The organism is Arthrobacter sp. 49Tsu3.1M3 (genome assembly GCF_900168135.1).
GTDB lineage: Bacteria > Actinomycetota > Actinomycetes > Actinomycetales > Micrococcaceae > Arthrobacter.
In genome coordinates this window covers 115,344-171,644 of sequence record NZ_FUZD01000003.1, presented here as the reverse complement: position 1 = coordinate 171,644, position 56,301 = coordinate 115,344, and the positions used below count along the sequence as shown (strand labels likewise).

The window sequence follows — 56,301 nt, the reverse complement described above, 5'->3', positions numbered from 1 at the left end:
GAAATATGTGCCCTTCCTGATCCTGGGCGGGCTCCTGGGCGTGGCCGTGGCGGCCATCATCGCCTACGCCCTGCCCGGTGACCCGAGCTTCGACCGCTCCTCGGTCTTCGGCTTCTTCATGGTCCTCTGCGCGGCCGGCGGCGTCATCCTGGGTGCCGCGATCGCCCTGGTCCTGGACCGGCGGAGCGTCCGCCGCGCCGAGCACGCCGTCGTCGAATCCGCACCGGACGCCGACGACGACGAGGGCCGCGACGGCAACCTCCGCTGAGGGGCGTCAGGTCATAAACCGGCCGCCGGAAAAGTCTTAGCGCACATCGTGAGATAATCGACCAGTGGCACGCGGCGATGGAAAACTTTCTCATGATCTTCTCCCAGGCGAAAAAGGCCCTCAGGACGCATGCGGCGTCTTTGGGGTCTGGGCACCCGGTGAAGAAGTAGCAAAACTCACCTACTACGGGCTGTATGCACTGCAGCACCGCGGTCAGGAGTCGGCTGGCATAGCAACCAGCGACGGCAAGCGGATCAACGTCTACAAGGACATGGGCCTCGTTTCCCAGGTCTTCGACGAGACCACGCTGAACACCCTGACCGGGCACCTGGCCGTCGGCCACTGCCGCTATTCCACTACCGGTGCGAGCCACTGGGCCAACGCCCAGCCCACCCTGGGCGCGACGTCCACGGGCACCGTGGCCCTGGCCCATAACGGCAACCTGACCAACACGGCCGAGCTCAAGGCAATGATCGAGGACCGCAACGGCGGAAACCTCAGCGGCGAGATGAAGCAGGGCAACACCTCGGACACCGCCCTGGTGACCGCGCTCCTGGAGGGCGAAGAGGGCAAGTCGCTGGAGCAGACGGCCATGGAGCTGCTGCCCAAGATCAAGGGCGGCTTCTGCTTCGTCTTCATGGATGAGGGCACCCTCTACGCGGCCCGCGACACCTACGGGATCCGCCCGCTGTGCCTGGGCCGGCTCGAACGCGGCTGGGTGGTTGCCTCGGAGCAGTCCGCCCTCGCCACCGTCGGCGCCAGCTTTATCCGCGAAATCGAACCCGGCGAGTTCATCGCGATCGACGAGGACGGCGTACGCTCGCAGCGCTTCGCCGAGGCGACGCCGGCCGGCTGCGTTTTCGAATACGTTTACCTCGCCCGCCCCGACGCCTCCATTGCGGGCCGTTCGGTGTACGAATCCCGCGTCGAGATGGGCCGCCAGCTGGCCCGCGAAAACACCCAGGAAGCGGACATCGTCATCCCGGTGCCCGAATCAGGCACCCCCGCGGCGGTGGGCTACGCCGAGGAATCCGGCATCCCCTTCGCGCACGGCTTCGTCAAGAACTCCTACGTGGGCCGGACGTTCATCCAGCCCTCGCAGACGCTGCGCCAGCTCGGCATCCGGCTCAAGCTCAACGCCCTCGAATCCGTGATCCGCGGCAAGCGTGTTGTGGTGGTGGACGACTCGATCGTCCGCGGCAACACCCAGCGTGCGATCGTGCGGATGCTCCGGGAGGCGGGCGCCGCAAGCGTCCACATCAAGATTTCCTCGCCGCCGGTCAAGTGGCCCTGCTTCTACGGCATCGATTTCGCCTCCCGGGCGGAACTGATCGCCAACGGCGCCACCATCGACGAGATCACCCAGGCCATCGGTGCCGACTCGCTCGCCTACATTTCCGAAGACGGCATGATCGACGCCACCCGGCAGCCGCGCGAGCGTCTCTGCACCGCCTGCTTCACCGGCAAGTACCCGATCGAGCTGCCCGGCGCGGACAAGCTCGGCAAGAACCTGCTTGAGCGCACCGACCTCGGCGGCCTCCCGCCCGCCGCCGGCGCGGCTGCTTCCGCCGCGGCGCCCGCGGCCCCGTCCGGCGCGTCTGATTCCGGTGCGGCCCCCTCCGGTGCGGCGTCCGACGCCGAACCCGGCACCTCCATCGCCGACGATCCGGCCGAGAAGGCCGGCGCCACCGGCTGCGATCCGGGGCCGGACTCCGAATTCGAAGAACTGCTCACCGATGCCGACCGCGTCACCACAGCCGACAAGAAAGAGCCAGTATGACTTCCGCCTCCCCGGCCGCTGACATGAACGCCGCCCAGAACGCCGGCATCACCTACGCCTCCGCCGGCGTCGACGTTGAAGCGGGAGACCGCGCCGTCGAACTCATGAAGGACGCCGTCAAGGCCACCCACAACGCCTCGGTGATCGGCGGCGTCGGCGGGTTCGCGGGCCTCTACGACGTCTCCCGGCTGCTGACCTACAAGCGCCCGCTGCTGGCCACCTCCACCGACGGCGTCGGAACCAAGGTGGCAATCGCCCAGGCCATGGACATCCACGACACCATCGGCTACGACCTCGTCGGCATGGTCGTGGACGACATCGTCGTCGTGGGTGCCGAGCCGCTATACATGACCGACTACATCGCCTGCGGCAAGGTGGTCCCGGAGCGCATCGCCGACATCGTCCGCGGCATCGCGGCCGCCTGCTCGGTCGCCGGCACCGCCCTGGTGGGCGGCGAAACCGCCGAACACCCCGGCCTGCTCGGGGAACACGAGTACGACGTCGCCGGTGCCGCCACCGGCGTTGTCGAGGCCGACCAGCTGCTCGGCCCGGACCGCGTCCGCGCCGGCGACGTGGTGATCGGCATGGCCTCCTCCGGCCTGCACTCCAACGGCTACTCCCTGGTCCGCCGCGTCATCAACCACGCCGGCTGGGCCCTGGACCGCCAGGTCTCCGAACTCGGCCGCACCCTGGGCGAGGAGCTCCTCGAGCCCACCCGCGTCTACGCCGCCGACTGCCTGGACCTTGCCCGCACCTTCCCGGTGAACGGCTCCGCGGGCGGCAAGGCCGTCCACGGCTTCAGCCACGTGACCGGCGGCGGCCTCGCCGCCAACCTCGCCCGCGTCCTCCCGCAGGGCCTGCTGGCCACCGTCGACCGCTCCACCTGGGAGCTCCCGGCCATCTTCAAGCTGGTTTCCGAACTCGGCAACGTCCCGCTGGCCGACCTCGAGCGCACCCTGAACCTGGGAGTGGGCATGGTCGCCATTGTTTCGCCGGAAGCAGCCGACGCCGCCGTGAACCGGCTCAACGACCGCGGCCTGCCGTCCTGGATCATGGGCACCGTCGAGCAGAACTCGGATGCGGTCCTCAAGACCGGCCCGGATTACGTCCAGGGCGCCAAGGGCGTCGACGGCGGCGCCGTCCGGCTGGTCAACGCCTACGCCTAAACGGGCCCAACCTGCGTCGAGTGCTCCCCCGGCCCCCGCGCGCCTCGCGGGCTCGGCCGGGGAACCCCGCCGTCGAGTGCTCCACAACTGCCGTTTTGAGGTCTCAATACGGCAGTTATGGAGCACTCGATGGGTTTAAGCCGCGGTCCTAAACCTCCAGCAGGCTGAAGACGCTGCCCTGCGGATCCTTGAGGGTGGCGATGGTGCCGGCTTCCTCGATCTCGTCCGGTTCGATCAGCACGACGCCGCCCGCGGCCACCGCAGCCTGCACCGCCGCCGCGACGTCGGAGACGCCGAAGTAGACCTGCCACCCCGGCTCGAGGGTGTCCTGGGCGTCGCCGGGAACCCGGGCGATGCCGGCCACCTCGGCGCCGCCCACCATGAGCGTGGTGTAGGTGCCGCCGTCGTCCTGGGGGTATTCGGTGACCTCGTGCCCGAAGAGCTGCTGGAAGAAGCCGACGGCGGCCTGCGGTTCCGGCGTGAGCAGCTCAGCCCAGGCCAGGCTGCCCGCCTCCTGGCTCCGGCCGGCTCCGATGTGGCTGCCGGCCTGCCAGGCCCCGGTGGTTCCGCCGCCGGGTGGGGCGAAGAAGACCATGACGCCGGTGTCACCGATCTCCTCGGGGCCAAATTCAAGGCGCCCGGGGGAATGGGCCAGTTCGGCGGCCAGGTCCCGGGCGTCGTCGACAGCGAAGTACACGTTCCACCGGCCCGGTTCGGCCGCGGCTTCCTGCCGCGGGTTCTGCGGCGCGATCACGGTAACCAGGTCGTCGTCCAGGAAGGCTTTCGCGTAGCTGCGACCGTCCGGGGTGGGCAGGTCCTCATACCGCCAGCCGAAGACCTCCGCGTAAAAGGCCTTCGCCGTCTCCACGTTGGGGGTCTGGAGGTCCGTCCAGCAGAGCTCGCCCTCGGCGAATCCTTTGCGCATGGTCATGGCAGTCCTTCCGGGGCATCGGTGTGGCGGCCGGGAAAATCCGGCACGAACAACCTAGCCCGGCGCCCCGCCGGTGACAACTGCGCCGGCTCATCACGGCGAAGCGCGGGCACGGCGGCCGGCCGCGGAAACGGAAAGCTGCGGGCACAAGAAAGGCCGCCGCCCACGCCTGTTACAGGTGTGGGCGGCGGCCCGAAAATCTTTGGCTGGCACCGCGGTGCCGGATGGATCCCCCGGAGAAAACTGCCGGAAGGAAGCGTCGACTAACCTATGCGACGGGAATCAACCTCGTCGTCGTCGTCTTCCACATCGTCCGCGTACTTATCCACATACGCCGAATAATCCGGTTCCACCGGGTCATCCGCGAAGTGGCTCGTGGCACGACTTCCCGGGCCCGTGAGCTCGCGCTGTAGGGCCGAATAGTCAGTGTTCGGGGAGTAGTACTTGATGTCCCGAGCCTGCTTGGTAGCTTTTGCCTTTTGACGGCCGCGCCCCATGGCGTGACCCCCTTTTGTACTTGGACCGGAGGTGGTCACCTTTTGGCGATCGGTGAGGCCCCGGAATGTTTGGTCAATTTGTCGTACACCTAGATTACATGCTTTCGGCGCCAACTGCTCGCCGGCCCGCCCCCTGTGGACAGTGTGGCGCCTCCCGCAACGGTGGCCGCAGCCACTGGCGCATGCGCGGTGCCGCGCATCTTCGATAGAGTTTCGTGATGTGCGCCCAGAAAAGGGCCGCTACGCCGGGCCTCCAGCCCCGGCAAAGACGCACGGAAGTGGTGAATTTCTCAGTGACCGAAGAGAATCCAAGGAACGACGCCGGGACCATCCCGCCGCCGCCCTCGAGGCCGCCGACGTCCGCCCTGCCCGTCATTACAGCCGACCGCGCGCGGCCCACGAATCCTGCGGCGGCACCCGCAGCGGCGAAACCCACGCGCCCGGCCCTTACCGGCACCGCGTTCGCCGGCACCAGGAAAACGCTCTCACGCACCAAGAAGGCTCTCTCACGGCGGGCACGACCCCTGGTCCGCCGGATCCGCCGGCAGGGGCCAAAGCGGCTCGGCGTGGCCGCGGCCGTCCTCGTGGTGCTTGCGCTCCTGGTCTGGTGGGCTGTGGCCGCAATTGCCGGCAGCGGCCAGGCCTCCGCAGGAAACGACAGCCCGGCCCCCGCCGCTTCGTCGGCGTCCGCCCCCGCAAGCCGCGGGGCGTTGCCGCTGGAAGGCGTCAGCCCCCTGGACTTCCAGCTGCGGGACTGCTTCAAGGACTTCGACCCGGATGCGCAACAGTCCACCGTCGTGGATTGCGCCACCGGCCACTCGGCGCAGCTGGTCGCCGTGGAAAAATACGGGCCAGATGACTCGTACCCCGGCCGGGACCAGCTCAAGCAGAAGGCACGCGATGCCTGCAAGGCGGCACCGCTCACGGCAAAGGCCGGCGACTACGACCTGAGCTACAAGCTGGCCTACCCGAGCCCGCGCAGCTGGGAGATGGGCGACCGGCGGGTCGACTGCTACGCCGCGACAAACGGCGGAAACGTCATCAAGGACTCCCTGCTGCCCTAGGCTTGGCCGCCGGCGCCTACTCCTTGCGCCGGACCGAGAGCCCGGTGCCCGCGCCGCCGCTGGTCAGCTCCCTGTCCCCCAGCCCGCCCATTGTGAGTTCCATCAGGTCCGGCGCGGTGTCCACCAGGACGGTGTCGCCGTCGGCGATGTCGCCGGCCAGGATGGCCTTTGCCAGCCGGTCGCCGATCTCGCGCTGCACCAGGCGGCGCAGCGGCCGCGCGCCGTACGCGGGATCGAAGCCGGATACGGCCAGCCAGGCGCGGGCACCCTCGGTAACTTCCAGGTTCAGCCGGCGGCCCTTGAGCCGCTCGCCCAGCTCCTTGACCTGCAGTTCCACGATCCGGGAGAGCTCCTCCACGCTCAGCGGATCGAACAGCACCACTTCATCGAGCCGGTTAAGGAACTCCGGCTTGAAGGAGGCGTTCACCGTGGCCATGACCGCGTTCTTCTTGGCCGCGGCGTCGAGGTTGGGGTCCACGAGGAACTGGCTGCCCAAGTTCGAGGTGAGCACCAGGATCACGTTGCGGAAGTCAACGGTACGGCCCTGCCCGTCGGTGAGCCGGCCGTCGTCGAGCACCTGCAGGAGGATGTCGAAGACCTCAGGGTGGGCCTTTTCCACTTCGTCGAGCAACAGCACGGAGTACGGGCGCCGTCGCACGGCCTCGGTAAGCTGGCCGCCCTCCTCGTAGCCGACATACCCGGGAGGCGCCCCGACGAGCCGGGCCACGGAGTGCTTCTCCGAATACTCGGACATGTCGATCCGCACCATCGCGCGCTCGTCGTCGAAGAGGAAGTCCGCGAGGGACTTGGCGAGTTCGGTCTTGCCGACGCCGGTGGGGCCGAGGAACAGGAACGAGCCGGTGGGCCGGTTGGGGTCGCTGATCCCGGCGCGGGCGCGGCGCACGGCGTCGGAGACCGCGGCGACGGCTTTCTTCTGGCCGATCAGCCGCTCGCCCAGCACGTGCTCCATGTTCAGCAGCTTCTGGCTCTCGCCCTGGAGCATGCGCCCCGCGGGGATGCCGGTCCAGGCCGAAATCACCTCGGCGATGTCGTCGGCCGTGACCTCGTCGGCCACCATCTGCCCGGACTTGTCCGGCACGGCAGCCTCGGCCTCGGCGGCGGCGTTCAGTTCCCGTTCCAGGGCGGGGATCTCGCCGTAGAGGATCCTGGATGCGGTCTCCAGGTCCCCCTCGCGCTGGGCCTTGTCCGCGGCGGAGCGGAGCTCGTCAAGCTTGGCCCGCAGATCGCCCACCCGGTTCAGGCCCGCCTTCTCTGCCTCCCACCGGGCGTTTAGGCCCGCGAGCTCTTCCTTCTTGTCCGCCATGTCCGCGCGCAGGGCCGCGAGCCGTTCCACCGAGGCGGGATCGGTCTCGCCGGCCAGCGCCAGTTCCTCCATGGTCAGGCGGTCCACCTGGCGGCGCAGCTGGTCGATCTCCTCCGGGGCGGAATCGATTTCCATGCGCAGCCGGGACGCGGCCTCGTCCACGAGGTCGATCGCTTTGTCCGGCAACTGCCGGCCGGAGATGTACCGGTTGGAGAGCGTCGCGGCTGCCACGAGGGCGGAGTCGGCGATGGAGACCTTGTGGTGGGCCTCGTAGCGTTCCTTGAGGCCGCGCAGAATGCCGATGGTGTCCTCCACGCTGGGCTCGCCCACGTAGACCTGCTGGAACCGGCGCTCCAGGGCGGGGTCCTTTTCGATGTTCTCGCGGTACTCGTCCAGCGTGGTCGCACCGATGAGGCGCAACTCGCCGCGGGCCAGCATGGGCTTGAGCATGTTGCCGGCGTCCATGGAACTGTCCCCCGTGGCCCCGGCACCCACCACCGTGTGGAGCTCGTCGATGAACGTGACGATCTGCCCCTCGGAGTTCTTGATTTCCTCCAGGACAGCCTTGAGCCGCTCCTCGAATTCGCCGCGGTACTTCGCTCCGGCCACCATCGAGGCGAGGTCCAGGGCGATCAGCGTCTTGCCGCGCAGGCTTTCGGGCACGTCGCCTTCCACGATCCGTTGGGCGAGACCCTCGACGACGGCGGTCTTGCCGACGCCGGGCTCGCCGATGATGACGGGGTTGTTTTTGGTGCGGCGGCTAAGGACCTGGATGATGCGCCGGATCTCGGCATCGCGGCCAATCACAGGGTCCAGCTTGCCCGAGCGGGCGACCGCTGTGAGGTCCGTACCGTATTTCTCCAGCGCCTGGAACGAGTTTTCCGGGTCCGCGTTGTCCACTTTGCGGTCGCCGCGGACGCCCGGGAGGGCGGCCAGCAGTGCCTCGTGGGAGGCGCCGGCCTCGCGCAGGAGCTTCCCGACGCCGTCGCTTCCGGCGGCAAGGCCCAGCAGCAGGTGTTCGGTGGAAACAAAGGCGTCGCCGAGCCGCTCGGCCTCGTTCTGGGCATTCTTGATCACCTGCAGCCCTGCCCGGGACAACTGCGCCTGCTGCACGCTGCTCCCGGAGGTCGACGGAAGGGCCTTGATGGCGGTGCTCGCCTGGACACTGACGGCGTCCGGGTCGGCGCCGGTGGCACGAAGCAGCGCGACGGCGACGCCCTCCCGCTGGTCCATGAGGGCCTTGAGCAAGTGAGCGGGCTCGAGCTGCGGGTTGCCCGCGGTCGAGGCGTTCATGGCGGCCGCAGCGAGGGCCTCCTGGCTCTTGGTGGTGAATTTGGCGTCCAACGAGGGCTCCTTCCGGAATGGTCCTGATATTAAAGTTGAGTCTACATCGCTCAACTTTGATAAGAGGGAGGCTGGCTCCATGTTTGCCGACAGCGAAACGCCTGTCTAGGGCCGACCGCCCGCGGCTCCTCGGGTGCGCACCCCGCCCCCTCGCCGCGCACCCCGCCCCTCGCCGCGGGACATGACCTCCCTTGACCCGTGCCAGTGGACATACTCCCCTTGTGCCCATCCCCCGACCTGAAGAGTGGACATGTCTCCCGGTGCCGGACGTGACGGAGCCCGGCGGCGCGAAGCCCGGACCGGCTCGGCAGGTACGGATGGGAACGGGTGGCCTGCCCCGGCTCAGAAGGAGTGGCCGGGCTAATGAGGCCCGGTGAATGTAGCCCCGCTCGTGAGGCCCGCTCGAAAGTAGCTGCCCGAAGGCCCGGGCTCAGAGTCCGGGCTCGGAAGAAGCGGTCCAGCGGCCGGGTCCCCCAAGGAGCCGGCCGCCAAACCAAACACTCCCACCCCCAAAGCTTGTCACAGGTTTGACAAAATTGTCACACGCCGCTCCGGACCGTGCCGAGGCCCGTCGGTATTGTGGAATCCATGAATGACACGACGGCACCGCAGGATCCCGGGCACCGGAGCATATTCCTTGACAAAGCGCACCCCGCTGCCTGGCGAGCACTCAACGGGCTGGGCCTGAAAGCCAAGGAAGCCGCCGCCGACGCCGGGCTGGACGACACACTGATCGAGTTGCTCAATGTCCGCATTTCGCAGATCAACGGCTGTGCCTTTTGCCTGGACATGCACGTAGGCGATGCCGTCAAGAACGGCGAGTCGGCCCAGCGTCTGGCCGTCCTCCCCGCATGGCGCGACACCACTCTGTTCTCCGAAAAGGAACGCGCGGCCCTGACTCTGGCCGAGGCCATCACCACCATCTCGGACGCCCACACCCGCGACCACGAAGGCGCGCAGGCCAGGCGGCACCTGACGGCCGAAGAATTTTCCGCCGTCAGCTGGCTGGCGATTACGATGAACGCGTTCAACCGGGTTTCCATCGTCAGCCAGCACCCGGTCCGCGACCCCGCGCTGCCTACAGCGACGAAAACTACAGCCGGCTGGCAGAAGTGAAGCGCGAGTTTGATCCCGGGAACGTGTTCCGCGGCAACCAGAACATCCGCCCGGCCGTCGCGGTATGACCCCGACGGCGGCGCCCGCACCGGTGCCCGAAGTCCGGGCCGCGCGTGTCCGCGGTCGGGACTAGACTGCCACCATGGCCGTCTACGTCGATCCGCCGCTCTGGCCTGCCCACGGAACCCATTTTTCCCACCTGGTCTCGGACACCTCTCTTGAGGAACTGCACGCCTTCGCCGCGGCCGCCGGCATCCCCGGGCGCGCGTTCGACGGCGACCACTACGACGTCGCCGAAGACCGGTACGCGGCCCTGGTGGCGGCCGGCGCCGTCCCTGTGGAGGGACGGGTCCTGGTCCGTAAACTGATCGGCAGCGGCCTGCGGATCCCGGCCCGCCGGCGTGGCAAGGCCCTCCGGGTCCCGCTCTTGAACCGCTGGAACGAGGCGTTGCCGGGCCACGACGCCCTCTTCCTGGACCTGCTGGACCGCTGGGGCGAGGAACACCGGAAGTACCACGGCCGCACCCATCTGCTGGCGGTGCTGGAGGCCCTGGACCTGCTGTGCGATCCGGCCGATCCGCCCCGCACCGTGCTGCTGGCCGCCTGGTTCCACGACGCCGTCTACCGCGGCGTGGCAGGCCAGGACGAGGAAGAATCGGCGCGGCTGGCCGACGACCGGCTCCGGGATGCCTGTCTCCCGGCGGCCGAGGTGGACGAAGTGGTGCGCCTGGTGCTGCTGACGGCCGACCACTGTCCGGAGCCCGGAGACGACGACGGCGCCCTGCTCAGCGACGCCGACCTCTCCGTCCTCGGCGGGGAACCGGAGGCCTACGCCCGCTACCTCGCCGCCGTCAGGGAAGATTTCGCCCACATCGGCGACGCCGACTTCGCCGCCGGCCGCGCCGCCGTCGTGCGCCAGCTGCTGCAGCTCGACCCGCTCTTCCACACCGACCGTGGCCGGACACTGTGGCTGGACGTGGCCCGCAGGAACCTGCGGGGCGAACTCGCGTGAGCCGTGTCCCGGCCTCCTACCGGCGCCCTCCCACCGGCGGGCGGCGGCTCAGGCAGCCACGCTGAGGTGATTGGCCAGCCGGTCGAAGGACTCACGCCACCCTTCGCCATGGCGGTCGCGGCTTTCCGCGGAGTCGAACGGGCCCTGGGTGAAGGTCATCTGCGTGCCGCCGTCGATCTCCTCCAACCGGATCGTCACCTCGGTCTCGAAGCCGCGGGTGCCGTCCGGCCTGTCCCAGGCATGGGTGAACACGAACAAGTGCGGCGGCTCGACATCGGTATGCACCCCGCTCCACCAGAATTGCTGCCCGGTACTGTCCTGGATCATGCAGGCGCGGTACAGGCCGCCGACTTCGAGGTCCGCGTCGACGCTCTCACGCGGGACATGGAAGCCGCGCGGACCCCACCACTGCGGAGCCTGGTCCGGGTCCGTCAAAGCCGACCACACGCCCTGGATCGGCGCCCTGAACTCGCGGACAATGACCAGCATGAGGTCCGTGTCGCCGGATGACGGTTGGCTCATGGTCCTCTCCCTCGGATTGCTTGAACTGACAGCTGAAGTGCCCCGGCCCGCGGGTTGCGCTGCGGCCGCCTAGCGCCGGCCGGGGCTGTAGGCGGTCACATACGGGGTGTTGCTCGGGATGATTTGTTTGCCGAGCGGCATCAGCGAGATGGGTATGAGCTTGAGATTGGCGATCGCCAGCGGAATGCCGATAATCGTGATGGCCATGGCGAAGGCCGTAACGACGTGTGCGATCGCGATCCAGATGCCGGCCACAAGCAGCCAGATGACATTTCCCATCAGGGTGAATATGCCGTTGCCGCCGGGCTTGTCCACCACCATGCGGCCGAACGGCCACAAGGCATAGGAGGCGATGCGGAACGAGGCCAGGCCCCACGGAATGGTGACGACCAGCAGGCAGCAGACGACGCCGGCAAGGAAATATCCCAGGGCCAGCCACAGGCCGCCGAAGAGCAGCCAGATGATGTTCAGGAGTGTCTTCATGCATTCATTCTCGCCCGTAGGAGTGACATTCGGATCAGTGGTTTATCCGGAAACATCCCTGAATTTCGTGCCCTGCCCCGGACAGGTTTCCACGGGCCCGGCCCAGGCGTGCCCGGCCGGGCCGGGCCCGCCTCGTCGGTGCTTAGGTATCGGCCTGCTTGACCATGGCGGCCTCAACGTTGATCTTGACCTTGTCGCTGACCAGCAGGGCGCCCGCTTCAAGGGCGGCGTTCCACGTCAGGCCGAATTCCTTCCGGCTGATGTCCGCCTCGGCACTGAATCCGGCCCGGGTGGCTCCGAAGGGGTCCACTGCCACGCCGGTGTACTCGACTTCGAGGTCCACCGGCTTGGTGACGCCACGGATTGTGAGCTCGCCGGTCAGCACATAGTCTTCCCCCTCACCCCGGATCCCGGTGGCCCGAAAAGTCATGTCGGGGAATTGCTCGACGTCGAAGAAGTCCGGGCCGCGGACGTGGCCGTCGCGGTTGGCGTCGCCCGAATCGAAGCTGGCGGTCTTGACCGTGGCGTGCAGGCTTGCGTCCGCCAGCGACTCGCGCACCCTTGCCTCGGCGGAGGCCTCGTTGAACCGGCCGCGGACCTTGCTGATGCCCGCGTGGCGGACGCTGAAACCGATTTCACTGTGGGACATGTCCAATGTCCACACTCCGGGGGTCAAACCTTCGGGCAGAGTCACAACGGTCTCCTTCGAGCGGTGGCGGGCCTGTCCCGCCGGGGCGGTCGGGGTATTCCCCACTCTGCATGCTAACGAGGAAGCCCGTCGCGGGCTAGGTCCCACCGGCTCCGACGCCGGACACGGGGCACGCGACACGCCAGCGGCCACGCCGGGCCGCGGCGCCGGATTTCCGAGGGCGGATCCAGCGATCCGGGGCCGACGCGTTCTCTGGCCTTCGCTCCACGGCCGGGTTACTCTGGCCTATAAATGCCGGGCAATCACCGAATTTCGCAGAACTATTCACGCGGAACTATTCACACAGTCCTGATCAACCAATTGATGTGAGGAATCGTGGCCAAGTCCCTGGGGAAGCGTGGCAAGCCAGTTATCGGCGCTTGCTTGCTGAGCCTGGGTCTGTTCCTTTCCGCCTGCCAGCCCGGGCCGCCGGAACCCACACCGCGTCCGAGCCCCGGCACGCCGTCGTCCCCCGCGCCGCCGCCCCTACCGCCGTCCACCGCACCGCCGTCGTCGTCTGCCGCGCCGTCCGCCGGCGAGCCCGTGCACTTCACCGCCCAGGGTGACATCGGCGTCGGTTCGGGCGCCAAAAAAGTGCTCGACGCCGTTGCCGGCCTCAAGCCCCACCTGAACCTCGCCCTGGGCGACTTCGCATACAAGGCCGGGCTCGAACAGGAGTTCTGCGACATGGTCACCGCCCGTCTCGGCGGGAACTTCCCCTACCAGTTGGTGACCGGAAACCACGAGAGTGACGGCCGGGACGGCGACATCGAGAAGTATGTCCAGTGCCTGCCCAACAGGATGCCCGGCCTCCAGGGCGAATACGGCGTCCAATGGCGCCTCGATGTCCCCGAGCAGAATCCCGTTGTCCGCTTCATCATGGTTTCCCCCGGCATCGATTTCCGGGGTGGGGAGCCGCTGGACTACTCAAGGGACAGCGAACGCTGGCGCTGGACCGCGGACGCCATCGACGAGGCCAAATCGCAGAACATCCCCTGGACGGTGGTGGGCATGCATACCCCGTGCCTGAGCGTCGGCAACTACGACTGCCAGGCGGGGCAGGACTTCACGAACATGCTGATCGAGAAGCAGGTGGACCTGGTCCTGTCCGGCCACGACCACGTCTATCAGCGGACGCATCAACTGGCCACGGGCGGAGGCTGCGCGGAACTCGTTCCCGCGACCTTCGCCTCCGCATGCCTGGCCGATACCGATGACGCCATGGCCCAGGGCTCGGGGACCGTGTTCGCCACCGTCGGCGTCGGCGGCGTCGGACTCTACAACGTCCGATCCGAGGACCCGGAGATGCGCTACTTCGCCAGCACATCCGGGAAGAACCAGGGCCCGGCCTTTGGCACCCTGGATGTCATGGCGACGGCGGATGAACTTGCCGCCCGGTTCGTTCCCGCCGACGGCTACAGCTTCTCGGATTCCTTCACCCTCCGCCGGTAGTCTGTTGCGGCATTCGGCGGCAGGTGTGCGGCCGCGAGTAGACCGCAGGTGGGCCGAAGAACGCGCACAAAGGGCTCAGGCCGGCACCCAGATGCTGACCCAGTCCAGGTAGACATGGCCCTGGGTTTCCGGAGCCGGACAAAGCGGCAGGCAGGATTCGGTCTGCAGGATGAAATGCATGGGCGTCGAGGGCACGTCCGTCGTGCTCGCGCCGATAGATCGGCCGTCAATGAAGAACTCAACCCGTCCGGGGGTCCACTCCGTCGTGGCCACGTGCCAGTCTGTGGAAACTTTATTGGAAAAGAACTGTTCAAAACGCTTTGGATCCAAGGACATGAAATGGGCAGCTGCGGTCAGGATTGCTCCGAGATCGCCCTCTGGGAAATCTATCTCCCCGTCCCGCGGCCAGATGCCACTGTCCGGCCACAGGAGCCACGCCGTCTTGAAGCCAGGCATCGCATCCCCCCTGTACCGGACTGAGTAGCGGCCGTACAGCATGCTGTTGGCCCTCGGGGGATTCTTGCTGGCATTTGGAAATTTGGGGGTGGGCGCGGCACCCATGAAGACACCGTTTTCCGAATGCATGAACCAGTCCAGAACGCCGTTTTTGACGCTGAGGACTTTCGAGGGATAGTAGCCCGATTTTCCGCCGCTGACCTGTCCGTCCGTATCCGGTGTTCCGTCTTTGTATCCGGCACTCCACCGGCCCTGGTAAAGCGGCCCGGGAAAGGAGCCCAAGGGGACGTCGCCGCTGGAGAAGTCCTCCACAAAGACGTTCCTCCATCCGGGCAGATCCCCCGACATGGCAGTGTCAGTGGTGCGGTCCGGAGGCGGTGCGGATGTCCGGGCAGGCCGGGTCGCCGGCGCGCTCTCAGTCGCAGGGGAGCCAGGGGCGGCAGGGGCGGTGCCGCCTGCCGGCGGCCCAGTCGGCGCCACCGACTGGAGCCCGGGCTGGACCCCTGTTCCGGCGTCGGTCGGCGGAGCCGCCGGCGACGCCGAAATGGACGTGAACAGCGGCCGGTCGCCCCGTGGAGCGGCATCCGTGCCGCACGCCGCCAAGGCCAGGACCGGGACCAGGACCAGGGCGGGAAACGCCATGAACCTGAAGGTCAGGAGCCGCCGGCGTCCTGCCGGCACGCGCCCCCATTCAACGGGTGTCCGCATCCGGCCAGTGTCGCATGCAGGCAACCGTCCATCAACAGTTTTGCCCCAAATTTGGTTGAAAGTTCCAGTTAATCCAAGGTTAATGCAAGGTGGCGAAACCAGACTTTAACCCTGGGGTATATCACTAAGTTGTCGACGACCGAACAGCGTCAGCATTGGGTCTATTTTCCGGTCGGAGGAGTCGGAAAGCGCTGTAGTTGCGACGAGCAGAATACGTCATTGAGTGGTGAGGCCAGTGTCCATCCCGAATCTCAAGCCGAACGTGCGCCCCCAAACGACGCCCCCGCCGGCAAATCCCTCGGTCAGCGTGGTGATCCCCACTTTGAACGAGGCAATGAACCTGCCGTGGGTGCTGCGGCGTATGCCCTCCTATGTGGATGAGGTGGTAATTGTTGACGGCCGTTCCCTGGACGGCACAGTGGAGGTGGCCCGGGCCTTGCGCCTGGACGTCGTGGTGGTGGCAGAGCCCCGCCCTGGCAAAGGAAACGCCGTGCGGGCCGGATTCGCCGCAGCCTCCGGCGACATCATCGTCATGCTCGACGGCGACGGCAGTATGGACCCCCAGGAGATCGGCTGGCTGGTGACTCCGCTCCAGCACGAATACGACTTCGTCAAAGGCTCCCGCTATGTGACGGGCGGCGGCTCAGATGATCTCACATGGCTGCGCAGCGGCGGAAACAAGATGCTCACCCGGCTCGCCAACGCCGTCCTCCACAGCGACTACTCGGACCTTTGCTACGGCTACATCGCCCTGCGCCGCGAATGCGTGGACATTCTGGAGCTGGAGTCGGACGGGTTCGAGATCGAAACTGAACTGATTGTGCGGGCCTCAAGGGCGGGCCTGCGCATTGCCGAGGTGCCCAGCCACGAACTGTCCCGCATCTCCGGGCAGTCAAACCTGCACACCTTCCGGGATGGCTGGCGGGTCCTCCGCACCCTGGCCCGCGAGCGCGTGAGCTGGGAGGCCCCGACCGCCGGGGCCCGTCCCGAAGCCCTGCGCCGGGTCAAGTACAAGTACCCCAACGAGCTCTTCCCACACGTTCCCACCGATCCCAGCAGCGTCCTGGGCGTACGGGCAGGCGAGTAGGATGTCCGAGAACTCCAGCCTTCCGGCAGTGTCCGTGGTCATTTGCTCCTACTCGGAGGACCGGTGGGACCGGCTGATCGGCGCCCTGGACTCGGTGCGCACCCAGACCTTCCCACCCAAACAGACGATCGTCGTCGTGGACTACAACGTGGACTTGTACAAGCGCCTGATCTTTACCGTCCCGGATGCCGTCATTGTCGAGAACGCCGGGCCCAAGGGTCTCTCCGGCGCCCGCAACACCGGAGCAGGCATCGCCAAGGCCGAGATCGTGGCCTTCCTCGATGACGATGCCGAAGCCGAGCCGGACTGGCTCGAACGGCTCGCGGCGATGTACGACGATCCCGACGTCCTGGCGGTCGGCGGCCGGGTGGAACCGCTCTGGGAAGCCGGACGGCCGGGCTACTTCGCCAACGAGCTCGACTGGATTGTCGGCTGCACGTACCGGGGAATGCCGAAGGTCGCAGCCGAGGTCCGCAACGTCATTGGCGCGAACATGTCCTTCCGCGCCAGCGTCCTGGAACGGGTCGGCGGTTTCAACACAGCTTTGGGCCGCCAGGACACCGTCCCGCTGGGCTGCGAAGAGACCGAACTGTGCATCCGCGCGGTGATCGGAGCTCCCGGATCCCGGGTGGTCTATGAGCCCGCTGCCCTGGTGCACCACCACGTTCCGGCCGAGCGCGGCACCCTGCGCTACATGCTGGCCCGTTCCTGGGGCGAAGGGATTTCCAAGGCGCAGGTCAGCAGGGTGGTCGGCCACAAACGGGCACTTGGTCCCGAACGGCGCTATGTCCGGCAGGTCCTGCCTCGTGCAGTGTTCGCCGGAGTCCGCGGCTGGCTCGGCGGCGGGGACCGCGCCGGGCTCGGCCGGGCAGCGGCCATCATCGCCGTGCTCGCGGCCACCGCGACCGGCTATGTGCGCGGCCGCCGCCTGCCTGCGGCGCCATCGCCGGCCAAAGCGGCGGTTGTGACTCCGGAAGAGCCGTGGCGGGAAGTCAAATGAACCGCGCTGCGCACTTCCCCGTAGACCGCCCGGTGCAGGCCCTGCACCCGGAACCACCTGACCGCAGGAACCCGACCCCAGAAAGCTTGGATCATGAGCCAACCTGAGCGCGACGTGAAACAGCCCATTGGCGCCTCTGCCGGAGCCTCCTTCGATGTCCACGGGATCGTGGGCATCGACGTGGAGGCGGGCACGCCTGGGGAACCGCAACTGCGGGACATGCTCGCCCCGTTCCTGGGGAACTCCACCGCGCCGCGGCGGATCACCATCGGCGCCAAGATATCGCCGGTTTCCAGCCAGTCGCACGCGGAGGACGCCTACCGGTTCACCGGCGAGTCACTCTACATTCCGGCGGACCGCGTCCAGATCATCGAAACAAAGGACGGGTACCGGATCGAAGGCGCCGGCGAGCTCCTGACCTCCGTGATTCCGCTGCTGGACCGGCTGTGTGTCCAGGAGGAGACGGCCATGATCCATGCCGCCGTGGTGGACTTCCGCGGCTCCGGGGTTCTGCTGCCGGCCTGGGGAGGGGTTGGAAAGACCAGTACGGTGGCGAAGCTGGTGGCCATGCCCGATGTGCGGTTCATGGCCGACGACTGGGCCTTCATGGGCGCCGGCGGAATGCTCATGGGCTATGCCAAACCGATGTTCATCAAACCCCACCACCGCGCCATCTACCCGGACATGTTCCGGGGAACCCGCAAGCCCCTGGCCCCCGGATGGCTGACGACGCCTGTCGCCCATCTGGCCACGACGGTCCATCCGGTCATTGTCCGCTATCCGAAAACAGCCGCCTTCACCCGGCGCTGGTCCCCCGAACACCGCATGGTGCAGCCGGAGCATGTTTTTGGGGCGCAGCGGATCTCGTCCGCGGCGCCGGCACAGCTGGCCATGTTCCTCGAGCGCTTCGACGGCGCGGACGCGCGGCTGGAAGCACGCAGCGCCGAGTGGATGACGTCCCGGATCGTCGGCAACTTCCATTCGGAACTGCCCATGGTCTCGCGGCGCCTCGTCGAGGCCCTCGGCGCCACCAGCCTCGTCCCCCTGGAGGAGCATTTTGGCCAGAAGGCGGCCGTGGTGCGCCGCGCCCTGGAGGACGTTCCCTGCTGGCTGCTCCGGCTGCCCGCCGCTTGGTCAGCAGACCAAGCCTCTGACTTCATCGCGAATCTGGTTCGTTCAAAACTGGATGAGTGAGGCGAGGCCACGTGAGCGATCTGAAGGTGTCGGTTGTTGTTCCGGCGCGCAATGCCGCAGCCTGGCTGGGCGAGTGCCTGGAGTCAATCCGCAGCCAACACCCGTACGAACTGATCGTGGTCGATGGCTGCTCGACGGATGACACTGTCGAAATCGCCCGCGACTGCGGGGCGACTGTCATCTCCGATGAAGGACGCGGCCTGCCTGCCGCACGGATGCTCGGCGCCCGGAGCGCCACCGGCGACGTTGTCGCCCTGATCGACGCCGACGTCGTCCTTCCGCCGAAGAGCCTGTCCCGGCTGCTGACCGAATTCGAGGCCGGCGGCTACGACGGCCTGCAGTTCGGGCTGGCCAGCGAAGCCGACGGCCCCGGCTACTGGGGGGCTGCGCTGGCCTGGCACCACAACCACAGCCGGGTGCGCAAGTGGTTTGGGGTCAGCGCCACGCTGATGCGCCGCGACGTGCTGCTCGACGTCGGGTTCGACGACGACTTCCGCTCCGGGGAAGATGTGGAACTGAGGATCCGGCTGGAGCAAGCCGGGCACCGGCTCGGCGTTTCCGACTCCGTGGTGGTCAGGCACCGGTTCGATGACACGTTCGACTACGCCCGTGACCAATGGCTCCAGGACGGGGCAGGCATGGCCCGGACCGTCCGCAAGCACACGGGCCGCGCCGGCTGGCTCGTGATGCTGCCACTGCTGGCCACCGTGCGGGGGGTCGGCATGTCCCTGGTCCGGGCACCCCGCTTCCTGCCGTACTGGATGGGCTTCCTGCTCTACAACTACCGCGCCATGGCTGGCGAGCTCCTGCGGCCGTCCCACAAACCGATCTCGGTCGGCGGGAACGCGGCCTGGCTGGCCGCCGCGAGGATTGCCCCCATGGTGACGGGCTTCCTGTTCTGGGCACTCGCGGCCCTCGTGCTCCCGCCGGAGCAAATAGGTCTTGGGTCCGCGGTGGTCGCAGCCGCGCTCCTGACCGTGCAACTGGGGATGCTCGGCGTCGGGCCTGCCACGCTGACGCTGCTGCCCGCGGAAACTGACGGCGGCCGGCGCCTCATCGCCACCGGCCTGCTGACCGTGGCAACGTGCTCCCTGCTGGGCGCGGGCCTGCTGGTTGCCGTCACCTCCTGGCTCGGCACAGGCGTGGGCGAGGCCTGGGCGGACCCCCTGGTCACGGTTCTTTTCCTGGCCACGGCACTGCTCGCCGCCACCGCATACCAGCTTGACCACGTGGGCGTAGCCCAGGAACGGGCCGACCGCACGCTGGTCAGAAGCCTCGCACAGTCCCTTGTCCAGCTCCTCTTCCTGGCCGCCGCGTTGGCCGTCGGGCTCCGTGACCTGGCGGTGATTGTGGCCGCCGTCGCCGCCGGCGCCCTCGCCAGCGTCCTCGTAGGGCTGCGCCAGCTGGCCCGGGCCCACGTGTCCCCCGACTGGAAGCACGGCTTCCGGCCTCGGCCGGCCCTCAATCTGCTGAAGCCTGGGCTTCCCAACCACGCCCTCACGCTCGCCGACCGCGCGCCCGGCTACCTGCTCCCGCTCATCGTTGCAGCTACCCTGGGCCCGACGTCGACTGCCGCTTGGTATGTGGTCTGGATGATGGCCTCGGCAGTGTTCTTCGTGCCGCAGTCCGCCGGATTTACCCTGCAAACGGCCCTCGCGGGTTCACGGGCGCGGCCGGGCCTCCTCGCCTCCGCGTTACGGGCCAGCTTTATGCTGACTCTCGTGGCCGGGCTGATACTGCTGCTGGCGGGCCCCCTGCTTCTGGGCTTCCTCGGGCCGGATTACGCGTCCGCGTGGGTCCTCATTCCTGTACTCGTCCCGGCACTCCTCCTGAGTTGCGTGACCCAGGTCTACTACGGGCTGTGCCGGGCCCAAGGGCGGCTTTTCGAATCCACGATAGTCGCCACTCTGGCCGCCATCCTGGTCGTGGCACCCGCCGCGGCCGTGGCGCAGCAATATGGCCTCACCGGGGTCTCAGTCCTTTGGGCCGTTGCCCAAGCGGCTGCTTGCCTGATGGCCACTTGGCGCCTGATCACCCTGACCCGGATGAAGCCCGCCTCCACCGCAGGCGAGATTCCTTCAGCGGCGCGCCACCAGCCGACCTGAATCGAGAAATGATGACACACGAAACGGCAACAAGCCTCCCGGTGCGCACCGCCCACCGGCACGAGGCGCACGCGCACGTCGGCGGTGCTAAGCCGCCCACCCACCGCAACCTCGGACTCACGCCGTCGTGGCATGTCGGTGCCCTGGCCGCGGCCGCCGCGGCCGCGCTCGCCCTCGGCGTGTGGAGCATGAACCAGGTCAATCCCTTTCAGATCGGCGGGGCCGGGCTGATTGATGCCCTCCCGCCGGCCTATTTCGTTGCGCTCGCGCTCAGCCTCGCCGGATTTGTCGCCTCGCTGAGCCTCCGCCGCCTGGTTCCGGCGCTTCTGACCTGGCAACTCCTGGTCACAGTGGTTCTCCTCGACGGTGCCGACCCCATCATTCATGGCCTGCCCCGGCTCGAGGCCAGCTACCGGCATCTGGGCATCGCGGACACCATTAGCCAATCGGGCCAGCTGGATCCGACCCTGGACGCCTACTTCAACTGGCCAGGATTCTTCAACGTGCTGGGAATGCTCTCCGGGGCGACGGGCGCCAAGGATCTTTTCGGGATCGCAACGTGGGCGCCGGTGGGCATCAACATCCTCCTGCTCGCACCACTGCTGGCCCTGGCCCGGCGGTTGACGGCAAATCCGCGCCAGGCGTGGGCGGCTGTCTGGATCTTCTACGTGGCCAGCTGGATTGGCCAGGACTACCTGTCACCGCAGGCCTATTCGTTCCTCCTCCTGCTCACCCTGGTTGCCTGCCTGCTCAGCGTCTTCGGGGGTTGGGCCTGGCCCACGGAGCGCACCCGGTTCTCCCGGTGGCTTGCCCGAAGTGTCAGCAAACTGGACAGCTCGGTCCCGCGGTATGGCGCCGCAGAACCGCACCGGGCGGACACGGCGATTCTCGTGGTGGTCTGCGCGCTGATCCTGCTTGCCATGACGGCCTCACATCAGCTCAGCCCCTTCGCCGCGATCCCCATCCTGGCCGCGCTCCTGCTGACCGGACGGCTCCGGCTGCGCTTCCTGCCGGTCCTGGCCGTGGTCCTGCCCGTCGGCTGGCTGCTCTTTGCGGCCTCCACATTCGTGGAGGGGCATTTCGGCCAGCTACTCGGCTCGCTCGGTGACATCGGTGCGAACAGCCTCGGCGCGCTGAGCAGCAGGGTCTCAGGCAGCGACGCCCACATGTTCGTGGTTTATACGCGTATGGCCGAGGTTGCCCTGGTCTGGGTGCTCGCCGTTGCCGGCGCCATAGCGGGCTACCGGCGGAAGGCACCGTGGCTGGCGGCCGCGGCCGCGGCGCTGGCGCCGCTGGTCCTGATTCCCCTCCAGCCATATGGCGGTGAACTGCTTCTGCGCCTGTATCTCTTCAGCCTTCCGTTCGCCGTCTGCCTGGCGGTGCTGCCACTGATGTCAGACAGTGCCGCCGGGCTGAGCCTGCGCCGGGCCCTTGCGCTGCTGCTGATGGGCGCGGTACTGGCTACAGCCACTGTCGTCTCCCGTTACGGAAATGACGGCATGGAAAGCTTCAACGACGACGAAATCGCCTTAGTGAACCACCTCTATGCGACTGCGCCCACCGGTTCCGTCCTCATTGAGGCTGTTCGCAACACCCCGTGGAGATACCAGCACTACGCGGATTACGACTACCGGGCGCTCGTTGCTGCCGAGCCCATTCCCAACGCCGCGCCGCTCAGCTGTGACGCGGCCAACCAGATCGCCCACAAAGCGGGCGCGTACCTCATCGTTACCGAAAGCCAGCAGGAGGCAGCCGAACTTCGCGGTTCGACTCCCACCGGCGACCTTCAACGTTTTACCGCCACATGCGCCACGAGTCCGGGCTGGACAAAGGTCTTTGAAAACGCAGGCGGCGTGATTTTTCACATCGAAGGAGTTAGCAATGGCAACTGAACGCAGCTACGTGAGCTATGCGACGGCAGCTGTCGCCGTAGCAGCCATACCGCTCTCGTTTGTCGGCCCCGAGGGCCTGCGCCTGGCGGTGATAGGCCTGCTGATGCTGGCCGGGCCTGGAACGGCGCTGGTGCTGTTCCTCCGCTTCGACCCCCCGCGCTCAGCCCAGGCCACTGGTGCGCTTCCCCTCAGCATCGCCATCGCAATCGCCTTCAGCCTCGCGATGTCCACCCTCGTGGCGACGGCGATGATTTACGCACGTCTCTGGTCACCGCCGGCGGCGGTATGCCTCCTGTCGGCCCTGACCCTAGTATTCCTGGGCCTTGAGCTCAAGCGGCCAAAGCGTGCCCTGGTGCGTGCGAAATGATCATCCTCCTGACGGGACTGGCCACCATGACGGCCCTCGTGAGCTGCGATGTGATTCGCGTGTTGCAGCCGGACAAGGCACTTCCGCGCGCCGTGGTGATCACCACGGCAGCCCTGCTGGCCATAGTCGGCGTCGCGGTGGTCATGCAATTGGTGCATCTGGCACAGCTGGTATGACCTAAACCATCCGCCCGGTGCCGCGGCACCGGGCGGACATCAACAAGTCGAACCAATCACGGAAAGTACTTCAATGAGAAAACTTAGAACACTCAGCATGGTTGGGACGCTCGGAATGCTCGTAGCCAGTTCCCTTGTCTTCGGTTCCGCCCAGGCTGCCACCGCCGCGACCTGCAGCCCGGCACCGACAAATTCCTATCCGGGCACCGTTGTGCTCGCCACCAGTTTTGAAGCGGGCGGCTTTTGCGGCCTCGTCCCCAAGGTGTCCGGCACCGGCACCGCAACGATTTCCAGCTCACGGGCGCATACCGGAACACACTCAACCAAGCTGCATGTGACCACGGATTCCGGCTCGCTCGCAAACCTCTCCTCCCCTTCGTTTTCCTCGGGGACCAAGACCTCGTACGCAGACGGCTGGTTCAATATCACTGTTGCCGGCGTTTCCGGCAATGACGTCCCGTACTTCCGTTTCTTCTCCGGTTCCACCCGTGTCGCGGACATCTACCGCTATAACAGCAACGGGCAGTTGTGGCTCCGGGTCACGTCACCGAGTGGCAGCTTTGTCTACACGAAGCTGATCTCCAGCAGCATCTCTCTGAGCGCCTGGCACCATGTGTCCATGCGGGTGACCGCCAACGGCAGTTCGTCGACAATCCAGGTATGGTTCGACGGCGTGCAGCGCTACAGCAGCTCGAGTGTCCAGATGCTCGGGAGCAGCCTGAGCAAAGTTCAGCTCGGGGCCGAGCACAACCGGCAAAAGGGCGACGAATATATCGATGACGTCGTCATCAAACGCTCCTAGCCCCACTCAGATGGTCCGCGGGCGGCCCAGCCTCATTCAGGCGCCTTGGCCGCCCGCACGAAATCCCCGATCTTGGCCAAGTCCTTGATGCCGCGCGCCGACTCGACGCCGGAGGACACATCGACACCCCACGCCCCGGCCTCCGCCGCTGCCCGGGCGACGTTGGCTGGATCGAGACCGCCGGCGAGCAGCCACTTGCGTCCGGTCAGGGCCTTGGCCCGGACCGAACCGTAGTCCCAGGCCTCACCTGAGCCTGGCACGGCGGCGTCGATCAGGAGCAAATCCTCGCCCCAGTCGGTGAAGGCCTCCGCGGCGGCGGCCATAGTGACGGCCCTGATGAGTTTCAACCCGGCGTCGTGCACTGTCCGGACGTCGGCGGGTGAGCGGTCCCCGTGGAGCTGGACCCAGTCCAGGCCCGCCTCACGGGCGACGGCGACGGCGTCGGCGGCCGGTTCGTGCCGGAAAACCCCCACCGCGGGCACTCCGTCCGGGACATGGGCGAGGAGGTTCCTGACCTGTTCCGGCGTGACCTCCCGGGGGCTGCGGGTCAGGACGAAGCCGACGGCGTCTGCGCCGGCGCCTGCCGCGACGCGGACCGCATCCGGGGTGCTCAGGCCGCACACTTTGACAAACATTGGGGCTCCTTCCGGGCGCTTCCTGCCTCCGACGTTAGCAAGGCCGGACCCCGGCCGCCGACTTTGCGTCGGCATGGGCGTGCGCAGCCCCGCCGTCGACCCGGCGGCGTCGGCCCAGCGGCGTCGGCGCGGGCGCCGTCCCCGAAACGGGCCGATAGGCTGAGGCCATGGAGATCATCCGCTATGCCGACCTCAAAGCCCACCCCTGGCGCAACGGCGGCGGGGTGACGCGCGAAGTGGCGCGCCATCCACGGACCCCGTCCCCGCAGACCGCCCCGCAGGATACAGGGCAGGACAGCGCCTGGGACTGGCGCGTCAGCATTGCCGAAGTCTCCAAGGCGGGTCCCTTCTCCGCCTACGCCGGGATGGACCGTGTACTGACAGTGATTGACGGCGACTTGCTGCTGCTGAGCGTGGACGGGGCCGAGCACCCGCTGGAGAAGTACCGGCCGTTCCGGTTCTCCGGCGACGCGGACTCGGCGGGGGCACTGCCCACCGGCGACATCCGGGATTTGAACGTCATCACCCGCAACGGCGCCTTCAAGGGCTACACCTCCATCATCGAGCTGTCCAAGAAGCGCGCCCATCCGGTGTTCGCAGGCCAATTCGGCATCCTCCTGCAGGGGCAGGGGACCGTCAGTCCCGGGACTGCCGGCGGCGCTCCCACCGGGACGGCCGCCGCGGTCGTCCCGGAGCCGGAGCGCGTCGACCTGAACCGTTATGACGCCGTCGTCGGCGCCGATACCGCGACGCCGGAAATCGTGGGCCGCGGATTCCTGGCTGTCATCTCCATCGACGCCGCGGAAGCCGGCACCGTTTAGCTCTCGTCCGCCTTCACCCGGGCGCCGCTGACACGCACCGAGTCCCCGGACAGCCGCTGCGCGAGCCAGATCGGGACGATCGAGACCACGATCAGCACGACCGCCACAACATTGACCACCGGCGCCTGGTTCGGACGGAAGAGGTTCTGCAGGATCCAGATCGGCAGTGTGGTCTCGCCGGCCCCGATCGTGAACGTGGTAACGATGATCTCGTCGAAGCTCAGCGCGAAGGCCAGCAGGCCGCCGGCCAGCAGCGCGGAGCGGAGCTGGGGGAAGGTCACCAGGCCGAACGTGGTGAAAACACCGGCGCCGAGGTCGGCAGAGGCTTCCTCGAGGCCGGCGCTGGTGCGGCGGAGCCGTGCAATGGCGTTATTGAACACTGTCACCATGCAGAACGTGGCGTGGGCGATCACCACCGTCCACAGGCTCAGCGGGACGCCCAGGATCGTGGTGAACATGTTGTTCAGCGCGATGCCCGTGACAACCCCGGGCAACGCGATGGGCAGGATTACCAGGAGGTTGATGACGTCACGGCCGAAGAACTCATAGCGCTGCAATGAGATCGCCAGCAGCGTCCCCAGCACCAGCGAAATGATGGTCGATACGACTGCCACCCACAGGGAGGACACGACGGCCTCCCTGACGCCGGGCGAGTCAAAGGCCTTGCCCCACCATTCCAGCGTGAAGCCCTTGGGCGGCCAGCCGAAAGTCCGGTCTGCGTTGAACGAGTTCACCACCACCAGCAGCAGCGGTGTGTAGATGAACAACAACACCAGCGCCGTGACAATGCCCAGGACCACCTTGGCGCTACGGGAAAGTCTCATGATGCTCCTCGCACTACAGGCTGTTCAGTGCGCCAGTGCGGCGCACGACGAAGAGGTAGAACATGATGATGGCGATCGGCACCAGCGATACCGCGGCGGCGAACGGCAGGTTGTTGGCCGCTCCGACGTTGGCGTAAATCACGGTGCCCAGCATCTGGGTGGTCCCGCCGACGATTTGCGCAGTGATGTAGTCACCCAGGGACAGGGAGAACGTGAAGATCGTGCCAGCGATGATGGAGGGGACAAGCAGCGGAAGCATGACCAGGCGCATGGTGGTGAGCGGCTTCGCGCCCAGGTCCCCGGAGGCCTCCAGCAGGGAGTCGGGGACCCGGTCGAAGCCCGCGTAGATCGGCAGGATCATGTACGGCAGCCAGATGTAGGACAGGGTCAGGATGACGGCGGTTTCGCCGTAGCCCGGCGAGGACAGGCCGATCGGGGCCCCCAGCCACTCCAGCAGCCCGCCCTCGGACAGGACATTCCGCCAGGCGTAGGCCTTGACCAGGTAGCTTGCCCACAGCGGCATCAGCACGGCCACCACGAGCAGTTTCTCCCAGCGGGCGGGGGCGACTTTGGCGATGAAGAACGCGATGGGCAGTGCCAGGATCATGTCAATCACGGTGACCGCCACGGCGATCCACAATGTCCGCAGGGTGATCCGCTGATACACCGGATCGGTCAGGACCGTGACGATGTTTTCCGTGGTCCACACCGTGGACACCTCCCCGGTGAAGGTGTCCACGGTCCAGAACGCGGTGATGAGCAGTGCCGCCAAAGCGGCGATATACACCAGCACCAGCCAGCCCGCCGGGGCGGTGAGCAGGGCCGCCAGCCTCAGCCGGGGCGAGCGGTGCAGCAACGCCGAGAAGGCGTTGGTTTTCGCCCGTGGCACGGCCCCGGCATCACCGGGCGCCCCGGACGGCAGCTGTTGCGTAGGAAGTGCCATCTCGCCTTAATCTCTGCCGGCCGCCGGGGCCGGCCCGCTCGTACGGGTTTGGTGCGGAGCCGGAATCAACCCTTGATTTCCGTCCAGGCCTTGGTCCATTCCGAGTAGTCGGTGCATTTGACGTCCTTGCGGCCATCGAGGCACTCGGCCACCGGTGTGGTCCAGAACCAGATCTTGTCGGCGTAGGCCGCATCACCTGAGTGGTACGTCTCGCAGTGTTTGGGATCCTTGGTCAGCTCGCAGGCTTTCGCGTTGGCCGGGGATTCGCCAAAGTACTCCGCCACCTGAGCGTTCGCCTTGGGGCTGGCGATGTAGTCGAGCCACTTGTAGGCGCAGTTCGGGTTCTTGGTCTTGGAACCGATCATCCAGGTGTCCGACCAGCCGGTGGCGCCCTCGTCAGGGACGAGGGTTGCGACCTTGGCGCCGTCTGCCGTCGCGATGTTGGCCCCCACCTGCCAGGTGGTGCCGACCACGGTGCTCCCGGACGTAAACGCCTGGACCTCCTTGACGACGTCGCTCCAGTACTCGCCGATGTGCGTGCGCTGCTGCTTGAGCAGGTCGACGGCCGCGGCCAGCTGGTCCTTGTCGAGGGCATAGGGGTTCTTGATGCCGAGGTCCGGCTTGTGGGCCATGAGGTACATGGCGGCATCGGCGATGTAGATGGGCGAGTCGTAGGCCGTGACCTTGCCGGTGTTCTTGGCAGCGTCGTCAAACACCGCGCTCCAGGAGGCCGGTGCCGGGGTGACCTTGTCCGTGGAGTACATCAGCAGGTTGGCACCCCAGCCGTGGGGCATTCCGTAATTGACGCCGTTGACCGTGTTCCAGGCTTTGTCCTTCAGGAACGGGTAGATGTCCGGGTAGTTCTTCAGCAGGCTCATGTTGACCGGTTGCACGTCCTGGCCGGCGATCAGGCGCAGCGACGCATCCCCGGAGGCCGAGACGACGTCGTACTGTCCCGTGCGCATGAGCGTCACGGCCTCGTCCGAGGTGCCGAACGGCTTGAAGCTGACCTTGCACTGGGTTTCCTGTTCGAACGGATGCACCCAGTCGACGGCCGGGTCGTTGCTGCCGTCCTCGACGTAGCCGGGCCATCCGAGGATGGACACCTGGCCTTCGCCGGTGCCGATCTCGGTTTTGACCGGCTGCGCCGACTGTGCGGAACCCGAACCGCCGCTGGTTCCGCAGGCCGACAGCGCGAGGGCTGCGGCCGCAACCACCCCGACTACGAGGGAGGCCTTAGTTCTTGGTGCCATGATCCGTACCTTTCGCTGTGGAGAAAAACCCTGGACTGGAACGCTGCGCCGCGGCACGGACGGGAACCCCGCCCGGCATCGCCCGGCGTCAGGTGCCGGGGGCCGGAAGCCAAACGACGGCGTCGTCGTCCCAGCTGACCCTGACGGGCCCGTTCACCAGATCGGTGTCGCTGCCGGGCAGCTTTTCCGGAACGAGCGCGACGACGGCGGGTCCGCCGTCGAGCTGCACCCGCACCTGGGTGGCGTGGCCGACGTAAACGAACGACGTCACTGTCCCGGGCCGGGAGGTGGTGCCGGAACGGCGCTCCGGTTCGCCGGTCCAGGCGACGCGCAGCCGCTCGGGACGGATGCACAGCGGCTCTGGCCGGCCATAGATCGCCTGGGCCTGGCCGGCGTCGAAAATGTTGGAGGTGCCGACGAAGTTGGCCACGAAGATGCCACCCGGGCGCTCGTAGATTTCGTGCGCGGTGCCGATCTGTTCGATGCCGCCGTTGTTGAACACGCCGATCCTGTCGCTCATGGTCAGGGCCTCCTCCTGGTCGTGGGTGACGAAGATGAAGGTGATACCCAGCGAGCGCTGCAGTTCCTTGAGTTCGACCTGCATCTGCTGCCGGAGCTTGAGGTCCAGGGCACCGAGCGGCTCGTCCAGGAGGAGGACCTTGGGCTCGACCACCAGCGCCCGGGCCAGGGCAACGCGCTGCCGCTGGCCGCCGGAAAGCTGGGCGGGTTTGCGGCCGAGGAACTTCCCGAGCTGGACGCGGTCCAAGGCTTCCCGGGCCCGCTCCCGCCGCAGGTTCCCGGGCATGCCGCGCACCCGCAGCCCGTAGGCGACGTTGTCCACGAGGGACATGTGCGGGAACAGCGCGTAGTCCTGAAATACGGTGTTGACGTCCCGCTGGAAGGGCGCCATGCCCGTGACGTCCTTGCCCTCGAGTTCGATACTCCCGGACGTCGGCAGCTCGAAGCCGGCGATCAGGCGCAGGACCGTCGTCTTGCCGGAGCCGGACGGGCCAAGCATGGAGAAGAATTCCCCGTGGCGGATGTCCAGGTCCACGCCATCTACCGCGACGGTGTCCCCGAAAACCTTGGTGAGCTTACGCAGACGGATCGCCGGAACCTCTTCGTTTCCGGTCGAGGTGCCGGCGGCCAGTGTTTCGGTCATGGGGTGCGCCTTACTCCGTTGCCGGATCGTCCACAGGAACCACGCAGCCGAATGTGATCCAGTCCACACTAGGCTGCTGGGCCAAATGCTATTACTCCATAGGTTTTGTGTATAGACCCTCCGGCAAAGCCCGGATTAGGATGTCATCAGCCCCGTCGACGCGCGGCGGCACCGCGGAAGCCGCAGGGATGCCGGCCGGGGCGGGGCGGAAACCGCCGGAGGGAAGGGAGGCCCGAATGGTGTTGTCGCCCACGGGCGCCTCCCGGAGCCTGGCGGCGGTGTTCACGCCGATCAAATCGCGCGGGCTTGTGGATGAGGTGTGCGGCCGGATCGAACAGGCCGTGGAAACCGGGCTGCTCACCAGCGGCCAGCGGCTGCCGAACGAAACCGAGCTGGCCGCGGCCCTCGGCGTGTCCGCGGTAACGGCACGGGAGGCCCTCTCCCAGCTGCGTGCCTCGGGAATCATCCGGACGGCGCGCGGCCGCAGCGGCGGAAGCTTCATCGCCGACGACGTGCTGCCCTCCCGGGAACGGGCCCTGGCGCAACTGCATGAGCTGAGCCGGCTGCAGATCAGGGACCTCGGGCTGCATTACCAGGCGATCGCCGCGGCCTGCGCGGGCGTGGCGGCCCGCCGCTCCGACGCCGCCGACATCGCCACGCTGCGCTCGTTCATCCCCGCAGCGGACGATGACTCCCTGAGCTGGCGTCTGGCCCTCTCGGAGTTCCTGCTGGAAGTCGCGGCCATTGCCCGCTCTGCCCGGCTTGCCCGGGAGCTCATCCGGCTGCAGGCAGATCACGGCACCCTGACACTGCTGCCCTGCGCCGACCCCGGCTACCGCGGACGCACCGCCGTGATCCTCGGGGACGTGGCAGCCGCCATCGAGACCCACGATCCCGGGGCCGCCGAAACTGGGGTCAAGGCCCTCATCTCCGCCACCACCGACTGGCTGCTGACCGAGCAGGCCAAAAGCTATTGACCTCGCCCGCATCCCGGAGCCACGATCGTGGCCACCTTTGACCGCAAATGTCCGGCACCTTCGAGCTAAGGCAGCAACGATGTCCGAAACCACCTCCACCGCAGGCCCCACCGCAGCGTCCATGGCAGCGCCGGTCCAGCCCGGCACTGTTCAGAAGGCGGCCCAGCTGGCCGCAGCCGAACTCGACGCCACCATCGCCGGCATCGAGCACCGCCTGATGGAGTGGGCCGCTGACACCGGGGCCGCCCTGGCCGCCATGTCCGGAAAAGTCACGGGCACGGCCGTGGACAAGCTCATCCGTCCGGCGGTCGAGGAACTGGTGCAGCTGCCCGGGGGCTACGCGGCCGGCGCGGGGTTCATCGCCAACGCCGGGCTGCTCGGGCCCGAGCGCAGCTATATCGCGTGGTGGCAGGGCCCGGATCTGGAGCACGTCGACGCGCTGGCCAACTTCAGTCCCAACTCCATCAGCCGCTATGTCAAGGCCGAGTGGTTCCGGATCCCCGTGGAAACAGGACGGGCCCACGTCACCGGTCCCTACGTGGATTTCCTCTGCACCGACGAGTACGTCCTGACCTTCACGCACCCGGTGTTTACCCGCCCGGACGGCCCGGTCGCGGGAATCGTGGGCATCGACGTGACCGTTCAGCGCCTGGAACGCGGAGCCATGGCGGCGCTGCGGCGGGTCGGCGGCCGCGCCACCCTGGCCAATGCCGACGGCCGGGCCATCGTGTCGGCGGCGCCCGATATCGACGCCGGCGACCTTACCGCGCCGAACGAGCCATGCGCGCAATACCCCGTGGGGCGCACGTTCATTCTCTGCAGCGACGCCCTCGGGCTCTGATGCCAATTTGCTAGACTTGGGGGCCAAGGCCCCTCTTCCGGGCCTCCGGACGACGGTTCAGTACCCGGCACGCGACAAGACTGGCCACAGGAGCTGTCATGTCGTGGCTAATACTCATTCTTTCCGGGGCGCTGGAGGCCGTTTGGGCCGCCGCCCTGCACCGGACCGCCCAAGCCAGGGGCCGCCGCCGGCTGGTCCCGGCCCTCGTTTTCCTCGTTTCCGTCCTCGCCAGCACCGGCGGGCTCGCCGTCGCCATGCAGTCCATCCCTACCGGAACGGCCTACGCCGTGTGGGTGGGGGTCGGCGTCGTCCTGACGTCCGGCTACGCGATAGCCGCCAAAGTTGAGCGCCCGACCGCGGCACGGATCCTGCTTCTTGGCGGGATTGCCGCGAGCGTCGCCGGCCTGAAGCTGGTGGCGTGACCATGGTGAAATCAGCTGCAATGTCATGGATGATCCTGCTCGCTTCCGCCGTGCTGGAGGCGGTCTGGGCCACGGCACTGGGCCTGTCCGAGGGGTTCTCCCGCCCGTTGCCGACCCTCGTGTTCGCCGTGACGGCGACCCTCAGCATGGTTGGGCTCGGCTTGGCCGTGAAGCGTATTCCGCTCGGCACCGCCTACGCCATCTGGGTGGGGATCGGCGCCGCACTGACGGTCGGCTGGGCGATGGCCACCGGCGTCGAACCGGCCAGTCCGCTCAAGCTGCTGTTCATCGCCGGAATCGTCGGCTGCGCGGCGGGCCTCAAGCTCCTGCCGGCAGAGCAACCTGCAAAAGACCCTGTCCTCCCCTCCCCCGCGGAAACTCCCCACGTTTAGGGCAGTACGACGGCGTCGCCCTACCTTTCACTGCTGCGCCGTCGTACCGGCCGTGCAGCAGTCAAGGGTGGGGAGAATCGTCGGCCCGGCCGATAACAGGGCGCCTAACAGGGCGCCGGAATAGCCGCGCACATCCCGGGGTTCTTGGCAGGGACGGAAGTCCTACGGAACTATTCAGTGCGCGAATGGAGACCAAGATGACGGCAGCAACAGTCCGGCTCGGCGACGGCCTTATGGTCAGCCCCCTGGGGTTCGGCGGCATGGCCCTGACCCCTGTCTACGGCGAGGTGGACCCGGCCGAGGCCCTGCGGACCCTGCATCATGCGGTGGACGCCGGCGTCAGCTTCATTGACACGGCGGACATTTACGGCGGCGGCAGCAACGAGGAGCTGATCGCTCGGCTGCTCAAGGAACGCCGCGGCGAAGTCCAGCTGGCCACCAAGTTCGGCCTCGTGGGCACACCGTCGGCCGGCTACACGGACATCCGCGGCGACGCCACCTATGTGCGGCAGGCCGTGGACCGCAGCCTGCAACGGCTGGGCACCGACACCATTGACCTGTACTACCTGCACCGCCGTGACCTCCGCGTTCCGATAGTGGAAACCGTGGAGGCCATGGCGGGGCTGGTGCAGGCCGGCAAGGTGCGGCACCTGGGCCTGTCAGAAGTGACGGCCGAGGAGCTGCGCGAGGCCAGCCGCATCCACCCGATCGCCGCGGTCCAGAGCGAATGGTCCATCTGGAGCCGCGACGTGGAACGCAACGTGGTGCCCGCCGCCGCCGAACTCGGGGTGGGATTTGTGCCGTATTCGCCGCTGGGCCGGGGATTCCTCACCGGCACCGTGGACGCCTCGACGCTGGGCAGCAACGACTTCCGCCGCAACATCCCGCGTTTCGCCGCGGACGCTGCCAGCGCCAACCAGGTTGTGGTGGCGGCCGTGCAGGCGGTCGCTGCGGAACTGAGCGTTGCCGGGCAGGCTGCAACTCCTGCCCAGGTGGCGCTGGCCTGGCTGCTTGCGCAGGGCCGCCAGCTGGGACTGCCCGTGGTCCCCGTTCCCGGCACGCGCAAGGCGGACCGGATCGACGAAAACCTGGGCGCCCTGGCCCTCGACTTCACCGCAGCGCAACTGAGGACGCTCGAGTCCGCCGCGGACGCCGTCGTCGGCTCCCGCTCCGCGGACCCCAACTGGGTGTCCCAGGGCCGTGAATAGCGGCTCCGTAGACTGATGCCATGGACTCGCTCATTCACTCGTCACGTGACATCACCATCCGCCGGATTTCGGTCGGCGAGATGGACAACAATGTTTACCTGCTCACGGCCAGGGCGTCCGGCGCGCAGGTCCTGATCGATGCGGCCGATGATCTGGCCGCCATCCAGGGGCTGCTTGCGGACGCCGCCGCGGATACTTCCGCGACGCCGAAGCTGGCGCTGGTTGCCACCACCCACCAGCACTGGGACCATGTCCGGGCGCTGCCGGGCCTGGTGGAAGCCACCGGTGTGAAAACGGCGGCCGGGACAGAGGATGCCCCGGAACTGCCGGTGCCGGTGGATGTACTGCTGGATCACGGGGACGTCGGCAACTTCGACGGCTTCGACGTGACGGCTGTACATCTGCGAGGCCACACACCGGGTTCGATCGCCCTTGTGTACCAGGACCCCGAGGGCCCGGCCCACATCTTTTCCGGCGATTCGCTGTTCCCCGGCGGGGTGGGCAACACGCAGAAGGATCCGGCGCGCTTTGCCCAGCTGATCACCGATGTGAGCGAGCGGCTGTTCGATGTGTATCCGGATGACACCGTGGTGCATCCGGGACACGGCCAGCCCACCACCCTCGGGGCGGAACGGCCGCACCTGGAAGAGTGGCGCGCCCGCGGCTGGTAGGCCGGAAGACCTCATCGAGTGCTCCATAAACGCCGTTATGAACCTTCTAAACGGCAGTTCTGGAGCACTCGATGGTGGTTAGCTGGCCGAGCTTGCGAGGCTAGGGTGCCGGTGGGGAGCACTCGATGGTGGTTAGCTGGGGGCCACGACCGCCGGGTCCCCTGACCGAGCTTGCGAGGTTAGGGAGCGGTTGGGGACTAGCGGCTGCGGCGTTCGTTCGAGGCCGGAGCCGATGCGCGGCGGGGGCCGGAGCCGCGGGCCGGACGTCCTTCACCGGAACGGCCATTGCCGCCGCCGGCGTAGGATCCGCCCGAGGTGCCACCGGTGTTGGAGGACCAGACAGCCGCGCTGCCTCCGGATTTGCTGCCGGCGGACTTGGCGCCGGCAGCTGCACGCTGGCCGGTTGCAGGGCGTCCGCTGCGCTGGCCGCCGGTCGAAGCGCCGGTGCGGGGAGCGCCACCTGTGCGGGGTGCTCCGCTGCGGGGAGCCGAAGCGCCCCGGGCGTCGCTGCGCCCGTCTGCGGCACGTCCGTCCGAACCGCGGCCGGCTGCGGCACGGCCGCCGGCGGCCGGAACATCGTTGTGGTGCGCATAGGCGGTGGTGCGGCCGCGGCCACGCGCATTCCGGCGTTCGGCGCGCTCGGCGTCGGCGCGGTCCTGGTTCTGCTCGGCGACACGGTCGGCGGCGTTGCGGGCAGCCGCCTTGCCTTCGTAGGCGACGGCGCGGCGCTCGGCGCGCGGCAGGTCGGTCCGCGGCGCCTCGGCGGACACCCGTCCACGTCCGCCACGGCCACCACGGCCACCCGCGGTGGGTGCAGCCTGGGTGGTGCGGCGGGCGCGCTTGCGCTCGGCGTTGGCACCGGTGGAGGTGCCGCCACCATGCTGGGCAGCTTTGGCTGCCAGCAGGGCGGCACGGGTGCGCGGATCGATCTTGTCGGCCATTTCGCCGACCAGTTCAGCAACCAGCGGGGAGTTGGCGGTGACGCGCTCGAAGTTGACCTCGACGCCGGCAGCCTTCATCAGCTTCTTGACGTCGGACTGCTGCTCGGGCAGGGTCAGCGTGACCACAGTGCCGTCGGAACCGGCGCGGGCCGTACGGCCCGAGCGGTGCAGGTACGCCTTGTGCTCCGTGGGCGGATCCACGTGGATGACCAGTTCGACGTCGTCGACGTGGACGCCGCGGGCCGCGACGTCGGTGGCCACCAGGACGCGGACATCGCCGGAGGAGAACTCGGCCAGGTTGCGGTCACGGGCGTTCTGCGAGAGGTTGCCGTGCAGATCGACGGCGGGGATGCCGGCGTCGGTCAGGGTCTTGGCCAGCTTGCGGGCGTGGTGCTTGGTGCGCATGAAGAGCACGCGGCGGCCGGCGCCGGAGGCGAGCTCGACGATCAGCTGCTTCTTGACGGTCTGGTCGTTGACCACCAGCACGTGGTGTTCCATGGTGGTCACCGCGGCCTGCGGGTCGTCCACGGAGTGGGTCAGCGGGTTGGACAGGTAGCGCTGGACGATCTTGTCCACGCCGTTGTCCAGGGTGGCGGAGAACAGCAGGCGCTGGCCCTGGGTGGGGGTCATGTCCATGAGCTTCTTGACCACCGGGAGGAAGCCAAGGTCGGCCATGTGGTCGGCCTCGTCCAGGACGGTGATCTCGACTGCTTCGAGGGTCAGGATGCGCTGGCGGATCAGGTCCTCCAGGCGGCCCGGGCAGGCGATGACGATGTCGACGCCGGCGCGCAGGGCCTTTTCCTGGCGGGCCTGGGAGATGCCGCCGTAGATCACGGTGGTGGTCAGGCCCATGGCCTTGGCCATCGGCTCGATGGTCGCGTTGATCTGCGTGGCCAGCTCGCGGGTGGGCGCCAGGACCAGGCCCATCGGGCGGCCGGGCTTGCGGAAGTGCTTGGCTTCGCGCTCGGCGAGTCGTGCCACCAGCGGGATGGCGAATGCGATGGTCTTGCCGGAGCCGGTGCGGCCGCGGCCCAGGACGTCGCGTCCGGAGAGGGTGTCGGGAAGGGTCTTGACCTGGATCGGGAAGGGCTCCACGATCCCCTGTGCGGTCAGGGTGTCGGCAAGTGCTTTGGGCGTGCCGAGGGCAGCAAATGTAGTCATGTGTTTCAAAGTCTTTCAGGCGGTATCCGTGCGGATATCGGCCCCCGATGCCGGTTGGCTCAAGGGTTCGCCGAAGAAAAGTCAGGTGATCAACCGGGCTGTTGCCAGACTTCAGCAAGCGGCCGCCGGGACCAAATGGAACGCGTTCATCGACGCAGGATGTACCTCTCACATGAAAAAATCCCACTGCCTGCGTGCGGATTCCCGAAGGAATCCGGCAGGGACCCGGATGACGGGCCGAAGCCGGTCAACCGAATCAAAAGTGGGCATCACTGCACATCAAGTTATAGCAGTCTATCACCCGGCAGGGCCGGGTCCCGTATCCGTGGCCTCGGCCCGGCCCCTAGCCCGCCAGGCCGGGGGCTTGGAACAGCGGCATATGGGACGGCTGGGTGGATGTATGAGTGGATTTGTGGATGGGCGCCCGTGACGGTGCCTTGGCCGGGCCCGCGGCGGCTGGCCGCAGGATCACGAGCGCTTCGGCGTCGATGAGGCGGCGGGTCCCCGTCCGGGCATCCAGGATCCAGAACAGGTCCACGCCCGTGACGGTCTGGGTCACCGGGCCCCGGTGGAAGAGCTTCCCGTTGTGCCACGCCTCGATCTCGTCCCCCACGTTCAACTCGGCCGAGCTGCGGATCTGCCGTGCTTCGTCAACGTCCATGGTCATTGCCCTTCCCCAGCGTTCAATCTCTTGTGCCCAGCATTCATGACGCAGGTTTCAGGTTGGTTTCCGGAGCGTGATTTCCGCGTGTCCGTCCGCCTGCGCTGCGCACGGAGGGAAGCCCGGACGGTGTATTGACCGCCGTTACGTCCGGGAGGACCATGGTGGGCGGAAAGGGCCGCACGACGGGCGGGCCGTGAGGGGAGTCGGACGCAATGCCGGAAATAGTCTCCGCTGGCCTGTTTCGGGTCATCCAACTGGGGTTGTTTCCCTTGAGTGCGGCCGGCTACGTCACGTCCGTCCCCGGGATGCTCGCCTACAGCCGGCGCACCGGCACGTCGGCCACGCTGCTCGCATCCCTCTACACGCGCTGGATGCAGCACCGCCTGGGAACACGGCCGGACGTCCCCGCGGCCCGGCTCATGGCCGTCCTGCCGAACGTGTCCGCGACTGGCATCCAGATGGAGACAGCCCCCACCCTCGCCGCCCACCTGATCACAGGCTACGTGCCCAGGCTCTACCGCTATCCGTATCCGGGGCGGGCCCCGATGCGCCATCAGCCGACGGCACGGACCAGCCTCTATGACGCGGCCGTTCAACGGCATCGCGGGGGCATCGACCAGTTGGTGATCCTCGGGGCGGGATTCGACACCCGGGCGTTCCGGCTTGTGCCCGGGGACGGCGTGCGTTGCTTTGAACTCGACCTGCCCCGGACCCAGGCGTTCAAACTCGCGATGCTCGAAAAAGCGGGCCTCTCCACGTACGTGCCCGCCGATTTCGAAACCGAGGATTGGATGGAGAAGCTGCTCGCTGCCGGTTTCGACCCGAACCGGCCCGCATTATTCCTCTGGGAAGCGGTGACCATGTATCTGGACCGCACCTCCGTCGAGGCGACGCTGCGCAGGATCGCCGGCACCGCCCCGGGCAGCATCGTGGCCTTCGACTACTTTTCGAGGGAAACGATCACCTCGGGATCGCCCTACATGCGGTACGCGCGGGCTACCGCGCGATTCGTCGGCGAGCCCCTGACCTTTGGGATCGACAACACTCCCCCGGCCAGGAAGAGCGCCGCGGACTTTGTTGGGGGCTTCGGACTGGTCCTTGAGGAGCACAGGAATTTCGGCAGGGAGACCCGGCGCCGGTCCGCGCCGGGAGGGTTCGTCACCGCCGTCGTGCCTGAAAACAGACAGCGAAACCCGGCGAACCGCCGTGATGAGGAGAAACCATGACAAAACGCAGCCACAGCGACGAGCATGACGCCGCCGAGCAAGCGGCCGCCGAGGATACGGCGCCCGGTACCGCAGCCCGGATGTGGGATGAAAAGTACAGCAGCCGGTCCAGGATGTGGAGCGGGGAGCCGAATCCGCAACTCGTCGCCGAGGCGGCGGACCTTCCTGCCGGCGAGGCTCTTGACCTGGGGTGCGGCGAGGGCGCGGACGCGATTTGGCTTGCCGCCCGCGGTTGGAGCGTGACAGGACTCGACGTTTCCGCCGTCGCCCTGGAGCGCGCGGCCGCCCACGCCCGGGAACGGGGCCAGGACGCCGCCATCGAGTGGGTGCAGCAGGATCTTGCCACGTGGGTCCCGGACCGGTTGTTCGACCTCGTCACGGCCCAGTTCCTGCATTCCACCCAGATGCCGTGGCAGCAAGCGTTGCAGCTCGCCGCGGCCGCGGTGCGGACAGGCGGGACGCTGCTGATCGTCGGCCATCACCCTGACGGGCTGCCTCCGTGGGGAGCGCACCATACGCCGGAGAAGTTCTTCACGGCCGAAGACCTTGCCCGGGAACTCCGGATCGAGGAGCCGCTGTGGCGCGCCGAGGTCCTGGACAGCCGGCGTCGAAGCGCCGTCGGCCCCGACGGCGAGGCAGTGTCCCTCACGGATGCCGTGCTGCGGGCCACGCGCCTGGCCGCCCAGTAGACGGCTCAACGACCTGTCGGGCCGCTGCCTGGATGGCCTGGGTGGCCGCCGCGGGGCGGCGGCACTTGCGCCCGCACCCTGTGAACGTCCAGGTTGGCGTCGTCCAGATCGGCATCGGCTACGTCCCGGAAGCCCCGGCCCGCAAAATATGACAAAAGACAGCGGACGACAACTGAAGCTAAGATGGTCGACAGCTGTCGAACCCGCCCCTGGGCGCGTGATCCGCGTCAATGTGATTCGAAGCCCCGCAGCGGGCTGGCGTGCCGGCGTCGCAATTTTCCCTGAAGCCCGGCGGAAGATGCGGGTCCCGGACCGGTTCCCGCGCCTTCCGGGAGCTCCGTCCTGCCGGGAGCGCGGCAGCACCCCACCGACCAGCCGGTCCACATACGCGGCCCGCTCCGACCACAGGGACCACGAAATACCGGCCCTAACCTTGATCTACCCGCCAAAACTGTTACCTCCGTCACACTCTGACGGATCCGTGCGGACCGCACTGCGGAACCCCCGCCGGCGACCGCCTGTGACAAGGAAGAAGCCTCATGTCTGAACGCACCACCACGGCCGCTTCGGCCACTGCAGAATCTGACATTGCCCAATCCGGAACTGCTACCTCCACCAACGGTGACTCCGGCGCCGGGAACCGCGAGCCGCACCTCGCCCGGGCCCTCGGCAACCGCCACATCCAGCTGCTCGCCATCGGCGGCGCGATTGGCACCGGCCTGTTCATGGGGTCCGGGAAGACCATCTCTCTCGCCGGGCCCTCCGTCATCTTCGTCTACATGATCATCGGCTTCATGCTGTTCTTCGTGATGCGTGCCATGGGCGAGATCCTGCTCTCCAACCTGAACTACAAGTCCTTCAGCGACTTCGCCGGTGACCTCCTGGGGCCATGGGCCGGCTTCTTCACCGGATGGTCCTACTGGTTCTTCTGGGTGGTCACCGGGGTGGCGGACATCGTCGCCATTTCCGGCTACGTGGACAAGCTCGCTCCGGGCACGCCCCTGTGGATCCCTGCACTGCTTACGCCCGTGGTCTTGATCCTCCTGAACCTTCCCACCGTGAAGGCGTTCGGTGAAGCGGAGTTCTGGTTTGCCATCATCAAGGTGGTCGCCATCGTGGCCCTGATCGTCACCGGCGCGGTCATGATCGCCACCCACTTCACGTCCCCGAACGGCGCTGAAGCCAACCTCGCCAACATGTGGAACGACGGCGGCATGTTCCCGCACGGCATGTTCGGCTTCGTCCTCGGCTTCCAGATCGCCATCTTCGCTTTCGCCGGAATCGAACTGGTGGGCACCGCCGCCGCCGAAACCAAGGACCCGGAGAAGAACCTGCCGCGCGCCATCAACTCCATCCCGGTCCGCGTTCTCCTCTTCTACGTGGGCGCCCTGGTGGTCATCATGGCCGTCAATCCGTGGCGCACCATCGACCCCGCCAGCAGCCCGTTCATCGGCATGTTCACCCTCGCCGGGCTGGGGATCGCCGCGGTGGTCATCAACCTCGTGGTCCTGACCTCCGCGGCCTCCAGCGCCAACTCCGGAATCTACTCAACCTCCCGGATGGTCTACGGCCTCGCCCAGGACGGGAACGCGCCCAAAGCGTTCGGCAAGCTCAGCGTCCGCAAGGTACCGCAGAACGCGCTGCTGTTCTCCTGCATCTTCCTGCTGGCCGGCCTGGTCCTGCTCTATTCCGGCGACTCCGTGATCGGCGCGTTCACGGTGGTCACGTCCGTGGCGTCCGTGCTGACCATGTTTGTCTGGTCCATGATCCTGGTCAGCTACATCGTCTTCCGCCGCCGCCGGCCGGCCCTGCACGAGGCTTCGTCCTTCAAGATGCCCGGCTCCGCCTTCATGCCGTACGTCGTGCTCGCGTTCTTCGTGTTCATGCTGGTGGCCCTGGGGCAGGCCGACGACACCCGGCTGGCACTCTTCGTGGCGCCCGTGTGGTTCCTGCTGCTGGGCGCGGCCTGGTACTTCAACCGGAAGTCCCCGCTGCAGCAGGCCCGGATTGTGGAATGGAAGGCCGTCCGCTCGCAGGAGGAAGCCCGCGCGGCTGCCTGATCCGAGCGCGCAAACTTAAGAGCGCTGAAACAAGCGAGCGCTGAAACACAGGAGCCCCGGCCGGATCATCCGGCCGGGGCTCCTGTGCAGTGCTTGTCATGGTGCCGTGCCACTACGCGCGTTTGCTGACGGCGGCCGGGACGACGGCGACGCGCGGCGCGACGGCCACGGCGGCGATCCCGATTACCGCCGTCAGCGCGAACACCCCGGCAAACGACGCCGACGGAGCCGCCGTCGCAAAGGCTGCGAACACGATCCCGGTGCCGGCGAGAGCCAGGGCGCCGCCGAGGGAATCCGAAATGGACATCGCCGAACTGTTGAAGCCCTCGGTGTCCTTGGTGGAGAGTGCCAGGGTCATGACGCTCAGCCGCGGATACATCAGGCCCATGCCGCCCCCGGCGAAGATCCATCCCGCGATCGCGACGGCGGCCGGCCAGGCCAGCACCGTGGTCACGAGGGCCAGGACGACGGCGCCAAGGACCAGGGCCGATCCGATCCGCACCGCCCTCCGGTGCTCCAGCCGGGTCCCCAGCCGGCCCTGGATGGCCGACGCCGCCGCCCAGGCGATGGCGCCGCCGGTGAGTGTGAGGCCGGCAAACGTCGGGGCGAAGGCGTAGCGTTCCACGAGCAGGTAGGGCAGGTAGACCTCGGCGCCAAAAAACGCCGCGGATGCCAGGCCGCGGGTGAGGATCACGCTCGGCAGGCCGCGCCGGGCGGTCAGCGTTCCGCGCGGCATGAGGGGACGGACGGCCAGGAGCGCGACGGCGACGGCGGCCGCCGCCAGCACCCCGCCGGCGACCGGGACCGCGGCGGACAGGTTCAGGCCCAGCACGGCGAGCGCTGCCAGCGCCGCCAGCGCCAACTTGGCAAGGCCTCCCGGTGGACGGCCTTGGGGCCCCGGCCCAGCGGCCGGGGAATCTCCGCCGGCGCCCGCGCTGCCGTTCAGGCCGCGCAGGGCCGGGGCCGTCAGTAGCAGGGCCGGCACCACGAGGCCGACCACGCCGAGAAAGACCCACTGCCAGCCGGCCAGCTGGGCCACGGCGCCGGCCGCGAACGGTCCCACGAGGGACGGGATGACCCAGGCCGCGGAGAAGGCGGCGAAGATTTTCGGATGCAGGACCGGCGGGTAGACCCGGGCAATCACCACGTACAGGGCCACGGTAAGCCCGCCCCCGCCGAGTCCCTGCACCAGCCGTCCGGACACGAGGACCGGCATTGTTCCGGCGGTACCGGCTATGAGCAGGCCGAGCACGAACATGCCCACTGCGGCCAGGAGCGGCGCCACCGGCCCCTTGCGGTCCGACCAGCTGCCCGCGGCCACCATCCCGATCACCCCGGTGGCGAGCGGCCCGGCGAAGGCCAAGGCGTAGAGTCCCGCACCGTCCAGTTCCCGGCTGACGAGCGGCATGATGGTGGTCACCGCCAGGGACTCGAAGGCCGCCAGGAACACCAGCGCGCAGGCGCCGAGGGTCACCAGCAGGTAGCTGCGGTGGAAGATGCCGGCCGATTCCGGGACGGATTTCGGACGGAATTCCTGGTGAGGGGGCGGGTCGGTCTGGGGCACGTGCCACAGCTTACAACCGGGCCCCGCAGCCCGCCCGTCTGTGGGCTTATCAGCTGGCCGGTGGGCGTATCAGCTGCCGGTCCGCCGCCGTCACTCCGCCTCCTCGAACCCCTGGGCCGGAACCACGACGGCGCCACTGGCCCTGGAGTCCGGGTTCAGCATCCAGCCCACACGCTTGACGGTGCTCAGCATGACGACGCTTTCCACGAGCTCGATCCCGGGCACCTTTTGCTGCAGGGCCACCTCGATGTTCATGACGTCAGCCAGGGACTGTAGCCACATGATGATCACGAAATTCGTGGGCCCCGTGGTGGAGGCACTGAGCCGGACATTCCGCATGGTCCTCAGCTCGGCGGCGGCGGCCTCGTGCCGCCCGGCGGGGACGTTGACGAACCATTGGCAGGTCACGGGGAAAGCGGACAGCTTCTGGGCCACCTCGCACCGGAATGACAGGATGCCGCTGGCGAGCACACGGTTGAGCTGGCGCTGGACGGTGGCCGGGTGCCTGCCCAGGCCGCGGGCAATCTCTGCCGCCGTGGCCCGCCCGTCCCTGGCCAGGAACGGCAGGAGCGCCAGGTGGCTTTCCGGCAACGCTTCCCGGGCGGCAGCCTGGGCAACTCCGGTGGCCTGGGGCCCGGCCAACGCCCGAACGGCGGCCTGCTGCGCGCGGTTCAACACGTTCAGCCGCCAGGAGCCGCCGCTTGCGTGCAGCCTGGTGCACAGGGCGGTCTGATATTTGAGGAGGCCGTCAATCTCCTTCAGGCGCGAGATGACTTTCAGGCTGAAATCGTCCAGGGAGGGCGTAATGACAGTCAGCATGAGGTCCCTGTGGCTGGCCGCCTCCTCCACCGTGACGATTTCCGGCATCCCGGCGAGTCTGGCGGTGACTTCCTCGCGCCGGTGCATTTCGCAATCCACGGCGACGAACGCCAGGCACATCTGCTGGGGGTCACCGATCAGGTGGGCGGTGATCCAGGACACGCCCGAGTCCAGCAGCCGCTCCCACCGGGCTGCCAGGGTGGTGGCGTGCACGCCCAGCACCTGGGCCGCATCCGCCCAGCTCAGGCGCGGGGCAATCTGCAGGACGTTGATCAGGGCTAGATCGTCCTCGCTGAGTTCCATCACTTTTCCCTTCATCCATGCACGAAACCTGCGATAACAGTCTATTCGTGCATTTTTTCTGGCCTTCGGACGGGTGTGAACTGTGTCACTTGAGAATAGACGCAGGACGTCCCCGCCGGACGTGAACCAATCCACTTCGAAAAAAACCGTCGCCAACCAGGCGAATTTCGACCAACAAGGAGAACACGTGCCGATCACCGCAGATGCCCGGGAAATGCAGACCGACCTTGCCCGGCTCCGCCACGAACTGCACCGGGAACCCGAGATCGGCCTCGCGCTGCCCCGCACGCAGGAGAAGGTGCTCAAGGCCTTGGACGGACTTCCCTACGAGATCACCCTGGGCCAGGACACGACGTCGGTCACCGCGGTACTGCGGGGCCAGGGGCCCGGGACCGAGGGGGGCTCCCGCCCGGCGGTGCTGCTGCGCGCTGACATGGACGGCCTGCCGGTGCAGGAGAAGACGGGCGTGGACTACACCTCCAGGATCGACGGCGCCATGCACGCCTGCGGCCACGACCTGCACACCTCCATGCTGGCAGGGGCCGCCACCCTCCTGGCCGAACGCCGGCACCAACTGGCCGGCGACGTCGTCCTGATGTTCCAGCCCGGCGAGGAAGGCTTCGACGGCGCCAGCCACATGATCCGCGAAGGCGTGCTGGATGCCCCCGGCCGGCGTGTGGACGCCGCCTACGGCATGCACGTGTTTTCCGCCCTCGAACCGCACGGCACGTTCTGCACCAAGCCCGGCGTCATGCTGAGTTCCTCCGACGGCCTGGTGGTCACCGTGCTCGGCGCCGGCGGCCACGGGTCGGCCCCGCACTCCGCCAAGGACCCCGTCACGGCGGCCGCCGAGATGGTCACCGCCCTCCAGGTCATGATCACCCGCCAGTTCAACATGTTCGACCCCGTAGTCCTCTCCGTGGGGGTCCTCCAGGCCGGCACCAAGCGCAACATCATCCCGGAAACCGCACGCATCGAGGCCACCATCAGGACCTTCTCCGCGGAAGCCCGGCAGAAGATGATGGACGCCGTGCCGCGGCTGCTGAAGGGCATCGCGGCGGCACACGGCCTGGACGTCGACGTCGACTACCAGCAGGAGTACCCGCTGACCATCACGGACGAGGACGAAACGCACACCGCGGAGAATGTCATTGCCGGCCTGTTCGGCGAGTCCCGGCTCTCCCGCTGGGCCACCCCGCTGAGCGGCTCCGAAGACTTCTCGAGGGTTCTGGCCGAGGTCCCCGGCACGTTCATCGGGCTGAGCGCCGTCCCCCGGGACGCCGACCACGCCACTTCCGCGTTCAACCACTCCCCGTACGCCACGTTCGACGACGGCGTGCTGGCTGACGGCGCCGCACTCTACGCCGAGCTCGCCATCTCAAGGCTGGCCGCACTCGCGGCCGCCGACGCTCCCGCCGCGGCCAACACTGTCGCCGCCGCCTCCGCCCTTTCCTAGCCCGCACCCCCGAGGGAGAAGACCATGACTGCAGCCACGATCACGCCGGCGGCAACCCGAACATCCACCCGCAAGACGCTCGTCGGCACCGGCATCGGCAATGCCGTCGAATGGTACGACTGGGCCATCTACGCCACGTTCACGCCGTTCATCGCCAGCCAGCTTTTCAGCAAGTCGGATCCTGCGTCCGCGGTGCTGTCCACGCTGGCGATTTTCGCCGTCGGCTTCGTTGCCCGCCCTTTCGGCGGCTTCCTGTTCGGTTGGATCGGTGACCGGATCGGCCGGAAGGCTTCCATGACCCTGGCCGTGGGGCTGGCGTCGGTGGGCAGCCTGATGATCGGCATCGCTCCGACGTTCGCGGCGGTCGGCGTCTGGGCATCGCTCACGCTCCTGGTGGCGCGCCTGATCCAGGGCCTGGCCCACGGCGGCGAGCTGCCGTCGTCGCAGACGTACCTGTCCGAAATGGCGCCGAAGGAACATCGCGGCTTCTGGGCCACCCTGATCTACACCTCCGGCACCGTGGGCATCCTGTTCGGAACCCTGCTCGGTGCCGTGCTGAACATGACGCTGAGCACCGAACTCATGAACGCGTGGGGCTGGCGCATCCCGTTCCTGATCGGCGCGGCCATGGGTCTCTACGCCCTGATCATGCGGTCCCGGCTGCACGAAACGGACGTCTTCGAGGGTGAGGCAGCGACGGAGAAGCGTGCTCCGATCTGGCCGCAGATTGTCCGCCACCGCAAGCAGGCCCTCCAGGTGATCGGGTTGACGGTCGGCCTGACCGTGATCTACTACATCTGGGGTGTCGTCGCCCCCAGCTACGCCACCACCGCCCTGAAGATCGACCGGGGCGAGGCCCTGTGGGCCGGTGTGATCGGCAACATCGTGTTCATCGCGGCGCTGCCCTTCTGGGGCAAGCTGGCGGACCGGATCGGACGCAAGAAAGTGCTGTGGGCCGGTGCGATCGGCGCCGGCATCATGCACTTCCCGATGACCGCCCTGCTCAAGGATTCCGCCTGGCAGCTGGCCGTCAGCATGTCCGTCATGCTGATCTTCATCGCCGCCAGCGCGGCGATCGTCCCGGCCGTCTACGCCGAGCTGTTCCCCACCAGCATCCGCACCGTGGGCGTCGGAGTGCCCTACTCGATCTGTGTGGCCGTGTTCGGCGGAACCGCGCCCTATCTGCAGCAGTGGCTCGGCACCACCGTGCAGATGCCGCAGTTGTTCAATGTGTACGCCGTGCTGCTGCTCGCCATCTCCGCGGCCTGCGTCTTCACCATCCCGGAAACCAAGGGCAAGGACCTCACGCTCTGATCCGGTCCGGTTGAGCTATCGGTAGTGGCTGTTCTGGAGGCTTCAGGACAGCCACAACCGATGGCTCATCACGTTTTTGCAGGGGGAAAGGGTCAGTCGCCGATGTAGCGGTCCCGCCCGGCCCGGTACCCGAACACCGCTGCGAGCGAGCCCACCAGCATGAACAGCACACCCGCCGCGGCAAAGGACCCGGTGGACTGGTGCAGCTGGCCGACCAGGAGCGTGCCGCTGGAACCAATCCCGTAGCCCACGCCCTGCATCATGCCGGAAAGATGGGCCGCAGTATGCCCGTCCCGGGTGCGGACCATGATCAGCGTCAGCGCGGCGGCGGTCAGGCTTCCCTGCCCCAGGCCGAGCAGCCCGGTCCACAGCCACAGGAGTTCGACAGGCCCGAAAATGCTCAGCGCGAAACCACCGCCGGTCATGAGCGCCACCACCGTGTTCAGGGCACGCTGGTCCCGGAACCTGGTGGCCAGCGCCGGCGCGAACAGCGAGCCCAGCATCTGCAGCACAATCGAGGCCGAGACGATCAGGCCGGCCGTGCCGCCATCCACCCCGCGTTCGCGCAGGATCGGCGCCAGCCAGGCGAAGACACTGAAGGACATCATGGCCTGCAGGACCATGAACCCGGTCACCTGCCAGGCCACGGCGGAACGCCAGACGCTGACGCCGCCGGCCGGCCGCGCGGCCCCGCCGGGACGGGCCCGGAGCGCCGGCGGCAGGAACAGCAGAAGGACGACGCCGGCCGGCAGCGCCCAGAACCAGAGCGCCGCCGTCCATTCCCCGCTCGCGCGGAAGACCGGGAACGTGAAGCCGGCACCGAGCGCGGCCGAGGCACAGATCGCCGTGGTGTAGAGGCCGCCCATGAGGCCCAGGCGATGCGGGAAGTCACGCTTGACCACGCCCGGCAGCAGCACGTTGCACAGTGAAATCGCAGCCCCGCACGCGGCGGTCCCGGCGAGCAGAGCCGGAAGGTGGCCGGCCGCCGGCAGCTCCACGGGCCGCAGCAGCAGCCCGGCGGTGAGCACCGCCATGGCACCGAGCAGCACCCGTTCGGCCCCGAACCGCCGTGCCAGCCCAGGGGCGAGCGGAGCGAACACCCCGAGCAGCGTCACCGGGACGGTGGTGAGCACCATGACCGCCCAGGCCGGAAGCCCGGCGTCGGCCGTCACCTCCGGCAGTACCGCAGCGAAGCTCGAAAAGACTGTGCGGAGGTTCAGCCCGATCAGGACCAGGCAGATCCCCAAATACGCGAGCTGCCGCCGGCCTGCGGCGCGCGGCGGCCCGGCGGGGCCGTCCCGGAGAACGGCGCCGGCCGAAAGGTCCAACTCGTCAGTTTTCCCAGTTGAGGTCACCCGCCCCATTCTTGCAGCCCCGTATCTTCACCCCTTCCCTTCAATCCCCCTCCGCGGCTCAACCCCTCCTCCGGGGCCGGTCCGCCGGGGAGTCCGCGGGATCCCCCGGGCGGCCGGGCCCGGCGAACTCAACTATTCTGGAAGGGATGAGCGAATCCCCAGAATCCCCCGGCCTGCAGGCAAACCCGGAGCCCGGCGCCCCGGACGAGAGCCAGTTGCCGCGCCCCGTGACCCCCGGCAGCCAGGCCTCGTTCGGCACCTACGGAGGCCGTCCGGTCAGCTTCGTGCGCCGCGGCACGCGCCTTCAGGGCCGCCGCCAGGCGGCCTGGGAGGAACACGCGGACCGCTGGGCGGTTGAGGTCCCCCGCCATGTCGCCAACACCTCCGTCCACCCGGACTATGTGTTCGATGCAGAGGCCGAATTCGGCCGCACGGCTCCGCTGGTCGTCGAGATCGGCTCCGGACTGGGCGACGCCGTTTGCCACGCCGCGGAGCAAAACCCGGACAAGGACTTCCTGGCCGTGGAGGTTTACACCCCCGGCTTGGCCAACACCTTGATCAAAATCAACAGCCGCGGACTGAGCAACGTGCGGGTGGTCGAGGCGAACGCCCCTGAGGTGCTCGCAACCATGCTCCCGGCCGGCTCCGTCACGGAACTATGGGTGTTCTTCCCGGATCCGTGGCACAAGTCCCGGCATCACAAGCGCCGCCTCATTCAACCGGCGTTCGCTGATCTCGCCGCCCGGGCCATCAAACCCGGCGGCATCTTCCGGATCGCGACCGACTGGTCCAACTACGCCGTTCACGTCCGCGAGGTCATGGCGGGCTCGGCGGAGTTCGAGAACCTGCACGAGGGCGAGCGCGCCGGCGCGGACAGCCCCCTGACCCAGGTGTGGGAATCCGGCGTCGAATCCCGCGTGGGCGGAGCCCCGGTCAAGGAAGGCCGGGCGCCGGTCAGTACCGAGCACACCGGACCCAACGAGGGCGTCGACGGGACCGGCGGGTGGGCCCCGCGGTTTGAGGGCCGCATTCTGACCAGTTTCGAAAACAAGGCGCACGAAGCCGGTCGCCTGATCTTCGACCTCAGCTACCGCCGAATTTAGGCACCCCGGCGCGCGGGTATCTTTTGCTGAGCGGCTTCGCGTGGCACGATAACGGAACCAACCAGGCTGGGTAGTACTAAGGAAACGATCATCAAACGAGAACTGAACGACGCTGCTGACGTCGCCGAGGACGTCACCAATTCGAAGCCCCTCGAAATCGCAGCGCGGGCCGGGTTTGCCGTGTCGGGGTTGCTGCACTTCCTCATCGGGCTGGTCGCGATCCGGCTTGCCATGGGCGGCCAGGGCCAGGCCGATGTCAGCGGCGCGGTGGAAGAGCTTGCCGGGCAGCCGGCGGGGCCGGTGCTGCTCTGGACGTCGTTTGCCGCCTGCGTCGCGCTGGCCATCTGGCAGGCGTCCGACGCCATTTTCGATTTCGGCCACCTGCCGACCAAGAAAAAGGTCGGCAAGAAACTCAAGGCAGCCCTGCAGGCCGTGGTGTACACCGCGTTCGCCCTGACTCTCGCGTCGGTCGCCACCGGGGCAGGCTCCGACAACCGCGAGTCGACTTCCGATATGACCGTAAACCTCATGAAGGCACCGGGCGGCGTCGCACTCCTGGTGGTCATCGGCGCCGCGGTAGCCGTCACCGGGATCGTCTACGCGATCCGCGGCTTCAAGAAGTCCTTCATCAAGTACCTGCGGATGCCGTCCCAGCCGCAGGCGCGCACCGCAGTGACGGTCATCGGCATGGTGGGCTACGTTGCCAAGGGCTTTGCCCTGCTGCTGGTGGGCCTGCTCATCATCATCGCCACGGTGAAGGCACACCCCGAAGAGTCAACCGGGCTCGACGGCAGCCTGAAGGCCCTGCGGGAGCAGCCGTTCGGCGTGTACTTGCTGGCCGCAGTGGGTGTAGGGCTGATCTGTTACGGCATCTACATGGCGGTCCGGGCCAAGCTCGCGAAAATGTAGAGGCCCGCGCCGGTTGCCGGCTCCCGGACGGATCTTCCGGATCCCCGGACCCCCGCTCCCCGGGAGTGGGCTACCCCTGCGGCACCGCGATGACAGCAACGGTCTGCTGCTGCTCATCGCGCATTTCGACACTGGCGATCCTGGCCAGCTGCACCGGCGTGGCCCCGGTGATCCGGACCCTGCCGGTGGGCGTGGCTGTCCACGCGCAGGCGCGGTCCACGCCGCCGTCGCGGTCCTTTACCCAGAGCGAGAGGGTCCCGGCGACGGGCAGGCTGCGGCCGTCCACCGCCAGTTCGGTGCCCCAGGTTTTCTTGACGAGCCCCACCGTGACCTCCAACCCGCTGCTGGCCGCTACGGAATAGCTCGCGTCCGGTTTGGCGGGTTGGTTCAGCAGCGGACCGGCCAAGATCCCCAGCCCCAGGCAGGCGGCCGCCGCCGCGGCCACCGCCGACGTCCACCGGCGCCGCGCCTTCCGGCGACGGGCGGCGAGCTCGTCCAGGAGCCGGCGTGAAACAGGTTCGGGTTCCGGCGGGACCAGCGCGCGGTCCCGGGCGGCCGCCGCCGCCGCGGTGAGTGCGACGGCGTCGGACACCGGGATCGCGTCCAGCAGCGCGGGGAGGCTGGCAAGGTCGTCCAGCTCCTGGCGGCAGTCCCCGCACTCGGCAAGATGCTGCTCGAAGGCCGCGGCTTCGGCCGGCTCGAGCCCGCCGAGCAGGTACGCGCCGAGGAGGTGATGCAGCTCGGTCCCGTTCATTGCTGCACCCCCATTTCATCGAGGATGGTCCGTAGGGCCCGGACAGCGTAGAACGCCCGGGACTTCACGGTGCCGCTGGGGATCTTCAATTGGGCGGATGCCTCCTGGACTGTGGAGCGGCGGTAGTGGAGCGCAACAAGGACTTCGCGGTGTTCCGCGCTGAGCCGCAGCAACGCCTCTTCCATCAGCACTTTGTTGAGCAGCTCATCGATCCGCCCGGCGCCGACGGCGCCTTCCGGGAGGGCCTGGACATCGCGGTCGCCGGCTTCCTGCGGCCGCCGTTGGGCCTTGCGGTAATTGTCGATCATGATGTTGCGGGCCGTCCGGAACAGGTAGCTGCGCAGGCTGCCTGTGATCTGCGGCGCCTGCTGCCAGACCCGCAGCACCGTCTCCTGGACGACGTCGTCGGCGAGCTGGGGATCCCGGGAGACGCTGAGGACGAAGCGTTTCAGGGCCGTTCCGTGGTCGCGGTAGATCGCAGCCACGACGTCTTCGTCCAGCGGCATTGCCCACCTCCCGGGAATTCGTGTTCTGCCCCAGTACGACGTACGGGCAGGCCCAATAGTTCAGTGTGCCCCAGGACAGCCCGACACGGACATGTCGGTTCCGCCATGAACCATTCCGCTCTCCATGGCGTCGTATCTCGTAGCGCCGGCCTCCGAGTTGGGCTGGCTCGAGTCTAGGAGCAGCAAATGAAGAAGCATCTCAGCATTGGCTTGTCCGCGTTCGCTCTGGCGGCCCTCCTGTCCGGCTGCGGCGGCGGAACGACCACGACGCCGACGTCGGCGGCACCGGCCACGTCCGCCCCCGCAGAGTCCAGTGCGCCGGCCAGTTCCACGCCGTCGTCCATGTCCGCCGCGGTGCTCTCGGTGGGCGAGTCCAAGGCGGGCCAGATCGTGGTGGCCGACCAAGGACTGAGCGTCTATTTCTTCGCCAAGAACACGAAGGATTCCGGGAACAGCGTCTGCACCGGCGCGTGCCTGACGTCGTGGCCCGCTGTCACGTCGCCGACGGCGACCCCCCCAGTTAATGGCGTCACCGGCAAGGTCGGAACCATTCCCACGGCTGACGGAAAGATGCAGGTGACCATCAACGGGCTGCCGATTTACTACTACTCCAAGGACCAGACCGCGGGGGACATCAACGGCCAGGGCGTCGGCGGGGTCTGGTACCTCGTCTCCCCCTCCGGGGAAATGATCACGGCACCACCGGCCGGGTAGGCTCGCCGGCCGCGGATCCGCCCGGCCGGGTCCGCCCGGGCCGGGATACCAACCGGTACTAAGCGCGGCACGGCCGGCGCCTGCATTTGGGGGGCAGACGCCGGCCGTACCGAAAACCGTCGGGGAAGGCCGCTTACGCGCGGGCCTTTTCGAACTCCGCCGACCCTTCGAACTCCCCGGCCCCTTCGAACTCCCCGGCCTCTTCGAACTCCACAGCCGCGAGGATTTCCTGGGTCCGCGGATTGAGCATGAAGGCCTCATCGTCGTCTTCCAGCATGAGGAAGTCGCCCTGTTCCGTGGTGAAGTGCCAGGCCAGGGTGGCCTCCCCGTTGTGCTCATAATTCGGATCGCCCATGGTGATCCGCACCAGGCTGTGGCCCGCAAGCTCGCACAGCTCGCGGATGATCTGTTCGAACTCCGGCGCATCCAGGAGCACTTCCTCGGCGGCGGCCGCCTGGCGCTCGGCGAGGTCGGAAAGCCGGGCCACCCGCCCGGCAATATGGGCGTCGACGTCGTCGTCGGATAGGACCAGCAAGTCCTCCTGGCCGCGCAGCCACGCGGCATTCAGCGCACCGATGTCTTCTGTGGCGAGGATCGACTCGAATTCCCCGTCCAGTTCTTCAACGCGCCGAACGGCGTCGGAGACCCCGCGGCCCGCTTCGCCGTCCTCTGTACTGCCTCCGGCGGCCCCGCCGCTGCCGCCGTCGAGGTAGCTGTCGACGTCGGTGTCGCTCAGGGCGCCGAAGGCGGTTACCGTGCGGTTGAAGAGGTCCAGGTGCGCGGCGGCACCCATGGCCTCCAGGCCCTCCCGGACATAGGGGTCGACTTCCTCGCGTTCGGGCGCGGTGAACACGTACTGCGCGAAACCCCCGGCCAGCGCCTGCGTCAGGTAGAAGTCCACATAGTAGCTGCGCAGCGCGGCCGGGGAGATCTCTTCCGTGTCCAGCAACTCCTCGAACATGGCGTTGACCACGTTGACGTTCGCCTCGACAACGTCCTCGTGGCCGCCGTTGAGGCTTTCGGTGGTCAGCACAGTGGGGTAGCTGTGGGCGGACTGGATGGTGGGCTCACTGTTGGTCATGCGGAATCCTTACTGCTGGCACTGCTGATACTCCGGACCTCTCCAAGGTAGGTCCGTCGTCACGGCGGGCGGCCGAGCCCCGGTTGAACGTCAGGCGAAGTTTAAGCGGCGCTTGCGCGGCGGCGGCGAAGTTCCGGGGTCCCGGCCGGCTCGGTAAGATGGATCAGATGACCACCTGCCGAAAGTAGCGCGCACATGCCATCCCATCCGGACGAGAGTGCGGCACTGGCAATACAGACTCCCGCGATCAACGACCGCTCCCTCGCGGCCGGGCTCGCCTACGCCATGGGGAGCCGCGTTTCCGGGATCTCCTTCGACGCCGCCACAGGCCTGCTGCTGGGCAAGGTGCGGGGCGGTTCCGACGTGCCCTATTCCACCACGGCGAAGCTGGTCCGGAAGGCAGGCGGCTGGAGCTGCACGGTGGGCGTCTGCAGCTGCCCGGTCCGCAAGGACTGCAAGCACGTGGCGGCCCTGCTCTTCGCGGCCGAAGACAACCCGGCCACCCGGATGCAGCTGCTGGCCCCCGCCGAGGGCACGCGGCTGTCCCGCCAAAGCGCCCCGCCGGAAATGGCCGATTGGGAGCAGGCCCTTAGCCCCCTGATCGCCCACCCGGGGATCACGCCGTCCGCCAACGGCACTCCGCTGGCGCTCCAGTTCGACGTCGAGGAACCCGCCCCGCACTTTTCCTACACGGGCCGGCGCGATCCGCTCCGCAGCGTCCGCCAGCTCAAGGCACGCCCCGTCATCATGGGCGCCAAGGGCAAGTGGATCCGCGGCGACGTCTCCTGGAGCACGCTGAGCTACCTGAACTACCGGCGCGAATGCAACGAGGCGCACGTCGAGTGGATGCAGGAATTCCTCGCCTCGCACACCGCTGTGGCAAACCGCCAGCACTCCGGCACCGGACTGTGGCTGGGACTGAACACCTACGCCGGCAAGAACCTGTGGAGCCTGCTGTCCCAGGCCCAGAAAATCGGCGTCGCCCTGGTCCACAGCCGCGGCGACGAGCCGGTGCGGCTGGTCGAGCAGCCTGCCGCCGTCGGACTTAACCTGGCGCGCATCGGCACCGGCGGAAACGACGGCGGTCTCGAGCTCGCGCCGACCATCACGGTCAAAGGTGAGGTGGTGGATCCGGCGTCGGTCGGGACCATCGGGCGCCCGGCGCACGGAATCTTCCTGACGTCCGACGGCGACGCCCTGCCCGGCACGGCCCCCGCCGACCCCGTCATCACCCTCGCACCACTGGAAAGCGGTCTCAGCGAGGAACTTCTGACCTTCGTCACGGGCGGGACAACCCTGCACATCCCCGCACGGGACGAAAGCCGCTTCCTGACCGGCTTTTACCCCAAGCTCAAGCAAACCGCCCGGGTTACCGCCTCCGACGAGTCGGTGGAACTGCCCACGCTCGCCGTCCCCACCCTGTCCCTGCTGGCCAATTACGGGGCCGACCACCGGGTCCGGCTGCATTGGGAATGGCACTACACGTCAGGAAACCTCGTCACGGCGCAGCCGCTGTGGCGGCACCCGGGCGATCACGGCTACCGGGACGACCCGGCCGAGGCGCGCATCCTCGAGGCGGTGGGGCAGCCCTGGGACGTCGTCCCGGCCCTGGGCGAATCCGCGACCGGCGGCTGGGGCACGCCGCGACTGGCGGCCACGGCCGAACTGGCCGGACTGGACACCCTCGCCTTCACCGAGGACGTGCTCCCCCGGCTCCGCGACCTCCCCGACGTCTCCGTGGATACCTCCGGCGAGATTGCGGACTACCGCGAAGCCGAAGAAGCCCCGGTGGTGGCGATCTCCACAAAGGCGACGGACAGCCGCGACTGGTTCGATCTGGGCATCGTCATCACCCTGGAGGGCCAGCCGGTTTCCTTCGCGGCGCTGTTTTCCGCCCTCGCCGCCGGCCAGACCCGCATGTTGCTCCCCAGCGGGGCGTACTTCGCGCTGGACCTGCCGGAGCTGCACCAGCTGCGGGCCCTGATCGACGAGGCCCGCTCCCTGCAGGACAACCCCGGCGACAAGGACGCCCCGCTGCAGATCAGCCGCTTCCAGGCCGGGCTGTGGGACGAGCTCGCACACCTGGGCATCGTGGATGAACAGGCCGCGGCGTGGCGCGAGTCCGTGGGCGGCCTCCTTGAAGGTGGCATCAAGGGCCTTCCCCTGCCCGGGTCGCTGAACGCCGAGCTGCGCCCTTACCAGCTGGAGGGCTTCAACTGGCTGAGCTTCCTGTACCGCCACGGCCTCGGCGGCGTGCTGGCCGACGACATGGGCCTGGGCAAGACCGTCCAGGCCCTCGCGCTGATCTGCGCCGCAAAAGACGCCGCCGCAGCCGACGAAGCCGGGACCGGGGCCGCCCCGTTCCTTGTCGTGGCCCCCACTTCCGTGGTGGGCAACTGGGAGGCGGAAACGGCACGGTTCGCGCCCGGGCTCAGCGTGCGCGCCATCGGCGAAACCTTCGCCAAGAGCGGGTCGCACCCGGCCGAGGCGATGGCCGGCGCGGACATCATCATCACCTCCTACGCCCTGTTCCGGATCGACTACGAGGCCTACGCCTCCCAGACCTGGGCCGGGCTGGTCCTGGACGAGGCGCAGTTCGTCAAGAACCATCAGTCCAAGGCCTACCAGTGCGCCCGCAAACTTCCCGCCGCCTTCAAACTCGCCATCACCGGCACGCCGCTGGAGAACAACCTGATGGAGTTCTGGGCCTTGACCTCGATCGTGGCTCCCGGGCTCTTTGCCAGCCCCAAACGGTTCGCCGAGTATTACCAGAAGCCGGTGGAGAAGAACGGCGACAAGGGGCAGCTGGATAAACTCCGGCGCCGCGTCCGGCCGCTCATGATGCGGCGCACCAAGGAACAGGTCATCAGTGACCTGCCGCCCAAGCAGGAGCAGATCCTGGAAGTCGTGCTGAACCCGCGGCACCAGAAGGTCTACCAGACCCACCTGCAGCGGGAGCGCCAAAAGATCCTGGGCCTGATTGAGGACGTCAACAAGAACAGGTTCACCATCTTCCAGTCGCTGACCCTGCTCCGGCAGCTGAGCCTGGATCCCTCGCTGATCGATCCCTCCCTGTCCGGGGTGCGTTCCAGCAAGCTCGATGTCCTGTTCGAGCAGCTCGCGGACCTGGTGGCCGAAGGGCACCGGGCCCTGATCTTCAGCCAGTTCACCGGTTTCCTGGGCAAGGTCCGGGAGCGCCTGGTCGAGGAGAACATCGAGTTCTGCTACCTCGACGGCGGCACACGCAACCGCACCGACGTCGTGAACGAGTTCAAGAACGGCGCCGCGCCGGTGTTCCTCATCAGCCTCAAGGCCGGCGGCTTCGGCCTGAACCTGACCGAGGCCGACTACGTTTTCCTGCTGGACCCGTGGTGGAACCCGGCATCGGAGGCCCAGGCCGTGGACCGGACCCACCGGATCGGCCAGGCCCGGAACGTCATGGTCTACCGGCTGGTCGCCAAGGACACGATCGAGGAGAAGGTCATGGCGCTCAAGGCGAAAAAGTCGCAGCTCTTCGCCGACGTCATGGAAGGCGATGCGCTCACCGGCGGCGCCCTGACGGCGGAGGACCTGGCGGGGTTGTTCAACGACTGACGCTGTCCAGCCGGGAAGCAGCGCTTCAGCTGCGCTTCAACCCTGATTCGGCCAACCGGGGCTCCGCCCGCAGCCGGGCCAGCAGCGTCGCGGCGATTAGCGCCGTCGTCATTTCCAGCGCGATGACCGCCAGCAGCGCCCCGGAACCCGGGGGCGCTGCGCCGGCGGCGGCGGCCGCTGCGGTTCCATGGTGGCTGTGGCCCGCGCCGCCGGCTCCTGTGCCGAGGAGCAGGACCGCGTGGACGCCGGTCATCGCCAGTGCTGCGGCCATCACCTGACGAAGGGCCCTGGGCCTGCCGTGGCGCCAGATGTGCAGGGTGCACGGCAGGCACACTGCAACCATGGCGAGCATGAGCACGTTCAGCCAGGTCCCGTGCTGGCTCCCGGCAGCCAGCCACAGATGCGCGAGGCACGACGCCGCGGTCACGGCTGCGCAGATCCGGGAATGGAAGACGAGGCCGGCGAGGCCGGCCCGGCGGCCCCAGCCGGCTGCGACACTCACGGC

53 protein-coding genes and 1 riboswitch (1 of these 54 cut by a window edge) are annotated in these 56,301 nt (G+C 67.8%); of the genes, 32 read left to right on the top strand and 21 right to left on the bottom strand.

What is annotated here, in order from left to right; all coding sequences use genetic code 11:
• From B5X90_RS05870 to purM, 3 genes are all read left to right on the top strand, one after another.
• Positions 1-268, top strand: the 3' portion of a protein-coding gene (locus B5X90_RS05870; RefSeq protein ID WP_256860075.1) for a hypothetical protein. The gene continues 116 nt to the left of window position 1, outside the view; only the last 268 of its 384 coding nucleotides appear in the window; its start codon lies off the left edge, out of view; its stop codon occupies positions 266-268.
• Between the two features lie 64 nt (positions 269-332).
• Positions 333-2,048, top strand: coding sequence for an amidophosphoribosyltransferase (gene purF / locus B5X90_RS05865; protein WP_079550863.1), 1,716 nt, complete (start codon positions 333-335; stop codon positions 2,046-2,048).
• Positions 2,045-3,214, top strand: a complete 1,170-nt coding sequence (gene purM / locus B5X90_RS05860) for a phosphoribosylformylglycinamidine cyclo-ligase (protein WP_018774152.1) — start codon at positions 2,045-2,047, stop codon at positions 3,212-3,214. Before purF ends, purM begins: the two co-directional genes overlap by 4 nt.
• A 148-nt stretch (positions 3,215-3,362) precedes the next feature.
• On the opposite strand, the gene B5X90_RS05855 is transcribed toward purM, so the two are convergent.
• Positions 3,363-4,145: a VOC family protein gene (locus B5X90_RS05855; protein WP_079550861.1), complete on the bottom strand. Its 783-nt coding sequence runs from the start codon at positions 4,143-4,145 to the stop codon at positions 3,363-3,365.
• Positions 4,146-4,408: 263 nt separating this feature from the next.
• On the bottom strand, positions 4,409-4,642 hold the full coding sequence (locus tag B5X90_RS05850; RefSeq protein WP_018774150.1) for a DUF3073 domain-containing protein: 234 nt from the start codon (positions 4,640-4,642) through the stop codon (positions 4,409-4,411).
• A gap of 293 nt (positions 4,643-4,935) precedes the next feature.
• On the opposite strand from B5X90_RS05850, the gene B5X90_RS05845 reads away from it, so the two are divergent.
• The gene (locus B5X90_RS05845) at positions 4,936-5,706 is read left to right on the top strand and encodes a septum formation family protein (RefSeq protein WP_143264662.1); all 771 of its coding nucleotides are present in this window, start codon (positions 4,936-4,938) and stop codon (positions 5,704-5,706) included.
• Between the two features lie 16 nt (positions 5,707-5,722).
• Here the strand turns inward: B5X90_RS05845 and clpB are convergent, their stop codons facing one another.
• Complete coding sequence (gene clpB / locus B5X90_RS05840) at positions 5,723-8,374, bottom strand: ATP-dependent chaperone ClpB (RefSeq protein WP_079550857.1); 2,652 nt, start codon at positions 8,372-8,374, stop codon at positions 5,723-5,725.
• A gap of 588 nt (positions 8,375-8,962) precedes the next feature.
• On the opposite strand from clpB, the gene B5X90_RS05835 reads away from it, so the two are divergent.
• From B5X90_RS05835 to B5X90_RS05825, 3 genes are all read left to right on the top strand, one after another.
• Positions 8,963-9,490, top strand: a complete 528-nt coding sequence (locus B5X90_RS05835; protein WP_079550855.1) for a carboxymuconolactone decarboxylase family protein — start codon at positions 8,963-8,965, stop codon at positions 9,488-9,490.
• Positions 9,478-9,558, top strand: a complete 81-nt coding sequence (locus tag B5X90_RS21570; protein ID WP_256860093.1) for a BBE domain-containing protein — start codon at positions 9,478-9,480, stop codon at positions 9,556-9,558. Before B5X90_RS05835 ends, B5X90_RS21570 begins: the two co-directional genes overlap by 13 nt.
• Positions 9,559-9,632: 74 nt before the next feature.
• On the top strand, positions 9,633-10,502 hold the full coding sequence (locus B5X90_RS05825; RefSeq protein ID WP_079550853.1) for a DUF4031 domain-containing protein: 870 nt from the start codon (positions 9,633-9,635) through the stop codon (positions 10,500-10,502).
• Between the two features lie 48 nt (positions 10,503-10,550).
• On the opposite strand, the gene B5X90_RS05820 is transcribed toward B5X90_RS05825, so the two are convergent.
• From B5X90_RS05820 to B5X90_RS05810, 3 genes are all read right to left on the bottom strand, one after another.
• Complete coding sequence (locus B5X90_RS05820) at positions 10,551-11,024, bottom strand: SRPBCC family protein (RefSeq protein WP_079550851.1); 474 nt, start codon at positions 11,022-11,024, stop codon at positions 10,551-10,553.
• A gap of 69 nt (positions 11,025-11,093) precedes the next feature.
• Positions 11,094-11,507 (bottom strand): YccF domain-containing protein, encoded by a 414-nt coding sequence (locus B5X90_RS05815; protein ID WP_079550848.1) that lies wholly within the window; start codon positions 11,505-11,507, stop codon positions 11,094-11,096.
• Between the two features lie 142 nt (positions 11,508-11,649).
• Positions 11,650-12,201: a YceI family protein gene (locus B5X90_RS05810; protein ID WP_079550845.1), complete on the bottom strand. Its 552-nt coding sequence runs from the start codon at positions 12,199-12,201 to the stop codon at positions 11,650-11,652.
• Between the two features lie 330 nt (positions 12,202-12,531).
• Here B5X90_RS05810 and B5X90_RS05805 point away from each other — a divergent pair, with 330 nt between their 5' ends.
• A complete protein-coding gene (locus tag B5X90_RS05805; protein ID WP_256860074.1) occupies positions 12,532-13,647 on the top strand; it encodes a metallophosphoesterase in 1,116 nt (371 codons plus the stop codon).
• 75 nt (positions 13,648-13,722) lie between these two features.
• Here B5X90_RS05805 and B5X90_RS05800 read toward each other — a convergent pair whose 3' ends face one another.
• The gene (locus tag B5X90_RS05800; RefSeq protein ID WP_256860073.1) at positions 13,723-14,415 is read right to left on the bottom strand and encodes a glycoside hydrolase family 16 protein; all 693 of its coding nucleotides are present in this window, start codon (positions 14,413-14,415) and stop codon (positions 13,723-13,725) included.
• 631 nt (positions 14,416-15,046) lie between these two features.
• Here B5X90_RS05800 and B5X90_RS05795 point away from each other — a divergent pair.
• The 8 genes from B5X90_RS05795 (at position 15,047) to B5X90_RS05760 (ending at position 23,434) form a co-directional block, all read left to right on the top strand.
• Positions 15,047-15,898, top strand: a complete 852-nt coding sequence (locus B5X90_RS05795) for a glycosyltransferase family 2 protein (protein ID WP_256860072.1) — start codon at positions 15,047-15,049, stop codon at positions 15,896-15,898.
• Between the two features lies 1 nt (position 15,899).
• On the top strand, positions 15,900-16,898 hold the full coding sequence (locus B5X90_RS05790) for a glycosyltransferase family 2 protein (RefSeq protein WP_179129065.1): 999 nt from the start codon (positions 15,900-15,902) through the stop codon (positions 16,896-16,898).
• 93 nt (positions 16,899-16,991) lie between these two features.
• Positions 16,992-18,092, top strand: coding sequence for a hypothetical protein (locus B5X90_RS05785; RefSeq protein ID WP_079550840.1), 1,101 nt, complete (start codon positions 16,992-16,994; stop codon positions 18,090-18,092).
• Between the two features lie 11 nt (positions 18,093-18,103).
• A complete protein-coding gene (locus B5X90_RS05780) occupies positions 18,104-20,197 on the top strand; it encodes a glycosyltransferase (protein ID WP_079550838.1) in 2,094 nt (697 codons plus the stop codon).
• A gap of 8 nt (positions 20,198-20,205) precedes the next feature.
• Positions 20,206-22,089: a hypothetical protein gene (locus B5X90_RS05775; protein ID WP_079550836.1), complete on the top strand. Its 1,884-nt coding sequence runs from the start codon at positions 20,206-20,208 to the stop codon at positions 22,087-22,089.
• Positions 22,079-22,456, top strand: a complete 378-nt coding sequence (locus B5X90_RS05770; protein WP_079550834.1) for a hypothetical protein — start codon at positions 22,079-22,081, stop codon at positions 22,454-22,456. The genes B5X90_RS05775 and B5X90_RS05770 overlap by 11 nt, the downstream gene beginning before the upstream one ends.
• Complete coding sequence (locus B5X90_RS05765; RefSeq protein ID WP_079550832.1) at positions 22,453-22,632, top strand: hypothetical protein; 180 nt, start codon at positions 22,453-22,455, stop codon at positions 22,630-22,632. Before B5X90_RS05770 ends, B5X90_RS05765 begins: the two co-directional genes overlap by 4 nt.
• 97 nt (positions 22,633-22,729) lie before the next feature.
• Entirely contained in the window at positions 22,730-23,434 is a 705-nt protein-coding gene (locus B5X90_RS05760) for a hypothetical protein (RefSeq protein ID WP_256860071.1), read from the top strand.
• A 32-nt stretch (positions 23,435-23,466) separates the two neighbouring features.
• Here B5X90_RS05760 and B5X90_RS05755 read toward each other — a convergent pair whose 3' ends face one another.
• Positions 23,467-24,069: a phosphoribosylanthranilate isomerase gene (locus B5X90_RS05755; protein WP_079550829.1), complete on the bottom strand. Its 603-nt coding sequence runs from the start codon at positions 24,067-24,069 to the stop codon at positions 23,467-23,469.
• Between the two features lie 167 nt (positions 24,070-24,236).
• Here B5X90_RS05755 and B5X90_RS05750 point away from each other — a divergent pair, with 167 nt between their 5' ends.
• On the top strand, positions 24,237-24,890 hold the full coding sequence (locus B5X90_RS05750) for a HutD/Ves family protein (protein ID WP_079550827.1): 654 nt from the start codon (positions 24,237-24,239) through the stop codon (positions 24,888-24,890).
• Here the strand turns inward: B5X90_RS05750 and B5X90_RS05745 are convergent.
• From B5X90_RS05745 to B5X90_RS05730, 4 genes are all read right to left on the bottom strand, one after another.
• Positions 24,887-25,714 carry an ABC transporter permease gene (locus B5X90_RS05745; RefSeq protein ID WP_079550825.1) on the bottom strand — a complete coding sequence of 276 codons (828 nt, stop codon included), beginning with the start codon at positions 25,712-25,714 and terminating at the stop codon, positions 24,887-24,889. The two genes, B5X90_RS05750 and B5X90_RS05745, sit on opposite strands and share 4 nt — an antisense overlap.
• Before the next feature lie 13 nt (positions 25,715-25,727).
• On the bottom strand, positions 25,728-26,657 hold the full coding sequence (locus B5X90_RS05740; protein ID WP_179129064.1) for an ABC transporter permease: 930 nt from the start codon (positions 26,655-26,657) through the stop codon (positions 25,728-25,730).
• Positions 26,658-26,722: 65 nt separating this feature from the next.
• The gene (locus tag B5X90_RS05735; RefSeq protein ID WP_079550823.1) at positions 26,723-27,910 is read right to left on the bottom strand and encodes an ABC transporter substrate-binding protein; all 1,188 of its coding nucleotides are present in this window, start codon (positions 27,908-27,910) and stop codon (positions 26,723-26,725) included.
• An 88-nt stretch (positions 27,911-27,998) separates the two neighbouring features.
• Positions 27,999-29,072 carry an ABC transporter ATP-binding protein gene (locus B5X90_RS05730; RefSeq protein ID WP_079550821.1) on the bottom strand — a complete coding sequence of 358 codons (1,074 nt, stop codon included), beginning with the start codon at positions 29,070-29,072 and terminating at the stop codon, positions 27,999-28,001.
• Between the two features lie 236 nt (positions 29,073-29,308).
• Between B5X90_RS05730 and B5X90_RS05725 the strand changes: the two genes are divergently transcribed.
• From B5X90_RS05725 to B5X90_RS05700, 6 genes are all read left to right on the top strand, one after another.
• Positions 29,309-30,049, top strand: coding sequence for a FadR/GntR family transcriptional regulator (locus tag B5X90_RS05725; RefSeq protein WP_179129063.1), 741 nt, complete (start codon positions 29,309-29,311; stop codon positions 30,047-30,049).
• Positions 30,050-30,128: 79 nt separating this feature from the next.
• Positions 30,129-30,890 (top strand): cache domain-containing protein, encoded by a 762-nt coding sequence (locus B5X90_RS05720; RefSeq protein ID WP_079550817.1) that lies wholly within the window; start codon positions 30,129-30,131, stop codon positions 30,888-30,890.
• Between the two features lie 23 nt (positions 30,891-30,913).
• Positions 30,914-30,979, top strand: a riboswitch (guanidine-III (ykkC-III) riboswitch).
• Positions 30,980-30,988: 9 nt separating this feature from the next.
• Entirely contained in the window at positions 30,989-31,312 is a 324-nt protein-coding gene (locus B5X90_RS05715) for a DMT family transporter (protein ID WP_028275448.1), read from the top strand.
• Between the two features lie 2 nt (positions 31,313-31,314).
• A complete protein-coding gene (locus B5X90_RS05710; protein WP_079551173.1) occupies positions 31,315-31,704 on the top strand; it encodes a DMT family transporter in 390 nt (129 codons plus the stop codon).
• A gap of 197 nt (positions 31,705-31,901) precedes the next feature.
• Positions 31,902-32,912 carry an aldo/keto reductase gene (locus B5X90_RS05705; RefSeq protein WP_256860070.1) on the top strand — a complete coding sequence of 337 codons (1,011 nt, stop codon included), beginning with the start codon at positions 31,902-31,904 and terminating at the stop codon, positions 32,910-32,912.
• 20 nt (positions 32,913-32,932) lie between these two features.
• On the top strand, positions 32,933-33,583 hold the full coding sequence (locus B5X90_RS05700) for an MBL fold metallo-hydrolase (RefSeq protein ID WP_079550813.1): 651 nt from the start codon (positions 32,933-32,935) through the stop codon (positions 33,581-33,583).
• Between the two features lie 197 nt (positions 33,584-33,780).
• Here the strand turns inward: B5X90_RS05700 and B5X90_RS05695 are convergent, their stop codons facing one another.
• Together B5X90_RS05695 and B5X90_RS05690 are read right to left on the bottom strand one after the other, a co-directional pair.
• Positions 33,781-35,685, bottom strand: coding sequence for a DEAD/DEAH box helicase (locus B5X90_RS05695; RefSeq protein ID WP_079550811.1), 1,905 nt, complete (start codon positions 35,683-35,685; stop codon positions 33,781-33,783).
• Positions 35,686-36,028: 343 nt separating this feature from the next.
• The gene (locus tag B5X90_RS05690; RefSeq protein WP_079550809.1) at positions 36,029-36,352 is read right to left on the bottom strand and encodes a hypothetical protein; all 324 of its coding nucleotides are present in this window, start codon (positions 36,350-36,352) and stop codon (positions 36,029-36,031) included.
• A gap of 209 nt (positions 36,353-36,561) precedes the next feature.
• On the opposite strand from B5X90_RS05690, the gene B5X90_RS05685 reads away from it, so the two are divergent.
• From B5X90_RS05685 to cycA, 3 genes are all read left to right on the top strand, one after another.
• Positions 36,562-37,575 carry a class I SAM-dependent methyltransferase gene (locus B5X90_RS05685; RefSeq protein ID WP_079550807.1) on the top strand — a complete coding sequence of 338 codons (1,014 nt, stop codon included), beginning with the start codon at positions 36,562-36,564 and terminating at the stop codon, positions 37,573-37,575.
• Positions 37,572-38,264 (top strand): SAM-dependent methyltransferase, encoded by a 693-nt coding sequence (locus B5X90_RS05680; protein ID WP_079550805.1) that lies wholly within the window; start codon positions 37,572-37,574, stop codon positions 38,262-38,264. The genes B5X90_RS05685 and B5X90_RS05680 overlap by 4 nt, the downstream gene beginning before the upstream one ends.
• A 539-nt stretch (positions 38,265-38,803) precedes the next feature.
• Entirely contained in the window at positions 38,804-40,324 is a 1,521-nt protein-coding gene (gene cycA / locus B5X90_RS05675) for a D-serine/D-alanine/glycine transporter (protein WP_079550803.1), read from the top strand.
• A gap of 112 nt (positions 40,325-40,436) precedes the next feature.
• On the opposite strand, the gene B5X90_RS05670 is transcribed toward cycA, so the two are convergent.
• The gene (locus B5X90_RS05670) at positions 40,437-41,888 is read right to left on the bottom strand and encodes an MFS transporter (protein ID WP_079550801.1); all 1,452 of its coding nucleotides are present in this window, start codon (positions 41,886-41,888) and stop codon (positions 40,437-40,439) included.
• Between the two features lie 90 nt (positions 41,889-41,978).
• Positions 41,979-43,010 (bottom strand): Lrp/AsnC family transcriptional regulator, encoded by a 1,032-nt coding sequence (locus tag B5X90_RS05665; protein ID WP_179129062.1) that lies wholly within the window; start codon positions 43,008-43,010, stop codon positions 41,979-41,981.
• A gap of 187 nt (positions 43,011-43,197) precedes the next feature.
• Between B5X90_RS05665 and B5X90_RS05660 the strand changes: the two genes are divergently transcribed.
• Together B5X90_RS05660 and B5X90_RS05655 are read left to right on the top strand one after the other, a co-directional pair.
• Positions 43,198-44,466 carry a M20 metallopeptidase family protein gene (locus B5X90_RS05660; protein WP_079551171.1) on the top strand — a complete coding sequence of 423 codons (1,269 nt, stop codon included), beginning with the start codon at positions 43,198-43,200 and terminating at the stop codon, positions 44,464-44,466.
• Positions 44,467-44,490: 24 nt separating this feature from the next.
• Positions 44,491-45,780, top strand: coding sequence for an MFS transporter (locus tag B5X90_RS05655; RefSeq protein WP_079550797.1), 1,290 nt, complete (start codon positions 44,491-44,493; stop codon positions 45,778-45,780).
• Positions 45,781-45,872: 92 nt separating this feature from the next.
• Here the strand turns inward: B5X90_RS05655 and B5X90_RS05650 are convergent, their stop codons facing one another.
• Positions 45,873-47,144 (bottom strand): MFS transporter, encoded by a 1,272-nt coding sequence (locus tag B5X90_RS05650; protein WP_079550795.1) that lies wholly within the window; start codon positions 47,142-47,144, stop codon positions 45,873-45,875.
• Between the two features lie 137 nt (positions 47,145-47,281).
• Here B5X90_RS05650 and trmB point away from each other — a divergent pair, with 137 nt between their 5' ends.
• Together trmB and B5X90_RS05640 are read left to right on the top strand one after the other, a co-directional pair.
• Positions 47,282-48,238, top strand: a complete 957-nt coding sequence (gene trmB, locus B5X90_RS05645) for a tRNA (guanosine(46)-N7)-methyltransferase TrmB (protein ID WP_079550793.1) — start codon at positions 47,282-47,284, stop codon at positions 48,236-48,238.
• A 102-nt stretch (positions 48,239-48,340) separates the two neighbouring features.
• A complete protein-coding gene (locus B5X90_RS05640; RefSeq protein ID WP_079550791.1) occupies positions 48,341-49,147 on the top strand; it encodes a DUF1206 domain-containing protein in 807 nt (268 codons plus the stop codon).
• Between the two features lie 70 nt (positions 49,148-49,217).
• On the opposite strand, the gene B5X90_RS05635 is transcribed toward B5X90_RS05640, so the two are convergent.
• Positions 49,218-49,901: an anti-sigma factor family protein gene (locus tag B5X90_RS05635; protein ID WP_079550789.1), complete on the bottom strand. Its 684-nt coding sequence runs from the start codon at positions 49,899-49,901 to the stop codon at positions 49,218-49,220.
• Positions 49,898-50,407, bottom strand: coding sequence for a sigma-70 family RNA polymerase sigma factor (locus B5X90_RS05630; protein ID WP_079550787.1), 510 nt, complete (start codon positions 50,405-50,407; stop codon positions 49,898-49,900). The genes B5X90_RS05635 and B5X90_RS05630 overlap by 4 nt, the downstream gene beginning before the upstream one ends.
• 186 nt (positions 50,408-50,593) lie before the next feature.
• Here B5X90_RS05630 and B5X90_RS05625 point away from each other — a divergent pair, with 186 nt between their 5' ends.
• Complete coding sequence (locus tag B5X90_RS05625; RefSeq protein WP_079550785.1) at positions 50,594-51,121, top strand: COG4315 family predicted lipoprotein; 528 nt, start codon at positions 50,594-50,596, stop codon at positions 51,119-51,121.
• Positions 51,122-51,254: 133 nt separating this feature from the next.
• Here the strand turns inward: B5X90_RS05625 and B5X90_RS05620 are convergent, their stop codons facing one another.
• The gene (locus B5X90_RS05620; protein WP_079550783.1) at positions 51,255-52,202 is read right to left on the bottom strand and encodes a DMP19 family protein; all 948 of its coding nucleotides are present in this window, start codon (positions 52,200-52,202) and stop codon (positions 51,255-51,257) included.
• A gap of 195 nt (positions 52,203-52,397) precedes the next feature.
• On the opposite strand from B5X90_RS05620, the gene B5X90_RS05615 reads away from it, so the two are divergent.
• On the top strand, positions 52,398-55,796 hold the full coding sequence (locus B5X90_RS05615) for a DEAD/DEAH box helicase (protein WP_079550781.1): 3,399 nt from the start codon (positions 52,398-52,400) through the stop codon (positions 55,794-55,796).
• A gap of 25 nt (positions 55,797-55,821) precedes the next feature.
• Here B5X90_RS05615 and B5X90_RS05610 read toward each other — a convergent pair whose 3' ends face one another.
• Positions 55,822-56,298: a hypothetical protein gene (locus B5X90_RS05610; protein ID WP_079550779.1), complete on the bottom strand. Its 477-nt coding sequence runs from the start codon at positions 56,296-56,298 to the stop codon at positions 55,822-55,824.
• Positions 56,299-56,301 lie beyond the last annotated feature (3 nt).

Bases quoted from the DNA above. Each gene is read 5' to 3' on its own strand.
- B5X90_RS05725 (WP_179129063.1), top strand. From the start codon at position 29,309: ATGGTGTTGTCGCCCACGGGCGCCTCCCGGAGCCTGGCGGCGGTGTTC.
- cycA (WP_079550803.1), top strand. From the start codon at position 38,804: ATGTCTGAACGCACCACCACGGCCGCTTCGGCCACTGCAGAATCTGAC.
- B5X90_RS05710 (WP_079551173.1), top strand. From the start codon at position 31,315: ATGGTGAAATCAGCTGCAATGTCATGGATGATCCTGCTCGCTTCCGCC.
- B5X90_RS05765 (WP_079550832.1), top strand. From the start codon at position 22,453: ATGATCATCCTCCTGACGGGACTGGCCACCATGACGGCCCTCGTGAGC.
- B5X90_RS05855 (WP_079550861.1), bottom strand. From the start codon at position 4,145: ATGACCATGCGCAAAGGATTCGCCGAGGGCGAGCTCTGCTGGACGGAC.
- B5X90_RS05835 (WP_079550855.1), top strand. From the start codon at position 8,963: ATGAATGACACGACGGCACCGCAGGATCCCGGGCACCGGAGCATATTC.
- B5X90_RS05815 (WP_079550848.1), bottom strand. From the start codon at position 11,507: ATGAAGACACTCCTGAACATCATCTGGCTGCTCTTCGGCGGCCTGTGG.
- B5X90_RS05750 (WP_079550827.1), top strand. From the start codon at position 24,237: ATGGAGATCATCCGCTATGCCGACCTCAAAGCCCACCCCTGGCGCAAC.
- B5X90_RS05775 (WP_079550836.1), top strand. From the start codon at position 20,206: ATGATGACACACGAAACGGCAACAAGCCTCCCGGTGCGCACCGCCCAC.
- B5X90_RS05735 (WP_079550823.1), bottom strand. From the start codon at position 27,910: ATGGCACCAAGAACTAAGGCCTCCCTCGTAGTCGGGGTGGTTGCGGCC.
- B5X90_RS05615 (WP_079550781.1), top strand. From the start codon at position 52,398: ATGCCATCCCATCCGGACGAGAGTGCGGCACTGGCAATACAGACTCCC.
- B5X90_RS05680 (WP_079550805.1), top strand. From the start codon at position 37,572: ATGACAAAACGCAGCCACAGCGACGAGCATGACGCCGCCGAGCAAGCG.
- B5X90_RS05650 (WP_079550795.1), bottom strand. From the start codon at position 47,144: ATGGGGCGGGTGACCTCAACTGGGAAAACTGACGAGTTGGACCTTTCG.
- B5X90_RS05655 (WP_079550797.1), top strand. From the start codon at position 44,491: ATGACTGCAGCCACGATCACGCCGGCGGCAACCCGAACATCCACCCGC.
- trmB (WP_079550793.1), top strand. From the start codon at position 47,282: ATGAGCGAATCCCCAGAATCCCCCGGCCTGCAGGCAAACCCGGAGCCC.
- B5X90_RS05635 (WP_079550789.1), bottom strand. From the start codon at position 49,901: ATGAACGGGACCGAGCTGCATCACCTCCTCGGCGCGTACCTGCTCGGC.
- B5X90_RS05695 (WP_079550811.1), bottom strand. From the start codon at position 35,685: ATGACTACATTTGCTGCCCTCGGCACGCCCAAAGCACTTGCCGACACC.
- B5X90_RS05715 (WP_028275448.1), top strand. From the start codon at position 30,989: ATGTCGTGGCTAATACTCATTCTTTCCGGGGCGCTGGAGGCCGTTTGG.
- B5X90_RS05740 (WP_179129064.1), bottom strand. From the start codon at position 26,657: ATGGCACTTCCTACGCAACAGCTGCCGTCCGGGGCGCCCGGTGATGCC.
- purM (WP_018774152.1), top strand. From the start codon at position 2,045: ATGACTTCCGCCTCCCCGGCCGCTGACATGAACGCCGCCCAGAACGCC.
- B5X90_RS05850 (WP_018774150.1), bottom strand. From the start codon at position 4,642: ATGGGGCGCGGCCGTCAAAAGGCAAAAGCTACCAAGCAGGCTCGGGAC.
- B5X90_RS05820 (WP_079550851.1), bottom strand. From the start codon at position 11,024: ATGAGCCAACCGTCATCCGGCGACACGGACCTCATGCTGGTCATTGTC.
- B5X90_RS05755 (WP_079550829.1), bottom strand. From the start codon at position 24,069: ATGTTTGTCAAAGTGTGCGGCCTGAGCACCCCGGATGCGGTCCGCGTC.
- B5X90_RS05760 (WP_256860071.1), top strand. From the start codon at position 22,730: ATGGTTGGGACGCTCGGAATGCTCGTAGCCAGTTCCCTTGTCTTCGGT.
- B5X90_RS05745 (WP_079550825.1), bottom strand. From the start codon at position 25,714: ATGAGACTTTCCCGTAGCGCCAAGGTGGTCCTGGGCATTGTCACGGCG.
- B5X90_RS05770 (WP_079550834.1), top strand. From the start codon at position 22,079: ATGGCAACTGAACGCAGCTACGTGAGCTATGCGACGGCAGCTGTCGCC.
- B5X90_RS05690 (WP_079550809.1), bottom strand. From the start codon at position 36,352: ATGACCATGGACGTTGACGAAGCACGGCAGATCCGCAGCTCGGCCGAG.
- B5X90_RS05685 (WP_079550807.1), top strand. From the start codon at position 36,562: ATGCCGGAAATAGTCTCCGCTGGCCTGTTTCGGGTCATCCAACTGGGG.
- B5X90_RS05720 (WP_079550817.1), top strand. From the start codon at position 30,129: ATGTCCGAAACCACCTCCACCGCAGGCCCCACCGCAGCGTCCATGGCA.
- B5X90_RS05625 (WP_079550785.1), top strand. From the start codon at position 50,594: ATGAAGAAGCATCTCAGCATTGGCTTGTCCGCGTTCGCTCTGGCGGCC.
- B5X90_RS05630 (WP_079550787.1), bottom strand. From the start codon at position 50,407: ATGCCGCTGGACGAAGACGTCGTGGCTGCGATCTACCGCGACCACGGA.
- B5X90_RS05730 (WP_079550821.1), bottom strand. From the start codon at position 29,072: ATGACCGAAACACTGGCCGCCGGCACCTCGACCGGAAACGAAGAGGTT.
- B5X90_RS05700 (WP_079550813.1), top strand. From the start codon at position 32,933: ATGGACTCGCTCATTCACTCGTCACGTGACATCACCATCCGCCGGATT.
- B5X90_RS05705 (WP_256860070.1), top strand. From the start codon at position 31,902: ATGACGGCAGCAACAGTCCGGCTCGGCGACGGCCTTATGGTCAGCCCC.
- B5X90_RS05665 (WP_179129062.1), bottom strand. From the start codon at position 43,010: ATGGAACTCAGCGAGGACGATCTAGCCCTGATCAACGTCCTGCAGATT.
- B5X90_RS05785 (WP_079550840.1), top strand. From the start codon at position 16,992: ATGAGCCAACCTGAGCGCGACGTGAAACAGCCCATTGGCGCCTCTGCC.
- B5X90_RS05620 (WP_079550783.1), bottom strand. From the start codon at position 52,202: ATGACCAACAGTGAGCCCACCATCCAGTCCGCCCACAGCTACCCCACT.
- B5X90_RS05790 (WP_179129065.1), top strand. From the start codon at position 15,900: ATGTCCGAGAACTCCAGCCTTCCGGCAGTGTCCGTGGTCATTTGCTCC.
- B5X90_RS05825 (WP_079550853.1), top strand. From the start codon at position 9,633: ATGGCCGTCTACGTCGATCCGCCGCTCTGGCCTGCCCACGGAACCCAT.